52 protein-coding genes and 1 tRNA gene (2 of these 53 only partly in view) are annotated in these 57,671 nt (G+C 35.7%); 39 read left to right on the forward strand and 14 right to left on the reverse strand.

What is annotated here, in order from left to right; all coding sequences use genetic code 11:
* From K8P03_RS07085 to K8P03_RS07095, 3 genes are all read left to right on the forward strand, one after another.
* Window positions 1–973 carry the 3' portion of a Fic family protein gene (locus tag K8P03_RS07085; RefSeq protein WP_223419813.1) on the forward strand. 86 nt of this gene lie to the left of the window's left edge, so only the last 973 of its 1,059 coding nucleotides appear in the window; its start codon lies beyond the left edge, outside the window; it ends in the stop codon at window positions 971–973.
* Between the two features lie 430 nt (window positions 974–1,403).
* Window positions 1,404–2,795, forward strand: a complete 1,392-nt coding sequence (locus K8P03_RS07090; RefSeq protein ID WP_223419815.1) for an aldehyde dehydrogenase family protein — start codon at window positions 1,404–1,406, stop codon at window positions 2,793–2,795.
* Window positions 2,796–2,883: 88 nt separating this feature from the next.
* Window positions 2,884–3,318 (forward strand): TetR/AcrR family transcriptional regulator, encoded by a 435-nt coding sequence (locus K8P03_RS07095; protein ID WP_223419818.1) that lies wholly within the window; start codon window positions 2,884–2,886, stop codon window positions 3,316–3,318.
* An 8-nt stretch (window positions 3,319–3,326) separates the two neighbouring features.
* Here K8P03_RS07095 and K8P03_RS07100 read toward each other — a convergent pair whose 3' ends face one another.
* Window positions 3,327–4,544, reverse strand: a complete 1,218-nt coding sequence (locus K8P03_RS07100) for an FprA family A-type flavoprotein (protein WP_223419821.1) — start codon at window positions 4,542–4,544, stop codon at window positions 3,327–3,329.
* Between the two features lie 164 nt (window positions 4,545–4,708).
* Between K8P03_RS07100 and K8P03_RS07105 the strand changes: the two genes are divergently transcribed.
* From K8P03_RS07105 to K8P03_RS07125, 5 genes are all read left to right on the forward strand, one after another.
* On the forward strand, window positions 4,709–6,379 hold the full coding sequence (locus K8P03_RS07105) for an acyl-CoA dehydrogenase family protein (RefSeq protein ID WP_223419823.1): 1,671 nt from the start codon (window positions 4,709–4,711) through the stop codon (window positions 6,377–6,379).
* 79 nt (window positions 6,380–6,458) lie between these two features.
* Window positions 6,459–8,249: an NAD(+) synthase gene (nadE, locus tag K8P03_RS07110; protein WP_223419825.1), complete on the forward strand. Its 1,791-nt coding sequence runs from the start codon at window positions 6,459–6,461 to the stop codon at window positions 8,247–8,249.
* A complete protein-coding gene (locus K8P03_RS07115; protein ID WP_223419827.1) occupies window positions 8,239–9,036 on the forward strand; it encodes a metallophosphoesterase in 798 nt (265 codons plus the stop codon). Before nadE ends, K8P03_RS07115 begins: the two co-directional genes overlap by 11 nt.
* A tRNA-Arg gene (locus K8P03_RS07120) sits at window positions 9,027–9,100 on the forward strand. Before K8P03_RS07115 ends, K8P03_RS07120 begins: the two co-directional genes overlap by 10 nt.
* 379 nt (window positions 9,101–9,479) lie before the next feature.
* A complete protein-coding gene (locus K8P03_RS07125; RefSeq protein ID WP_223419829.1) occupies window positions 9,480–9,719 on the forward strand; it encodes a DUF6290 family protein in 240 nt (79 codons plus the stop codon).
* A gap of 151 nt (window positions 9,720–9,870) precedes the next feature.
* On the opposite strand, the gene K8P03_RS07130 is transcribed toward K8P03_RS07125, so the two are convergent.
* Both K8P03_RS07130 and K8P03_RS07135 read right to left on the reverse strand, forming a co-directional pair.
* Complete coding sequence (locus tag K8P03_RS07130) at window positions 9,871–10,587, reverse strand: thermonuclease family protein (RefSeq protein WP_223419830.1); 717 nt, start codon at window positions 10,585–10,587, stop codon at window positions 9,871–9,873.
* Window positions 10,580–11,002, reverse strand: coding sequence for a Fur family transcriptional regulator (locus K8P03_RS07135; protein ID WP_223419832.1), 423 nt, complete (start codon window positions 11,000–11,002; stop codon window positions 10,580–10,582). The genes K8P03_RS07130 and K8P03_RS07135 overlap by 8 nt, the downstream gene beginning before the upstream one ends.
* 90 nt (window positions 11,003–11,092) lie before the next feature.
* On the opposite strand from K8P03_RS07135, the gene K8P03_RS07140 reads away from it, so the two are divergent.
* The 3 genes from K8P03_RS07140 to K8P03_RS07150 are packed head-to-tail and all read left to right on the forward strand — an operon-like array spanning window position 11,093 to window position 13,651.
* Complete coding sequence (locus K8P03_RS07140; RefSeq protein WP_223419834.1) at window positions 11,093–12,175, forward strand: metal ABC transporter solute-binding protein, Zn/Mn family; 1,083 nt, start codon at window positions 11,093–11,095, stop codon at window positions 12,173–12,175.
* A gap of 7 nt (window positions 12,176–12,182) precedes the next feature.
* A complete protein-coding gene (locus K8P03_RS07145; RefSeq protein ID WP_223419837.1) occupies window positions 12,183–12,842 on the forward strand; it encodes a metal ABC transporter ATP-binding protein in 660 nt (219 codons plus the stop codon).
* Window positions 12,836–13,651: a metal ABC transporter permease gene (locus K8P03_RS07150; RefSeq protein WP_223419839.1), complete on the forward strand. Its 816-nt coding sequence runs from the start codon at window positions 12,836–12,838 to the stop codon at window positions 13,649–13,651. Before K8P03_RS07145 ends, K8P03_RS07150 begins: the two co-directional genes overlap by 7 nt.
* Window positions 13,652–13,831: 180 nt before the next feature.
* Here K8P03_RS07150 and K8P03_RS07155 read toward each other — a convergent pair whose 3' ends face one another.
* The 5 genes from K8P03_RS07155 to K8P03_RS07175 form a co-directional block, all read right to left on the reverse strand.
* Entirely contained in the window at window positions 13,832–14,596 is a 765-nt protein-coding gene (locus K8P03_RS07155) for a hypothetical protein (protein ID WP_223419842.1), read from the reverse strand.
* Window positions 14,597–14,608: 12 nt separating this feature from the next.
* A complete protein-coding gene (locus K8P03_RS07160) occupies window positions 14,609–16,909 on the reverse strand; it encodes a hypothetical protein (RefSeq protein WP_223419845.1) in 2,301 nt (766 codons plus the stop codon).
* Window positions 16,910–16,920: 11 nt separating this feature from the next.
* On the reverse strand, window positions 16,921–17,157 hold the full coding sequence (locus tag K8P03_RS07165; protein WP_223419847.1) for a hypothetical protein: 237 nt from the start codon (window positions 17,155–17,157) through the stop codon (window positions 16,921–16,923).
* 177 nt (window positions 17,158–17,334) lie between these two features.
* The gene (locus K8P03_RS07170; protein WP_223419850.1) at window positions 17,335–18,945 is read right to left on the reverse strand and encodes a DNA cytosine methyltransferase; all 1,611 of its coding nucleotides are present in this window, start codon (window positions 18,943–18,945) and stop codon (window positions 17,335–17,337) included.
* The gene (locus K8P03_RS07175) at window positions 18,938–19,147 is read right to left on the reverse strand and encodes a helix-turn-helix domain-containing protein (protein WP_223419853.1); all 210 of its coding nucleotides are present in this window, start codon (window positions 19,145–19,147) and stop codon (window positions 18,938–18,940) included. The genes K8P03_RS07170 and K8P03_RS07175 overlap by 8 nt, the downstream gene beginning before the upstream one ends.
* 356 nt (window positions 19,148–19,503) lie before the next feature.
* Between K8P03_RS07175 and tnpA the strand changes: the two genes are divergently transcribed.
* From tnpA to K8P03_RS07225, 10 genes are all read left to right on the forward strand, one after another.
* The gene (gene tnpA, locus K8P03_RS07180; protein WP_223420695.1) at window positions 19,504–19,926 is read left to right on the forward strand and encodes an IS200/IS605 family transposase; all 423 of its coding nucleotides are present in this window, start codon (window positions 19,504–19,506) and stop codon (window positions 19,924–19,926) included.
* A 324-nt stretch (window positions 19,927–20,250) separates the two neighbouring features.
* Window positions 20,251–21,108: a CPBP family intramembrane glutamic endopeptidase gene (locus K8P03_RS07185; RefSeq protein ID WP_223419856.1), complete on the forward strand. Its 858-nt coding sequence runs from the start codon at window positions 20,251–20,253 to the stop codon at window positions 21,106–21,108.
* Between the two features lie 385 nt (window positions 21,109–21,493).
* On the forward strand, window positions 21,494–22,504 hold the full coding sequence (locus K8P03_RS07190; RefSeq protein WP_223419859.1) for a hypothetical protein: 1,011 nt from the start codon (window positions 21,494–21,496) through the stop codon (window positions 22,502–22,504).
* A gap of 22 nt (window positions 22,505–22,526) precedes the next feature.
* Entirely contained in the window at window positions 22,527–23,492 is a 966-nt protein-coding gene (locus K8P03_RS07195) for a helix-turn-helix transcriptional regulator (protein ID WP_223419862.1), read from the forward strand.
* A gap of 9 nt (window positions 23,493–23,501) precedes the next feature.
* Window positions 23,502–24,356 (forward strand): GIY-YIG nuclease family protein, encoded by an 855-nt coding sequence (locus K8P03_RS07200; protein ID WP_223419865.1) that lies wholly within the window; start codon window positions 23,502–23,504, stop codon window positions 24,354–24,356.
* Window positions 24,357–24,434: 78 nt separating this feature from the next.
* Window positions 24,435–25,160 (forward strand): YaaA family protein, encoded by a 726-nt coding sequence (locus K8P03_RS07205; protein ID WP_223419867.1) that lies wholly within the window; start codon window positions 24,435–24,437, stop codon window positions 25,158–25,160.
* Window positions 25,160–26,281: an exonuclease SbcCD subunit D gene (locus tag K8P03_RS07210; protein WP_223419870.1), complete on the forward strand. Its 1,122-nt coding sequence runs from the start codon at window positions 25,160–25,162 to the stop codon at window positions 26,279–26,281. Before K8P03_RS07205 ends, K8P03_RS07210 begins: the two co-directional genes overlap by 1 nt.
* Window positions 26,271–29,309, forward strand: a complete 3,039-nt coding sequence (locus K8P03_RS07215) for an AAA family ATPase (protein ID WP_223419872.1) — start codon at window positions 26,271–26,273, stop codon at window positions 29,307–29,309. Before K8P03_RS07210 ends, K8P03_RS07215 begins: the two co-directional genes overlap by 11 nt.
* Window positions 29,302–32,649: a PD-(D/E)XK nuclease family protein gene (locus K8P03_RS07220; RefSeq protein ID WP_223419874.1), complete on the forward strand. Its 3,348-nt coding sequence runs from the start codon at window positions 29,302–29,304 to the stop codon at window positions 32,647–32,649. Before K8P03_RS07215 ends, K8P03_RS07220 begins: the two co-directional genes overlap by 8 nt.
* Window positions 32,642–36,007 carry a UvrD-helicase domain-containing protein gene (locus K8P03_RS07225; RefSeq protein WP_223419876.1) on the forward strand — a complete coding sequence of 1,122 codons (3,366 nt, stop codon included), beginning with the start codon at window positions 32,642–32,644 and terminating at the stop codon, window positions 36,005–36,007. Before K8P03_RS07220 ends, K8P03_RS07225 begins: the two co-directional genes overlap by 8 nt.
* Before the next feature lie 43 nt (window positions 36,008–36,050).
* On the opposite strand, the gene ymfI is transcribed toward K8P03_RS07225, so the two are convergent.
* Complete coding sequence (gene ymfI, locus K8P03_RS07230; RefSeq protein ID WP_223419878.1) at window positions 36,051–36,779, reverse strand: elongation factor P 5-aminopentanone reductase; 729 nt, start codon at window positions 36,777–36,779, stop codon at window positions 36,051–36,053.
* A 52-nt stretch (window positions 36,780–36,831) separates the two neighbouring features.
* Between ymfI and K8P03_RS07235 the strand changes: the two genes are divergently transcribed.
* Window positions 36,832–37,668 carry an aldo/keto reductase gene (locus K8P03_RS07235; protein WP_223419879.1) on the forward strand — a complete coding sequence of 279 codons (837 nt, stop codon included), beginning with the start codon at window positions 36,832–36,834 and terminating at the stop codon, window positions 37,666–37,668.
* Window positions 37,669–38,022: 354 nt separating this feature from the next.
* Here the strand turns inward: K8P03_RS07235 and K8P03_RS07240 are convergent, their stop codons facing one another.
* Window positions 38,023–40,665 carry a hypothetical protein gene (locus K8P03_RS07240; RefSeq protein ID WP_223419881.1) on the reverse strand — a complete coding sequence of 881 codons (2,643 nt, stop codon included), beginning with the start codon at window positions 40,663–40,665 and terminating at the stop codon, window positions 38,023–38,025.
* A gap of 276 nt (window positions 40,666–40,941) precedes the next feature.
* On the opposite strand from K8P03_RS07240, the gene K8P03_RS07245 reads away from it, so the two are divergent.
* Both K8P03_RS07245 and K8P03_RS07250 read left to right on the forward strand, forming a co-directional pair.
* Entirely contained in the window at window positions 40,942–41,802 is an 861-nt protein-coding gene (locus tag K8P03_RS07245; RefSeq protein ID WP_223419883.1) for a transposase, read from the forward strand.
* Between the two features lie 16 nt (window positions 41,803–41,818).
* Window positions 41,819–42,523 carry a transposase gene (locus K8P03_RS07250; RefSeq protein ID WP_223419885.1) on the forward strand — a complete coding sequence of 235 codons (705 nt, stop codon included), beginning with the start codon at window positions 41,819–41,821 and terminating at the stop codon, window positions 42,521–42,523.
* 170 nt (window positions 42,524–42,693) lie between these two features.
* Here K8P03_RS07250 and K8P03_RS07255 read toward each other — a convergent pair whose 3' ends face one another.
* The 3 genes from K8P03_RS07255 to K8P03_RS07265 form a co-directional block, all read right to left on the reverse strand.
* Complete coding sequence (locus K8P03_RS07255) at window positions 42,694–43,233, reverse strand: NADPH-dependent FMN reductase (RefSeq protein WP_223419887.1); 540 nt, start codon at window positions 43,231–43,233, stop codon at window positions 42,694–42,696.
* Window positions 43,234–43,313: 80 nt separating this feature from the next.
* Window positions 43,314–44,705 (reverse strand): NADPH-dependent glutamate synthase, encoded by a 1,392-nt coding sequence (gene gltA / locus K8P03_RS07260; protein ID WP_223419889.1) that lies wholly within the window; start codon window positions 44,703–44,705, stop codon window positions 43,314–43,316.
* A complete protein-coding gene (locus K8P03_RS07265; protein ID WP_223419891.1) occupies window positions 44,692–45,534 on the reverse strand; it encodes a sulfide/dihydroorotate dehydrogenase-like FAD/NAD-binding protein in 843 nt (280 codons plus the stop codon). The genes gltA and K8P03_RS07265 overlap by 14 nt, the downstream gene beginning before the upstream one ends.
* A 146-nt stretch (window positions 45,535–45,680) precedes the next feature.
* Between K8P03_RS07265 and K8P03_RS07270 the strand changes: the two genes are divergently transcribed.
* The 15 genes from K8P03_RS07270 to mnmA all read left to right on the forward strand — a co-directional run bounded on the left by K8P03_RS07270 (window position 45,681) and on the right by mnmA (window position 57,039).
* Entirely contained in the window at window positions 45,681–47,456 is a 1,776-nt protein-coding gene (locus K8P03_RS07270) for an ABC transporter ATP-binding protein (RefSeq protein ID WP_223419893.1), read from the forward strand.
* An 81-nt stretch (window positions 47,457–47,537) separates the two neighbouring features.
* A complete protein-coding gene (locus K8P03_RS07275) occupies window positions 47,538–48,338 on the forward strand; it encodes a DnaJ domain-containing protein (RefSeq protein ID WP_223419895.1) in 801 nt (266 codons plus the stop codon).
* Between the two features lie 8 nt (window positions 48,339–48,346).
* Entirely contained in the window at window positions 48,347–49,129 is a 783-nt protein-coding gene (locus K8P03_RS07280; RefSeq protein ID WP_223419897.1) for a threonine/serine exporter family protein, read from the forward strand.
* Window position 49,130: 1 nt separating this feature from the next.
* Window positions 49,131–49,604, forward strand: a complete 474-nt coding sequence (locus tag K8P03_RS07285; RefSeq protein ID WP_223419899.1) for a threonine/serine exporter family protein — start codon at window positions 49,131–49,133, stop codon at window positions 49,602–49,604.
* Complete coding sequence (gene msrA, locus K8P03_RS07290; RefSeq protein WP_223419901.1) at window positions 49,604–50,089, forward strand: peptide-methionine (S)-S-oxide reductase MsrA; 486 nt, start codon at window positions 49,604–49,606, stop codon at window positions 50,087–50,089. Before K8P03_RS07285 ends, msrA begins: the two co-directional genes overlap by 1 nt.
* Window positions 50,086–51,126 (forward strand): GH25 family lysozyme, encoded by a 1,041-nt coding sequence (locus K8P03_RS07295; protein WP_223419904.1) that lies wholly within the window; start codon window positions 50,086–50,088, stop codon window positions 51,124–51,126. Before msrA ends, K8P03_RS07295 begins: the two co-directional genes overlap by 4 nt.
* Before the next feature lie 35 nt (window positions 51,127–51,161).
* Entirely contained in the window at window positions 51,162–51,383 is a 222-nt protein-coding gene (locus K8P03_RS07300; protein WP_209771302.1) for a YdbC family protein, read from the forward strand.
* 44 nt (window positions 51,384–51,427) lie between these two features.
* Window positions 51,428–51,841 (forward strand): EamA family transporter, encoded by a 414-nt coding sequence (locus tag K8P03_RS07305; protein ID WP_223419906.1) that lies wholly within the window; start codon window positions 51,428–51,430, stop codon window positions 51,839–51,841.
* A 12-nt stretch (window positions 51,842–51,853) separates the two neighbouring features.
* Entirely contained in the window at window positions 51,854–52,549 is a 696-nt protein-coding gene (locus K8P03_RS07310) for an aldose epimerase family protein (protein WP_223419908.1), read from the forward strand.
* 84 nt (window positions 52,550–52,633) lie between these two features.
* On the forward strand, window positions 52,634–53,293 hold the full coding sequence (locus K8P03_RS07315) for a response regulator transcription factor (RefSeq protein ID WP_223419910.1): 660 nt from the start codon (window positions 52,634–52,636) through the stop codon (window positions 53,291–53,293).
* The gene (locus K8P03_RS07320; protein ID WP_223419912.1) at window positions 53,278–54,294 is read left to right on the forward strand and encodes a sensor histidine kinase; all 1,017 of its coding nucleotides are present in this window, start codon (window positions 53,278–53,280) and stop codon (window positions 54,292–54,294) included. The genes K8P03_RS07315 and K8P03_RS07320 overlap by 16 nt, the downstream gene beginning before the upstream one ends.
* Complete coding sequence (locus tag K8P03_RS07325; protein WP_223419914.1) at window positions 54,284–54,529, forward strand: hypothetical protein; 246 nt, start codon at window positions 54,284–54,286, stop codon at window positions 54,527–54,529. Before K8P03_RS07320 ends, K8P03_RS07325 begins: the two co-directional genes overlap by 11 nt.
* Entirely contained in the window at window positions 54,513–54,797 is a 285-nt protein-coding gene (locus K8P03_RS07330) for a hypothetical protein (protein ID WP_223419916.1), read from the forward strand. Before K8P03_RS07325 ends, K8P03_RS07330 begins: the two co-directional genes overlap by 17 nt.
* Before the next feature lie 75 nt (window positions 54,798–54,872).
* Window positions 54,873–55,946: a cysteine desulfurase family protein gene (locus tag K8P03_RS07335; protein ID WP_223419919.1), complete on the forward strand. Its 1,074-nt coding sequence runs from the start codon at window positions 54,873–54,875 to the stop codon at window positions 55,944–55,946.
* The gene (gene mnmA / locus K8P03_RS07340; protein WP_223419921.1) at window positions 55,936–57,039 is read left to right on the forward strand and encodes a tRNA 2-thiouridine(34) synthase MnmA; all 1,104 of its coding nucleotides are present in this window, start codon (window positions 55,936–55,938) and stop codon (window positions 57,037–57,039) included. Before K8P03_RS07335 ends, mnmA begins: the two co-directional genes overlap by 11 nt.
* Window positions 57,040–57,120: 81 nt before the next feature.
* Here mnmA and K8P03_RS07345 read toward each other — a convergent pair whose 3' ends face one another.
* Window positions 57,121–57,671, reverse strand: partial view of an exodeoxyribonuclease III gene (locus K8P03_RS07345; RefSeq protein WP_223419923.1) — the 3' portion only. It continues 277 nt past the right edge of the window; 551 of the gene's 828 nt are visible here — the last part of the coding sequence; its start codon lies beyond the right edge, outside the window; it ends in the stop codon at window positions 57,121–57,123.

The following is a 57,671-nucleotide window of genomic DNA, read 5'->3' on the forward strand; positions in this document are numbered from 1 at the left end:
GGGTAAACAGGAACTTTATGTGGAGAATTTCTCAGATGTACTCGAAAAAATGGTAGAAGTTGCTAAGATCCAATCAACAAAATCATCAAATGCTATTGAAGGCATTTCTACAAATGATGGTAGATTAGAAGAATTGATGAAGAAAAAAAGTGTGCCAAGAAATAGAAATGAAGAAGAAATATATGGCTATAGAGAAGTTCTAGATATCATACATGAAAATTATGAAAATATTGAAATCACAAAAAACAATATTTTAACTTTGCACAATAGACTATATTCTTACTCTGGCGGGAGTCATAAGGGTAAATTTAAGAGCATAGATAATAGTATAGTTGAAACAAACGTACTAGGGGAAAAAAGAATAAGATTTCAGCCTGTATCAGCTTTTGAAACAGAATCATACATTGATAAATTGATTAGCGCTTATGATGCAGCTATAAATTTAAAAATACCACCATTGTTACTAATTCCGGTTGTTGTTCATGATTTTTTGTGCATCCATCCTTTTTTTGATGGAAATGGGAGGATGTCTAGACTTATCACACTTCTACTTCTTTATAAAAATGGTTTTTTTGTAGGAAAATATATTTCATTAGAAATGATAATAGAAGATACCAAGGATTCGTATTATGAAGAATTGCAAGCGTCAAGTGAAAATTGGCATTCTGGAACTAATGATGAATTACCATTTATAAAATATATGCTATCAGTAATTTACAAGGCATATAGTGAATGTGATGAGAGATTTAGGCTAATAGGGGAGAAATCTTTGACATCTGCAGAAAGGGTGTTAAAGGTATTTGATAACACTTTAGAAGCCCTATCTAAATCTGATATTGTTATACTCTGTCCAGATATTTCAAAGAGAACTATCGAGAGAGCATTAAAAGAGCTAAGTGATGGAGGTTTAATTAAACAAATAGGTAGCGGAAGAGCGACTAAATATATTAAAGTAGAAGGTCTATATGAGTGATAAAATCTATCTAATATTTTAGGTGTAAATATTTTAATTATTATAGTAAATTACAATCTTTTAAAAAACCCAAAACCATACCCACCAGAGGAAGTTAGGAAAGAATTTAAAAGTGGGGGAATAAGCTTAGCTTCATCTAAGTTTGTGGGCTTATCCCATTACCTTCTCCCAAGACTTGTTAAAAGCGAAGCAAATTGGGAAAATGGAAATGCTTATTGGTATAGGTCTGGTGTGAGATTGGGAATATTTGGTATTGTTCTTACACTGATAACAGCAATATTAGGTAAAGTTTTTAGACTTTTTGATCCTTTAGTTGGCTTGTTTATTATTTTAATTCCGTTGGTTTTAGGAATGATATATATGTGTATAAGGATGGAAAAAGATATTTTAAAGGATTAATTTATAGAATATTTTTTATGAATTTCAATCTATGAATTTTGAAAGGACAGTTATGAATCTTGAAAATATTATTCATAATCAAAGAGAATTTTTTCTTGAGAATTTTACCAAGTCCTATGATTTTAGGATGAGAGAGTTAAATAAGCTTGAAAAGGCCATAAGGGAAAATGAAGGGGAGATTTTATCAGCCCTTGAAAAAGACTTAGGCAAATCTAATTTTGAATCCTACCTTACTGAGTATAACTTTGTTTTAGAGGAGATAAACTTTGTAAAAAAACACCTTCATAAATGGATGAAAAAAGTGAGGGTAGGAAAGTCTCTTACAACTTTTCCGGCAAAAAGTTTTTATACCTACGAACCTCTTGGAGTTACTTTTATAATTTCCCCTTGGAATTATCCCTTTAATCTAAGTCTAGGGCCAGTTGTTGGAGCCATAGCTAGTGGAAATACTGTGATTTTAAAGACTTCATCAAAATCGACCGAAACAAGTAAAATTATCTCAAGAATTGTCGGGGATAATTTTAGGGAAGAGTATTTTATTCATTTAGATAATGAAAAACTCGACTATGATGAATTGATAAATAAGCCTTATGACCATGTTTTTTACACCGGTGGGCCTGCTGTGGCAAAAAAAATTATGGAAGCTCAAGCTCCTCATCTTAGTAAACTAACTTTAGAACTTGGGGGTAAGAGTCCCTGCCTTGTCGAAAAGACTGCCGACATAAAAATGGCAGCCAAGAAAATTGCCTGGGCTAAGACTGTAAACGCTGGTCAAACCTGTATTGCCCCAGACTTTTTGATCGTAGATAAGTCCATAAAAGACAATCTGATTTTAGAATTAAAGGAAAATCTAACTGACTTTTATGGGGAAAACCCACTTGCTAATAAAGACTTGCCAAGGATTATAAATACCCATCATTTTGATAGGCTTTTGGAGCTTATAGACGAAGACAAAGTAGTTTTTGGAGGAGCTTATGATAGGGATAAATTAAAAATAGCCCCAACTATCATGGACGGGGTCGATTTTTCTGATCCTGTCATGGGTGAGGAAATTTTTGGACCTATTATTCCTATAATTTCTTATGGCAATCTCGATGAGATTTTGGGTAAAATAAAGAGAATGCCAAAGCCCTTAGCTTTTTATACCTTTACACGTGATAAAAATATTGAAGATAAAATCATCAGGGAAATGGAATACGGCAACGGGGCCATTAATGAGTGCTTGATGCAAATTGCAAATCCTAGGTTAGAATTTGGGGGAGTAGGAAATTCGGGTCAGGGAGGCTACCACGGTTATTTTGGTTTTATGAATTTTTCTAATAGGAAATCTATGGTCAAGGCTGGATTTTTTGATAATCCTTTTAGGTATCCGCCTTATTCGAAAAAGACCCTTGCTTTGATAAAAAAAATTTTGACTATGTAGATAAATACCATATTATAAGGGAGAAAACATAAAAAAAAGAAGTGTTGAAGAAATATTTGTAGCAACTCTCTTAGACTTGTCTGTGAGAATGGATCTTGATAAGATCACTGTAAGAAAAATCGTTGAAGAATCAGGTTTGTCCCAGCAAACTTTTTATAATTATTATAAAAATAAGGAAGGCTTGGGTTTTTCTGTCCACAAGGTCTATGGGCAGAGTCTGATTGATAGGTTAAATGAAGATGAAGATTATGATTTAAATAATCTTTTGATTGATAATATCAAGTTTTATCAAGAACACAAACAATTTATTTTAAATGCTCTAAAGCATACAAAGGGAGATAATTCATACTTTCATCTATCTGCTGAAAATGCTTATAAAAGCCTAAAGGAATATCTTTTAAAGAAAAATAATTCTAGCAGAGTATTAAAGTCATTTAATCACTCTGCTAGTTTTTTACATTATATAATTCATTTACTTATAATTTTTCATAGCAAAAAGCTCGAAGTAAATCTTCGAGCTTAATTTTTTTCTTAAATTTCTGTATTTTTTACATCTTCTGCTATTAGTTTAGCAAGTTCTTTAAGTTCTGCTACTTGTGTGTCTTTTACTCCGGAGTTGATTTTTACAACGTCGCCAATGTAGTTTAGCTTAGCAGGTTCTAGGATTTCTTGAGCGATTTCAAGGCTTCTTCCGCCCCAAGACCAGTTGTTTAAGAAGGATACAGTTCTGTTTTGGTAGCCTGTTCCAACTAGTTCTCTTAGAAAGGCATCCATCTTGTAGTAGAGGCCTGCGTTGTAGTTGATTGGTGCGAATACTGAGTGGGTAAATCTGTGGCAGTCTGCAACTGGATAAGAGAAGTCCCAGTCAGAGATGTCGTAAAGAACAATATCTTCAATGCCTTCTTGAGCTAGGTAGTTTGCGAGGATGTCGCTTGCTTGTTCTGTATCGCCGTACATTGATGCGTAAACTATAGCTACTCCCTTTTGTTCTGGAGTAAAGCCTGCCCAGTGGCCGTATTTTTCCATGATAAAGCTAATTGATTCAGGATCTTTATATACAGGTCCGTGTAGTGGAAGGATGGCGTTAATATCAAGGCCTTCTACCTTTTTAAATAAGTTTTGTACCATCTTTCCTTGCTTACCAACTATATTGATATAGTAACGTCTAGCTTGTTCTAACCAGTCACCCTTGTGGATAACCTTACTTGCTTCGATATTACCCGCGATTGCGTTGAAAGCACCAAAGGCGTCAGCTGAGAAGAATAAGCCCTCTGTTGTTTCATATGTCATAAATACTTCTGGCCAGTGAACCATTGGAGCAAAGACGAATTTAAGGTTTCTTTTACCTATATTTAATTCTTCGCCGTCTTTGATTTCTACATATCTGTCAGCAAATTTGTTATCGTAGAATTGCTCAAATAACTTATGAGTTTTGGCATTTCCGACAAATTTACAGTTTGGATATTCTTTAAGGATAAAGTCAATGTTTCTGCAGTGGTCTGGTTCCATGTGGGAAACTACGATATAGTCAAGTTCTTCTCCGTCTAGAGCTGCGGCAACATTTTCTAGATATTGTCTTGTGAAAGCACCTTCTACAGAATCCATGAGAACATTTTTTTCGTCCTTGATGACAAAGGCATTGTAAGAAACTCCGTTTGGAACTTCGAACATATTCTCAAACCTGTTGATTCTGCGGTCATTCACACCTACCCAATAAATATTATCGAGTACTTCTATTATATTGTGCATATTAACTCCTTTGTTAAATAATTGTTTTTCTAACTTAACTATACCTGTTTTTCGCCGATATTAAACTTATTTATTGAAAGAGTTAATAAACTTTGATGAAAATGTTTTATTAAAATGATAATGGGTATCATTTATGTATAAGCGTAGTAAATTAAGGAGAAAATATGACATATAAATTGCCAAAAGAAATTAATGAATTTAGAAAATTTGTAAGGAGTTTTGCAGATGAAAAGGTTAAGCCACTTGCAGCCTTTATGGAAGAGGACTTCCCACTTGAAATCCTAAACGAAATAGGAGAAGCTGGGCTCTTATCCATTCCATTTGAAGAAAAATTTGGGGGCTGTGGTTTATCTTACGACAACTATGCTACCGCTGTTGAGGAAATAGCTAGGGTAAATAGTGGACTTGCAAGCCTTGTCATTGCCCATACTTCTTTGGCTACTTGGCCTATAAATGAATTTGCAAACGAAAAACAAAAAGAAAAGTATTTGAATTTACTCCTAGATGGCAAAAACCTAGGAGGTCTTGGCCACTATGAGGAAGATGAGGATATTCAAACAACTGCCACAGAAGAGGGAGATTACTTCCTACTTAATGGTAAGAAAATCCTAGTAACCAACGCTCGTCTTGCAAATTATTATTTGGTAACAGCCCTTACAAACCCAAGAGATAAGGAAAATGGCCTTTCACTTTTCATAATTGATAAGGATTGCCAAGGACTTTCTTTTTCAAAAACCTATGAGAATTTAGGTTCAAGATCAGTTATAACTGGAGACTTGATTTTAAAAGACGCAAAAGTTTCAAAGGAAAATTTAATTGGCGAGATTAACAAGGCAAATAAATATATTGAGGAAATTTTTGAGGCAAGTAACCTTGCAACAGCTGCCCTTGCCCTAGGTCTGGCAGATGCTGCTTATGAAGCTAGTCAAACTTATTTACAAAGTGGTTTGAAGACCTTTAAGGCTCGTAAGGCTGCCAAGGTCAATCGTCCAATCCTCGCTTCTATGGCTACAGACCTTAAGGCAGCAAAGATGATGGTTAGGGATGCGGCCTTAAAAATGGACGCTAAGGCAGATTTTTATGGCAAAGATACTTCTATGGCTAAACTTTTTGTTTCAAAGCTTTCTGAAGATTTCTCATCCAAGGCCCTTGATATGTGTAGTGGTACCTCATCATCTGCTACTGATCTTGATAAACTTTATAGAGATGCCAAGATTAGCCAAATCTATGATGGTTCTGGCGAACTTATGAAGGAAACAATTGCAGCCTATATTTTGGATAAAAAAGATGCTAAGAAGGTTACGAAGATAGAAGATACCACTAAAAAAGCCCCAGCTAAGGTTGAAGATAGGAAGAAAGAAGTCTTTGTTGGAGATGTTAGGGAAGCTGTTAAGAAAGTTGTGGCAGCCCTCCTTGCTGATGGCCTTAAGCTTAAGAAAGACCCAGTTGACCTAGAAGGCCCTATTGAAGGCGCTGAGAGGGTTGTGGCTGTTGGTATGGGTCTTGGTGAAAAACAAAACCTAGACTTGGCAAAAGACCTTGCAAAGCTTACAGGCTCAGTCCTTGGGGCATCAAGACCTGCTGCCCAAGTTAGACACTATGTTTCAAATGACCACTATATTGGCGTTAGTGGTAAGAAATTTACTGGCGAACTTTACTTTGGTATAGGTATTTCAGGTACAATCCAACACTTAAAGGGAATTGACTCTGCGAGAAAAGTTGTAGTTATAAATAACGATGAGGGTGCACAATTCTTTAAAAACTGCGATTACGGTATAGTTGGCGATTTTACCGAAGTTCTACCAGCCCTAATCGAAGAAATCAAAAACCTATAAAATTAAATTTAGAGAGCGGGACCCAATAGGGTCCTCTTTTTTTGTAAAATTATGGTAAAATAAGACTAAGAGGTTGATTATGAAAAGAAATATAAAGATAAAATCTGCATCTTTTCCAGTTTCTCTGGGAAATGTGGCAGAAAATGTTAAACAAATAAAAAATCTAATAAATGAAGCTGAGGAAGAAAAGGTAAATATTTTATCCCTTCCAGAACTCTGCCTTACAGGGGCGAGTCTTTATGACGGATATCTTGAAGAAGACTTATTGGTATCGGCAGAAAATGGCCTAAAAGATCTAATCGATTTTAGCAAAAATTATGACCTAGCCTTTACAATAGGACTTCCAATAAGGACTGGATTTGACCTATACAACGCCATGGCCCTTATAAAATCAGGCGAACTTATGGATCTAGTTTGCAAGGAAAATTTAAAAGCTTATGAGAAAACTATTTTCGAATCTAAGCCAAGGGGAGAATTTAAGGCCCTTGATTATAGGTTGGATGAAGATCCTCTTGTAAATATTATTTCAGGTCTAAAGATTGGAATTTCAATTGGAGAAGATGATGATATGACAATTCCAAAATCTTTGAGACTCAAAGAGTTGGGTGCGGATATAATTCTCCATCCTGCAGCAGATGCCCGTCATATTTATTCCATTGAAGAAAGTGTTCAAAATATTGAGTTTCTATCAAAAGATTGTATCTATGTCCATACATCAGCAGGCCTAGGCGAATCTTCTACAGATTTAGTTTACACAGGGTCAACTTATATAGCCCAAAATGGGGAAGTTTTAAGAAATAATCCTGCGATTTTCCCTATGGATTGCTATGAATTTGAATGGATTTCTAACTTTAATAATCATACAGACGAAAAATACCAAGTTCATAAATTCCCATATTTGCCAGATGAAGAATATTCTGAATATTATCTAGAGGAAGCTTTGGATATCCAAGCCCTAGGTCTTATTCAAAGAATGAAAGCAGTTGTGACAGAAAAGGTATTTTTGGGAGTTTCTGGCGGAATTGATTCAACAGCAACCCTCCTTGCCATAAATAAGGCCTATGAAATCGCTGGTTTTGACAAGGCAAAAATCGGCGCCTACACCATGCCAGCCTTTGGCACAAGTGACAGGACCAAGTCAAATGCCTACAAACTTTGCCAAGCTTTGGGAATCGACCTTAAGGAAATAAATATTTCAAAATCCGTCACAGCCCATTTAAAAGACATAGGCCACGACGGAAAAACTCCAGACCTAGCCTATGAAAATGCCCAAGCAAGAATGAGGACCCAGGTACTTTTTGACCTATCAAACATGGGCGGGGGCCTTGTGGTAGGAACTGGCGACTTGTCTGAAAATATGCAAGGCTTTGCCACCTACAACGGAGATCATATGTCATCTTACAGCCTAAATGCTAGCTTGATGAAAACCGAACTAAGATACCTAATCAAATCTTATGCCCATTTTACAGAAAATGAAGACCTTAAAAATGTTTTGACAGATATCTTAGATACTCCAGTTTCTCCAGAGCTTGTAAGTAAAAAGGCGGGAGAAATCACCCAAAAAACTGAGGATATCATCGGCCCATACGAACTTTTGGACTTTTTTATCTATCAACACTTGACCTACTACAAGAGTGCAAAAGACATCTTAAGTGACGCGACCAACGCTTTTGAAGGTGCCTACGACAGGGAAACTATAAAATACTGGTTAAAATCATATTTCAAACGCTTTGTCCAGTCTCAATTTAAAAGATCAGCCTCAGTTGACGGCCCAAATGTGACCGGCAGGAGCTTTTCGCCAAGACTCGGCTTTAAGATTCCTTCAGATATGGCAAGCGACCTTTATCTAGGAGATCTCGATGAAAAATAAAAAGAAAATTGTGGCGGGCCTAGTCCTTGCCACAATGGTTTTGTCAGGCAAATACCTCCACGACCAGGCTTTTGTGGCTGTAGAGAAAAAACTTACTATAAAAAATCCTAAGGTCAATAATGATATAAAAATCACCCACATTTCGGACTTTCACTCCAATGTCCTTAGCAATTTGGATCAAGTTCTCGATAATATCAAGACTTTTAATCCCGATTTGATTTTCCTAACCGGTGATATGATCGATTATCCAACAGAAAAGAAAATTGACAGGACTATGTTCTTTCTAGAAAAGCTTTCAAAACTTGGCATAAAAACCTATTTTGTATCAGGCAATCACGAGGAAGCTTCAAGTGAATCTGAGATTTTCTATGAGAAAATAAAGGACTTGGGAATTACAAAACTTGATAACCAAGGAGAAAATCTTAGGATAGGGGATAATGAGGTATATATTTACGGAGTCCCTTATTGGGGAATGGACCTTGATAATTTCAAGCCTGGCTCCGGTCTAAATTTGGTATTGGCCCATTTTTCTAAAAGAATTAGGGATAATTACGATCCAAGGATGGATATAATATTTTCCGGCCACACCCACGGAGGCCAAGTCAGAGCCCCATTCATAGGTGCCCTTGTAGCTCCAGGAGAAGGCTATTTCCCAGACTTTGACAGTGGACTTTACAATTTTAATGAAAGTCAGATTTACGTATCAAACGGCCTAGGCAACACCTTTTTGCCATTAAGATTTCTAGACCAAATCTCCTACACAAACATCACAATCGAGCGTCCTTAGTTTAGTGGTAAAACAAGGGTGTCCGAAGCCCAAGCCCAGGGTTCGATTCCCTGAGGACGTGCCAGGAAAACAATTAAACTTGATTATTTAGCCAAATGGATATATAATCATATTAAGAGAAGCCACCTCTTATCTAAGTAAAAAAGCCACAAAGCTTTCAAACTTTGTGATATTAGTGAATAACAAAAATCCCATAAGGGTAACAAAAAAGCAGGAGGGTCAGTCCTGCTTTTTGCTATTATCTTTGTTTCTGTTTTCTTTCCATAGTTGGAAAAGAATATCAGCCAACAAAGGCAATATTAGTGATGACAAAATTGTCAACAAAAATCCCCTCATGGGCAACACCTCCTTTCTTACAGGGGGCGAATATATTAAACCTTATTTTAAAATAATAAATTTTTGATAGTTGGTAGATTGCTTAATAAAATTTTAAGCAAATAAAATTGGAGTGTGTTACGACTATTATTTCAATTTACTTAAATAAAGGTGAATATAAATTATTTAGAAATTATTCTAATCAAACTAGAAAAAACTTATCAGATCTTTTCAAAATAGCCTTAATTAATCAGATTAAGGATGAATTTGACAATGAACTAGGAATCAAGGCTTTAGAAAGTTTTAATAATAATTCAATTACTTATGAGATTGATGACTTAATTTTCGAGTTAGAAAACTATATGTAGTCTTATTTTGATAGATTTAAATATAGAAAAAATATATAATATTTAAATAAAAAAGAGCTAGAAGGTAATCATCCTTTTAACTCTGTTTTAACTTTAAAATATTAGTATTAAAATCTAATTATAAAATTAAGTATAATTGAAATTATATCTCTTACCTTGCCGGCCTAAATCCTGCTTCCTTAGCCTCTTTTTCTGTTTCAAAATAGACTGCGTTTTTTTCTTTGACTGTGTCATAAGAATCCCATTCTGGGAGGTGGTAGACTTTGGAGTTTTTGTTTCCTTTTATGAGGTAGGAACCATCTATTTTTTCATTTTCCTTGGCAGACTTAGTACCGTCTGACCAGATGCCAAGTTTATTATCTTGGGCGGATCTTTCTAATTCTTTTAAATATTCCTGGTATTTTATATCTGGTTTATAGTAATTTGCGTAGGCGTAGCCTTCCTTGACCAAAATCCCGTTTAGGGTCTTTTTTTCAATATCGGATAGGCTAGGATTACCGACTGGCTCTTCTAGCCAGATGTACCTTAAAAGCCTATCGTATTTGTCCCTATCGGAAATATCTTTTTCCAGGTAAATTTCCTTATTTTTCAAAATACTATTTGTAAAATCTTTGGCCTCATCTGCCATAAATTCGGCAGGCTTTCCGTCCTTTGCGACTTCTGGCGTATTTACGCCGACAAACCTCACTTTTTCGTCTTTTCCATCAATATCAACCCAGATCGTATCCCCATCAACTGCATATTTGACTTTGGCTTTTTGATAAATTTGCCAATCTTTACTTGCAAATTGATTTTTATTTTCCTTTGGTATTTCTTGGCAAGATGTTATAGTTAGGGCGAGAAAAATAGCAAGGATTAGCCTATGCATTTTCCATTTCCCTTTGGCAGGCAGGGCATATACCGTAAAATTCAAAGTTGTGGCCGTTTATAATAAAGCCAGTTTCAGCTACAACTTCCCTTTCAAGGTCGTGGACTGGGCAAGATTTGATGATATATTTTTTGTGGCAACGTGAGCAGGTTATAAAGTGCTTGTGGTCGTCCTTATTTATTTGATAGTAAGAAATCCCATCCAGGTCAGAAGTTTTGAGCAAAAGGTCGTTTTCCTCAAGGATATTGAGGTTGCGGTAGACAGTTGAAAGGTCTATTGCCATTTCTTTTTTTAAGTCGTCATAGATTGCTTGACCGCTAACTGGCTCGTTTTTCTTGTCAATGTAGTCTAGGATTAGCTTGCGCTGCTTGGTTATTCTTAGGTTTTTGTTTTTGAGTAGGTCGTTTAATTGCATATTAGTCTCCTTAAAAACATTATACTTGATTTGACAGATATAAAAACACCTATATAATACATGTGCAAATCATTTGCAAAAGGAGTATGTATGAAAAAGAAAAATTTATTTATAGGACTAGCTTTAGCCCTTGCAGTGACAGGCTGCGGAAATCAAGCTAAGAATGATACAAATACAGAAACAAAGGAAGAAGTAAAAACAGAAGACAAGGCAGAAAACAAAGCCGAATCAAAGGTGATTTACGCTTCATTTTACCCAATTTACAACCTAACCAAGCAAATTGCTGGCGATAAGTTTGATGTTAAGGCATTTAATTCCCTAACTACAGAAAGCCACGATTTTGAGCCATCTGCAAAGGAAATTGCAGAATTATCTGAATCTCAACTTATCTTTATGAATGGGGCAGGCATGGAAGATTGGAAGGATGACGTAGAAGGAACTGTTGATATTACAATGGTTGACACAAGCCAGGGCCTTGATTTAATAAAGGCAGACCACGAAGACGCTGACGACCATGATCACGATCACGAAGACGCTGACGACCATGATCACGACCATGAAGACGCTGACCATGATCACGAAGATGCTGACCACGACGACCATGACCACGAAGATGGTGAAGAAGAACATCATCATCACCACCACCACGGCGAGTTTGACCCACACACTTGGTTATCACCTGTAAATGCCAAAGCCCAAGCTAAGGTAATTGCAGATAAATTATCAGAAATTGACCCAGCCAACAAGGATTACTACGAAGCAAATTACGAAAAAATTGCTAAAGAATTCGACGAAATGATAGCTGAATACAAGGAAAAATTTGAAAAAGTAACAAACAAGAAATTCATCGTTCCTCACGAAGCCTTTGGTTATGTAGCAAGAGATTTTGGTCTTGAACAAATTCCTCTAGCTAGCCTAACATCAACAGCAGACCCAGATGCCAAGGTTATGAAGGAAGTAACAGACCTTGCAAAAGCTAACCAAATCAAGACAGTTTTCTTTGAAAAAGGCGGTTCAGACAAGGCAGCAAAAACAATCGCTGATGAAATCGGTGCAGAAGTGGCCCCACTATCAACAATGGAATTTGCAACCCAAGAAGAAATTGACAAGGAAGTCACAATCCAAGAAATAATCAAAGAAAACCTTGAAAATATATATAAGTCACTAGCATAATATATATATGAAACAAATCGAGATAAAAAACCTAAAATTTGGCTATAATGAAAATTTAATATTAAAAGGCGTAAATTTAGAACTTGACCAGGGGAACTTTGCCGTAATATCCGGCGAAAATGGATCAGGCAAGTCCACTCTAATTAAGCTAATACTTGGTGAACTCAAAAAAGACCATGGGTCCATAAAACTTTTTGGAATAGAAATGGAAGACTTTAAAAACTTTGATAAGATTGGCTATGTACCTCAGGTCAACGAGGCCATCAAGATTGCCTTTCCGGTATCTGCTAGGGAATATGTGGGCCTAAACCTCTATAAGGAATTTTCGATTATTAACACTATCACAAAAAAATCAAAATCGAAAATCGAAAACACTTTTTCCACCCTAAAAATTAAAGACCTTATAGATAGGCCGGTCAACACCCTATCCGGTGGCCAAGCCCAGAGAGTTATGATCGCAAGGGCCATGGTAAATAATCCCGATATATTGATTTTAGACGAACCAACAGTAGGAATCGACCAAAAATCCAAGGAAGACTTCCTTGACCTCATAGTCCACCTAAATACCCACCACGGGATTTCAATTTTGATGATAACCCACGAAATGGAAATTTTGGGCGATTATGTGGACAAGGTCTTTAAACTTAAGGAGGGCCTAATATGCTAAGCTATGATTTTATGAGAAGGGCCCTTCTAGTTGGGGGGATGCTAGCCATAATCATTCCAATGATTGGCCTAGTAATGATAAATAGGAAAACATCCATGATAGGCGACGCCCTATCCCACTCTTCACTAGCGGGCATAGCTATGGGGCTAATTTTCGCTATAAATCCTATGTGGACATCCTTGGTATTTTGCGTTCTAGGAGCCTTCGCTATTGACATAATAAGGAAGAAATTCAAGGACTTTGGCGACATGGCCACAGCCATTATCATGAGTTTTGGCATAGGCCTTGCGGCGATTTTATCAGACTTTGCCCCAGGAGGAAAATCTTTTGAATCCTACCTCTTTGGGTCAATAACAACAGTTTCAAGGGAAGATGTCATTCTAGTAGGGATAATTTTTGCCCTAGTAGTCACCATGTCCCTCTACTTTTACAACGCCCTCCTATTTATATCCATAAACCCGATAATGGCAAGGCTTGCAGGCGTTAAGGCAGGAATGGTAAATGGAGTATTTACCTTCCTAACAGCCATCACAATAGCTATCTCAGCCAAAATCGTAGGGGCACTGATGATTACATCACTAATGGTAATCCCAGTAGCCACAGCCCTTTTAATGAGCGATTCCTACAAAAAAACCTACCTAATCTCCCTAATATTTTCGGTAATTTTTATGATCTCAGGAATCACCATATCCTTCTACTACGGCCTAAAACCAGGCGGCGCCATAGTAATGATAGCTATAGGGACCTTGGTAATTGTGGCAATAGTTAAAAAAATAAGAGAAAAATTAAAGAAAATGACCTCCAAATAGGGGATGCAACTTAGAGATTTGATAAATTAACGGATTTTTGAGTAACCGCCTTCATGCATAGGAAAGCAAGATGACCACACTAGAGAATTGATTTGCCTCAGTGTGGTCATTTTTGTTATCTCGAGTACCGAAATGGTAAGTGAGAATATATCATCCATTCAATTAAACAAATATACGAGATCATCTCATTGCATTTTCAAATGCTTGTGAAAAAATCTTATCATCAAGTACTGTTCTTAGTTCTTTTTTTATTCTGAAACATTCTGCCTGATATTTTTTTGATCTTCTCGCCTTACTTTTTATTTTTGCACTATTTGGAAAGTCTTTAGAAAATTGCCCAAATGAAATTCTCCAATATTTAGCCATCTCTTGAATCGAGTCATATATTTCAAACAACTCATTGTCCGTAAAAACAGAAGTATCTTTCTTTTTTAGATAGAGATGCAATCCTTTTTCAAATTCTCTCCAATCATCTTCTCTGATTTTTTCACGTTTATGACGAATCCATTCAAAAATTCTTTCATCTTCTCTGTTTCCAACACGGTCTAAAATATCCTGCCATTGCCTCCATGATAACTTTTCAACAATCTCCTGATCATATTGTGAAAGTCTATAACATTGGCCATAGAAGCTACGAGTCTCCGCATTAGTTCCTTCGTTTCTTTTTCTATCTTCTTTTGTAGCAAAATTCTTTATCTCATCCCAGAACTTTCTACGCTCTATAAATGAGATATCGTACTTTGTTAAAAGTTCTCCTAAGATTTTACCTAAATTGTACTTGTAGAGTACGCTTTTTCCATATGTCTCTTCCAAATCAGCTTCTATCTGAGGAATTTCTTCTTTTAAAGTTTTAAGAATTTCATCTATAGTTGCGATTTCTTGAGACGATAAAAGACCTTCATATAATAAATGTCCTTCAGCATCTAATCTAACTATATGTCCCATTTTTATCACCTATTATTTCAAACTTTGATAATAAACACTTTCAATTTTCTGTAATACCTGCTCCGCCGCATCTTGAGGTTCAAGCTCTACAAAGTCTTTTCCAACGTCTCCGAACATGTCATATCTTCCTTCAGACAGATACAATAGCACGAACTGTTTCAACATTTGCTCACGCAAATAGTCATGCTGAATATCTGCATAATTCTCCAAGTTAGTGTACGCAGCATGTCCTATATTCAATGTAATAGTTCTTCCGTTTCCGGGAGTATTCCAAGATCTTCTATAATCTTCCGGAGACTTTACAAGATTTATATCAAACGAATCTGCACTTCCGTGTTTTTCATCTGAATTTAAGAAAATCTTATAATGATAAAATGTTATTTTGTCACCTTTTTCATATTGTGAATCGTCCTCATTTGCAATCAATCTTGCTCTGAGTTCCAACACACCATCAGATAGATATTTTGAGTATATAGCCTCGTCAAAAACAATTTCTTTAACTGGATCTGTAACAATCTCTTCAAACGGAGCCAATTTTCCTGTAAGTTGCGTAACATCAATTATCTTAGGATTAGTAATATCGCTAGCGTTATGAATACTAATATTAAGACGGTAATTTAATGACTCATTTCTCTTGTTATCAATCAAGTAGGTGACATTTCTTAATTTTTCATTGAAATTTACCCTACGACTACTTTCTGTAGGAAAAATACATTCATGAAGTGTTAATTTAACTTCTTCTCTACTATTAGTTGGTCTGTCAATATCAAAGAAATAAGGCAATTCCTTTCGTTTTTCTTTTCTGCTTCCTATTACTTTTACAGAAAGTAATATCCTATTCTCTGCAAATGGAACAGAGTTATCCTTCGTAATTTGATGTTCAAAGTCAAGCTTTTTTACCTCCCCAGATTCAATGGATATTTTGTCTTTTTTTATTATTGAAACAACAGAACCTGTTTGAGGATTCACAACAGATAAATTATATTCAAATTTCTTATTAACCGTGTATGAGCTACTCATTCTAACAGAAAATTTTATAGTATCCCCGCCAGTTACTCTTTCAGAATTTTCTTCAGGGTATCTAATGTTTTGCCAGCGAACATCAAAATCCGCCCTCTTAGGCCCATTACCGAGATTCTCAAAATTAAGTTTTTTAAATAAATCTTGAATTTCTTCTTTAATATGATTTAATTCATCTTTTAGTTTTTTATCTTCGCTTTCTTTATCTTTAATGTAGCCCCACTCAGTTAAACAAGTAGTTACTTTATTTTGGGTATAGTTCCTGAGGTTTTGATATTGCAACTTCCCCTTTTTACCTTTACTTACACCAAAATGAACCTTGTCTTCAATTTCAGAGAGTTTTTCCTCCCACTGCTCATCAACCTCAATATATCCCCAATACTTACCATCAACTTTCTTAGGTATATCTTTGAGATCAATCTCTCCGATTTTCATGCCTTTTCTATAGTATGAAATACCTTGCCACCTATTGTCTCCGTCATCAAATACATATAACCCAAAGTGTTTAACTTTATATCCTACATCATATTTTTCTGGCGACGGCAATTCATAAGTACGAGTACTTTGCTTAATATCGGTTGGAACAGCAACTCTATTTCCATTTACGGTAATAGCGGCATCAGCCTTTAATCGGTTTATGATAATCCACCATGATTCTTGAATATCATTAATAATAGTGCCATCATTTATTGCGTTCACAAGTTCTTCTTTTGGAGAAACAATAATGATTCTTGATCCAACAGTTGTTTTCTCGCTAAGTCCGGTATTTTCAAAAATAAATTTCTTAGCTTCATTTCCTTCATAAGCAACGGATTCTACTTGCCCTTTTTTATTTATATTCGCTACATATTTTCCATCTTCACGTAAAGAATCAAAATAGTAAGTATAATCTTCAGACGCAACAGAATACACGCTTTTTCCTGCACCGTACAAACCGCCTCCAGTGGAATTACCACCAGAATTAAACATAGATGTAAAACGAGATAATCTTTCTTCAGGGGGAAGGGTTTCTTCTCTTGCCATCATTGCATTAATCTCTTCTGCAGGAGTGTTTTTGCCAGTCAAACCCATAGTTCCACTATCGGAGACAATAACAAATTTCCCATAACTATTTTCTTTATATGAAATATCGCATTTCCAATTCTTCCAATTATTTGTCTTTCTCGCGCCCACAGCATTTTGAATAGCATCTTTTTGAAATCCATTAGGAAAAGATACCCCAGCATCTAAATATGCACCAATAATCCAATCAACATTTCTTTTGTAATTTTGTGGAATAGGTGTTAGTCCCATATAAGTCCCCCTTAATTCAGTGTGAATCTTTTACTTTTATTGCTTTCAATCTTATTAAACTTTTTTCTAGCTTCTTTTACTTCGGATTCAATAGCAGAGAAAATTTTATCAACATCTTCTTGTGTATAATCATATGCGCTTGAATTTGAGCAATTTCCAAGAAGTTGTAGCATATCTATTATTTTGTTAGTGCGTGCTTCTGCAAGTCTTACAAATTTTTGCCTTTTTGTTTCACGTTCTTTTGGCATATAACTACCTCCATTTTCCATATGTTTCTTATATTATATTTCTGCGATCGTTTTTAGTCAATAATATTTCTTAAATATTTGTAACATTTTTAAAATATTTGGAGCTAGATTATTTATTATATAAAATAAGCCGTAGATTTGTAATAATCTACGGCTTATTTTTTTGCTATATATATTTTATTTTAAATATTCTAATAATATTTCGGCGATGCCCTTTGCCAAAAGAGGTGGAACAGCATTTCCAACCTGTTGGTATTGTGAATCTTTTGTACCAATAAACACAAATGAATCTGGAAATGATTGCAATCTTGCGGCTTCTCTTACGGATATTGCTCTATCCAAAGTAGGATGAATCCACATGGATTTTCTGACGTTAACGACTGTACCACTGGGCTTATTTGGATCCAATCGCAAATAAATCGTATTCTGTGTTCTTTCTGGCTTAGAATAAGTATCCTTATCCTCAATGTTCAGACTGTGAAAATTTTTGCCTTGTTTTATTTTTCTAAATCTGTCTAACGCTTTTTCTGTTGTTTTGGTTGTAATTTGATTTGTTACTCCCTTACTGCCTGTTCTCATCAGCATTGCGTACTCACTTAATTCATCATTAATTTTATATGGTTGTAAATTTTGTTTTTTATCATATCCAACTTCATAATTTGTCAAATCGTTGATTGCATCTCCAACCGTAGGTATCACTTCCGATTTATTTATATTTGTATAGTCCAACTCCTTTCCTGATTTGTGGTATATGTCTTTTCTAATTCCGAGCACTATATATCTTCTGCGTTCTTGCGGAACGCCAAACCACTCTGCATTAAACACATTTCCTTTTTGTATATATTCATTTCCAAGTATTGCATTCACATAATCAATTACTGAATAAGATTTGGTTATAAATCTTAATCCCTGCTCTTCTGAATAGTCATATGTTCCTATTAATTCATTACTTGTTATTTCACGGATGAATTCTATCAGTTTTTGCAAATTAACAACATAGTCAAGATCTGCCTTAATATCATCAAATTTTTCATTTTCTAAGGCTGATAATATTAACGATAATTTATTCGTCATTATTATTGTTCCATTTTCCGTAGCTTCTTGATTATCAGTTATGTAATCTGAAATCAACTTTTTTATAAGTGAGGTATTTTTCGTTAAAAAGTTTGGAAGTCTCCTATTGTTATCTAGGTTTTTCCTCAGAACACTTAACAAATGTTTCAATTGAAAGGGTATATCATATACTGCTAGATTCTCCTGCGGTAACTGTTCTAGATCTATATCGGCAAACACATGGTCAGCCAGTACCAATGAATCAATTCTCTTCGGAATATTAAATCCTTGTGCAATCAATTCTTCAATTTCATTGTTATCTTTATATGAATCGTAAAATCTGTGTGTATCGGACTCTAGCATACTCACATTTTCCATAACAAATGCCTTAGGTCTTACTTGTTTAATAGCTCTAAAATATTCTTTTACCAGACTGTTATTCATGCTAATAAGATGATTTTTTTGCCTGTTTGCGTTGGAAAATCCTTGGCAAGGGGGCCCTCCAATTACAACATCTATTTCATTATCTTTTCTTTTATTCAACGCACCAAAGTCGTATCCTATCACATTGTTTATAAATTCAAACCCTTCTGAATGTTTTGCAATATTTTGTTTATATGTTTCTCTAGCATTCTCGTTTATTTCTGCTGCTGCAACAAGTTCATATTCTCTAGTTAAATAAAATCCATAGCTTAAGCCACCCGCACCAGCAAATAAATCAATAACCTTAATCATCGGATTTACCTCGACTTTCTGCACCAACAACTCGATTTTTACTACGCACCCACGAGTCAACTTCGCTAATTTTAAATTTCCATTTTCTATCTATCTTATATCCAGGAAGTCCCTGAGTATTAACCATTTTCTTAACAGTATCTCTACTACTGTCTAGATGTTTACAAATTTCTTCCATTGAAACCCATTTTTCTACTGCCATGCTATTACTCCTAAATCTTCATTTTATTTTAACTCATTCCACACACAAATTCAAGTGGATTTATAACTATTTATTACTAAAAATTACTAGAATAAACTAATAAAAACTAAAAAGTTTTTTAATTAGAGTATGTCAATAAAGAATTTTTTATTATCCACTTTAGCGAGTTAAGCGAACGACAGAGAGCGAAACAAAAAACCACCTGCTATGCAGGTGGAGGGACATAGCTTTAGCTTCAAGCACTAAGAAAACCTCCTTAAAGTATAATTGTGATAATCACATGCACAATTAAACAAGGAGGTTAAAACTTGGACAAGAATAGTTTATCACATACCAAGTGAAGATGAAAATACCACATAGTTTTTGCACCAAAATATAGAAGACAAGTAATATACAGGCAATTGATAAAAGACATAGGCAGTATACTTCGCGAATTATGTTCAAGAAAAGGAATAAAAATAATAGAAGCAGAACTATGTCCAGATCATATCCACATGCTTGTAGAAATCCCACCAAAATATTCAATATCACAAATAATGGGATATTTAAAAGGAAAAAGTTCATTAATATTATTTGATAGACATGCCAACCTAAAATATAAATACGGAAACAGAAATTTTTGGTTTAGAGGATATTATGTAGATACAGTAGGCAGAAATGAAAAGAAAATAAAAGAATATATACAAAATCAATTAAAAGAAGATTATTACGCTGACCAAATAAGTATAAAGGAATACTATGACCCGTTACGAGAGAGGAAGTCAAATAAGAACAAATAAAAAAACTGCTTCAGCAGTAGTTGGGAAAGTGGTGCATGTGATGGAATACTCGACAGCCCCAATAGGGGCGTGCCGTTATTCGCGCATTATAGTCGCTGTACAAACTACCAGTTTAGCTGGTAGTTTTGATTCAAAACATTTTCCTAAATTTATTTAGTAAAAACTAATCCAAGTTTAACTTACGAAATGTTTAAATATTAAGTTGTAAAGCATGGTATAATATTACAGAAAAATTATTCAAAGTGAAATGACCTAAGAGGTGAAATATAGGATTTTCCTATGATAAATTATGTAAAATATTAATAGAAGACAGGAGAGAAGATTATGGAAAATAAAAATAAAATAAAGAATTTTTTTAAAATCATCTTAAGGATTTTTTTATTGTTGCTGGCAATCGCCGTTTTCACTGGCGGGATTATGCTTGCCCTATCACTAATTTTTTATGGAAAAACCTACTTTAATAGCGACTATAAAAATGCAAACCTAGTGATGTTAATGGGAACTACGGGTCAATTATTGGCAGGTATATTTTTTGTGAAGTTTATTTTAAAAAAGAAAATTGATTACATCTTTTTTAAAAAAGAAGGCCTTGCCAAGAACATTTGCATTGGGCTATTCCTAGGATTACTGCAAATCTCAATTTATGTCTTATTTGATATGGGGAGGGGAGTTCTAGGATACAGTGGAAGTAGCTTTGGTAATTTTAATTTGATATTCCTTGCCTACTTTATAGGATTTTTTATCCAATCAACATCAGAAGAAGTCTTGGTAAGAGGTATCTTAACTAGGGTCTTATCTGATAAATTTGGAAGAAACGTTGCAATCCTACTACCTTCGATATTTTTTGGACTTTTGCACCTGGGTAATGAAGGAGTTACAATTTTATCAACCCTTAACACAATCCTGGTGGGCATATTTTTTGCAAAATTACTATTTTATAAAGAAAATATTATGTTGACCTCTGGAGTACATGCAGGTTGGAACTTTTCCATGGCAATGATTTATGGCTTAAACGTAAGTGGCTTTAGTGGATTTGATAGCTTACTTAATTTTAAAATTTTAAATTATAACTTGTACGATGAAATTTATGGGCCAGAGGGCAGTATAGTAGTAACATTTATTGAAATTATAAGTATTTTTATTATATTTTATTTAGATAGAAGAAAAGAAGTAAATAAATAGAAAAAAGTCTATCCAGGAATTCAACCTTTAGGTTCTCTAACTATTGGATATTATATTGGTGACATTAAAATTTTTATTGGAAGAGATGATAAGTAAAACTAAAAATGGATTTAGTAAAGCTTCTTTATGAAAACGGATACCTTTATCAATTGAGTGAAGAAGTATTTGATATGGTTTTATGCCAGTCGGAAAATTATATAAATCAGAGGTAAGACTATGAGTGCTCAAACTCATAGTTTTTTTCTTAAAATCTAAAGATTTACCAAACTATTTTTACAAAATACCTATTTCAATGAGGAATAGAGGGTCACTTTTTTATGGGAAATTTACCCTATACAATTTTTTGTATATGACCTTTGCTATAATAAATTTAAGAGGTGATGGTATGAATCTTGAAGAAAAAATTATAGACATATCTAGGACCAAATACGGAGAAAATCTCTATATAGAAGACAGAATAAAGAAAGAAATGGAAGTAATACGAGAAAAATGCTCAGAAGATGAAATTGACTTTCTCTTGTTCTTAAAAGAAAATCTTGACCAAAATATCTTAATCGGAAACTTGCCTTTTTTAAGTCTGTATCTTTTGGGTCTTAGCCTAATAAACCCACTTCCTGCCCATTATTACAATGAGAAAACCAGGGATATTATCTTTGTAGACGGAGTCGAATATGGGGCTGATTTAGAAAAAAAGGATGGTTTTAGCCGAGATGGTTTTAATATCGATCCTTCCTATACATTTGAAAATGACATTTATTTTGAAATTCAGATTGATAAAAAATATGAGTATAGAGTAAGGTTCCGGGTATTGGAATATTATGACTATGGACCTGGGGATCTTTGGTGTAAATACAAGGGAATGGAAAAATGTGGCTTATATTTTACTCGCTTTATTTATCTTGATAAGTTAAATCCCTTATATTATGAAAAAAATATCTTAAAATACATAGATATGGAAGATTTTAAAAAATATTTATTTGAAAATTTTTTGAACGAGAAACTTGAATTGAAAAATGGATTTCCAAGAAAGGTGACCGAATCTTTGGAAAATATAAATTTTAAGGAAAATATAAAAACCTATGGAGATTTTTTATATCTTTTAGGACTAACACTAACCTACACCAGGGCATATTCCTTATTTATAGACTTTGCTAATAGAAATTATCCATCAAATAGGGAAGAAATTTTTGCTTATTATTTGGATCATGGGCTTGAAAGTGAAGAAGCTGGGAAACTTGCCTATGACATAAGTTTTTTTAAGGCTGATATTCTTCCAGAAATAGACCCAGAGAAAGATGACTACCTAAGAAAACTTAATTATACTTGGGATAAGACAAGCCTAGTTAAAGCCAGCCTTTATTCTTATTTAGATTATAAAATTAATGCTTTAATATGATATAATAATTCTAGGAGGACCTATGGCAAGTTCAAGATTAAATATTTTATATATCCTAGAAATTCTTCGTGAAGAAAGTGACCCCGACCATATACTTTCAATGGCCGAAATAAGGAAAAAACTTTCTTTATATTATAATGTAGATTTAGACAGGAGAACAATTACCAGTGCTATTAATGATTTGATCGACTTTGGCCTTGATATTTCAACCTTTTCTGACAATGGCAAGGGCTATTATCTTATAGATCGCCCGCTTGAAAAAAGCGAGACTTATCTATTAATGGATGCCATATTTTCCCTTTCTTATATTGACAGGGACCAGTGCACAGATCTTTTAAGGAAGATTGGGAAAAGTCAGTCCAAATACCAAAGGTCAGTTGATAAATATATAAGCCAGCCAGACTTTTATAGGTCAAAAAGAACTTTAAATAAGGAAGTTTTCCTAAATATAGAAGTTATAAATGAGGCAATAGATAAAAATAAACAAATAGAATTTACCTACCTGACCTATGGGCCAGACAAGAAACTTGTGCCAAAAAGAAAAAGACCCTACAAATTAAACGCTTATAGGATTCTATCCGACAATAAAAAATACTATCTTTTGGGAACGACGCCAGGTTTTACAAATATTTTGTCCTTCAGGCTAGATTTTATAAAGGATATAAAAATCCTAGACGAAAAAAGGGATGACTTTAGGGAAGAAGAATTAAATAGGATAATAGAAAAGGCGACCCATGCTTTTTTTGGCAAGCCATCATTTATAAAAATACGCTTTAAGGAGGAAATCTTAAACTATGTAATTGATCAATTTGGAACGGATATAAAAATTAGAGAAGATGGTGACTATTATCTCGCAGAATTTTTGGCGCCCGAAAAAGGTATAGAATACCGGGCTCTGCAATTTCTCCCATATGTGGAAGTGATAGAGCCAAAAAGTCTAAGAGAGTCGATTATTGAAAGTTTGAAAGAAAATTTATATGGGATTTAAGGAGAGATTATGGAACTTAAACTAAATGATATTTTTAATTTGACAGAAGAAGAAATAAATAATAGCAAGATAGAATTTAACATGACTTATGGGTCGAAAGCAGATTATTTTATAGACTATTGGCTTAAACAAAATGATATTGATAAAATAAATGGTACATGTGAACAGTGTTCTTACTGGGGTTGGTATGGCACAAGCCAAAGGAATTTTTATCCAGATCAATGGGTTTTTAGTTTTTCTAGGATAAGTGGAGATGAATGGTTATTTATTTCTGCTGGTAAGGTTCTAGAAGTTCCAGAGGATGATTGGGCAAAAGTTGAGATTTTAGATATATTCAAGCCATTTTTTGGTAGACTTGTTATTAATTGTAATAAAGGACATACATTTGCAAGATATACTTTTAATTTAAGTTCATATATTGAGAAGATAAGTGTTAAGGAAATTCTTTCATGCCTTTATAGCGGTGATAAATTTGATGGTTATGATAGAGTTTACTTGCCATTTGGTAAATTATCTAAAATTTTTAAAGGTGAAATTTTACCTACTTATTATGAAGCCTTAAGTAAGGTGAGTGGTGTGTATTGTCTGACAGATACAAATACAGGTAAGCTTTATATTGGCTCAGCTACAGGTATAGAAGGTGTAAGACAAAGGTGGGGCGATTATTTTTCTAGTAAGGATGGAGGAAATAAAAAGTTAATTGAATTAAAAAATAAAGAAGGGGAAGAATATTTTGAAAAGTATTTTACTTTTACTTTAATAGAATTTTTTAATAGGTCTTATGATCCAGAAAAGATAATTGAAAGAGAACAATATTGGAAAAAATGTTTTGATACAATTAATAATGGTTATAATAGCAACTAGATAAAATTTCCCAGCCTTTTCGCTGGGATTTTTTACACCTTAGTATGATATAATATTACATATATAGAAAGGATTTTTATGAAGATTATTATTTCACCGGCTAAGAGTTTTAAACATTTTGATAATATTATTACTGAAGAGCTTTTGTTTCCTGAAAAGACTAGGATTTTGGTTGATAAAATTAAGAAGCTTTCCATGAATGAGATTGGTAACCTTAGTTTTACCAATGATAAATTAACTGAAAAAGCTTATGTTGATTACCAATACTTTGACTTTGATAGGCTTAATAATCCGGCACTTTTTTCCTATGACGGCCTTGTTTTTAAGCAGTTTAAAGTTAAAGATTTCGATGATATCCCATATTTAAATGACCACGTCTATATTATTTCAGCTCTTTATGGGCTTTTAAAGCCAATGACTGGGATTAGGGATTATAGGCTTTATTTTGACAACACCATGTACGACCTCTACGAATTTTGGGGTGACGATTTGTATAAAAAACTTTTCGAGGATGGGGATTTAGTTTTAAACCTTGCGAGCAAGGAGTATACCAAGACCATTAGGCCTTATTTGAAGGATGACGACAAGTTTTTGACTGTGGATTTTAAAGAAGTTCGCGACGGCAAATTAAAGTCAGTTGTTTCCTACATGAAGCAGGCGAGGGGTCAGATGCTTAAGGAAATTATTGCAAGGAAAATTGAGGATATTGAAGAGGTAAAAAAGCTAAATATCAATGGTTATGTCTATGACCCATATAATTCGACAGCTGATACCCTAACCTTTGTGAGAAATGGGGACAAATAATGAGACTCCTTCACTTATCAGACCTCCATATTGGAAAATCTTTGGGAAATTTTTCCTTTCTCGAAGATCAAAAATACGTTTTAGACCAGATTTTAGACATCATTAATGATAGGAAAATCGAAGCGGTAATGATTGCTGGCGATATTTTTGATACAGCGGTTGCTTCGGCTGAGGCCCTTGATTTATATAATTATTTTATAGAAAAAATCGTTTTTGACATAAAAATTCCAGTTTTGGCGATTTCCGGCAACCACGATTCTGCCAAGCGTCTTGATGTGAATAAGAGGTTTTATAAGACAAACAAATATTATCTTGCGGGGGAGTTTACAAAAGAAGTCGTGACCTTAGAAGACGAATACGGGCCAATCCACTTTTTCCTCTTGCCTTTTATGTCCCTTGCCAAGGCCAGGGTAATTCTTGGCGAGGAGATAGCAGATTTTACAGATTTGTATAGGGAAGCTTTAAAAGATTACGATTATAAAGACAGAAATGTCATAATTACCCATTGCTATGCATCAGAAATAAGCCAGGGCCTTGAAAAAGCCTACAATGAGGGCCAAAAGCCTCTGACTATCGGCGGTTCAGATTTTATGGATGCTGGTCTTTTCATGGATTTTGATTACGCCGCTTTGGGCCATCTTCACTCTGCCCATTACGTTCTTGATCCCAAAATCAGGTATTCGGGTACCTTTATGCCTTATTCCTTTGATAAAAAAGACGTAAATAAGACGGTGACAATAGTTGACTTGGGCAAAGATTCGATAGATATAGAGAAAATTCCAATCAAACTTTTAAGAGAATTTGAAGTAAGGACAGGATATTTTGACGATTTGATAAGCGAGCAGGCTAGTGATTCCTATATCAAATTTATCCTTGAAGATAAGGCCACAATCGAAAATGCCATGGCTAAATTTAAGAAGAAATTCCCAAACGCAGTCCTTATAAATTACGCATCCAGGTCTGTTTTTGCCATGGATAACGAAGAGATTAATATCGACATTGAAAATAAGTCAACTTTGGAACTTTTTGAGGACTTTGTTGCCTACAAGGATAAACGCCAGATGACAGCTGATGAAAAAACCGTCCTAGAAGACGTGATAGGGGCTATAAATGAAGGTTAGGAAGGTAAAATTAAGGGGATTTTTAACCTACAAGGACGAAATTGAAATCGACTTTACCAGGCTTTTTGAAAAGAAAATATTTTTAATCTCTGGCCCAACCGGATCAGGCAAGACCACTATTTTTGACGCCATTTCCTTTGCCCTTTATGGGGAAGTGCCTAGGGAAATTGCTATGGAAGACTTAAGGAGCGACTACCTTTCTGAAGAGGACGATTTTACCTATGTGGACTTAGAATTTGGCCTTGGGGAAAAGATTTATAAAATTGTTAGGGTCCCAAGTCAGAGGGCAGTTGAGCTTAAAAATCCAAAAAATATCGGCCACAGGGTTGAGTTTTATGATATAACAGGCGAAAAAATCCTCCTTGCTGATAAAATCAAGGAAGTGGACGATAAGGTTAAGGAAATTGTAGGCCTTGATAAGAGCCAGTTTTCAAAGGTCATGCTTCTTGCCCAGGGCCAATTTCAAAAGTTTTTGATTTCAAAATCTGACGAAAAGGCAGCCCTCTTGTCTGATATTTTTAAGACCGACGCCCAAAGGGCCATCCAGGATGAGCTTAAAACCAGGGCACTTGATAATAGGAAAAAACTTTCCCAAATTGATAAGGACCTAGAAAATGTGGTTTCCTATAATGAAATTTTGGCAGAAAAAATCACTTCTGATTTAATTTCTAAACACGATTTTAAAAGTATTTTTGAAGTAATTTCAGATATAGAAAAAACCCAGGATTCATTTTTAAAAGAAATTTTAAAATCCTTGGATAATCTAGAAAAAAGGGAAAAATCCTTAATAAGCGATCTTGAAAAGGCAAAGACCCTAAATGAAAATATTGAAAAATACCAAAGGGCGGATGGTGCCTACAAGGAATTAGAAAAAGATGAGGAAAAAAATCTCAAGATAAAAGCTGACTTGGATTTATTAGCCTACGCCCTTTCCATAAAAATTTACCAGGAAAGGCTTGAAAAAACCAAGACCGATCTAAAAGGTTTTTTGGAAAATCAAAGCAAGGCTCAAAAAGTTTTGAAAGATAAAAACCAAAGTCTAATTGACCTTGAAAAAGAAATGGAAAAGCTTCCTGAATTAAAAAATAAACTTGATCAGGATAAGATTTTACTTTCTGAAAAGGCAAAGCAAATTGCTGATTTCGAAGACTTTCTTGAGGTGAAAAAATCCTACGAATCTATAAAAGATTTGGATAAGGATTTGGAAATCCTTGGGGACAAGATTAAAGAAGACGAGAAAAAGCTTGAAGAACTCAGGAAAGCTTATGATAAGGCCAACAAGGATTTGGCTGATGTCAAGGAAGAAGACTTTGCCTACAAGGAAAAAATTTCTACCCTCAATGTAAAAATAGAAAATCTTGGCAAGGACTATAAGAAACTTGTGGAAAACAAGGCCTATGAGGAAGAGCTTAGTAAAATTGCAAAAGACCTTGAAAGCACTGAAAAACTTAAGGAAAAGGCAGACCAAGACCACGACCATATTGAAATCAACAAATTAATCGACAGGCTTAATGCCGAGGGACTTTGTCCTGTTTGTGGCAAGGCCCACACAGGAGAGAGGGAAAAATTACCTGTGGGGGATTTTGACTTAGAAAAAATCTCACAAGATCTTGCAGATTTGAAGATAAGCCTTGAAAAAACCAAGGCAATTTACGAAAAAAACCTCAAAGATCTTGGCACAGCCTATAAATTAAATGAAATTGAAAAGATAATTTCTGAAAATAAGGACTTATTAAAGACTTATGAGGACTTGGCAGATAAAAATAAGATAAAAATAAAAGATTTAAGGCAAAGTTTAAGCCAAATGGGAGAAAATGGCAAGGCCCTTAAAAATCAAAAAGAAGTAAGGGAAAAATCTTACCAAGAAATTTCTGACAAGCTTAAAAACCTGGAAGACTTAAAGATAAAATATTTGGCTGGAGAGAAGGTAATGGCAGGTCTTGACAGGGAAAAGCTTCTAGAGGAGAAAAAGACCCTAGAAGGGGAAATATCAAAGCAAGATTGTTTTATAAAAGAAAAGGAAAAAGCACATCAAGACCTAGTTTTAGCCATTTCTAAGGAAAAGTCAATCTTAACTTCCCTTGGAGAAAATGTTGCTAAGGCAGAAGAAGACCAAAAAGATTTTGAAAAAGAATTTGCAGAAAAGCTTGGCCAAAGGTTTGAAAACATAGAAACTTACCAAGGTTATTTGGCAAGAGAAGGTGAATTAAGGGCCCAAAAAGACTTTATAGAAGAATACTTCAAGAATCTTGAAAGGGAGAAAACCACTAGGGAAAACTTCCTAGAATTTAAGGATAAAAAGCCATTGGACTTAAGCGAATTTGAGGAAAATCTCAAAGAAGTCGCAAGGGAAAAAGAAATCCTCGATGGAGAAAAAATCGCCGCTGCAACTAAGCTCGATCAGAGCCAAAAAGATAGTGAAAAGATAAGAAAAATTCATGAAATATTCGATGGACTTTCAAAAACTGCCCAAATTGTATCAGCTCTTTCAGATCTCGCAAACGGGGTCACAGGGGCTGTGAAGGGGATTGAAAGGCTTGATTTTGAGACCTTTATTCTCTCTGTTTATTTTGATAGGGTCCTAAATTTTGCCAACAAGAGGTTTAATGCCATGACAGACGGCCAATTTTCAATGGTAAGAAAGACAGAGGCGACAGATGCCAGGTCAAAAATGGGTCTTGATATAGAAATCCTAGATTCAAACACAGGCAAGAAAAGGCCAGCATCAACCCTTTCTGGCGGGGAAAATTTCCTCGCAAGTCTGTCCCTTGCCCTTGGTCTTTCAGATGAAATCGGAGCGGAAAACGGGGGAATAAGGATAGATACTCTCTTTATAGACGAAGGCTTTGGCACTCTTTCTAAGGAATTTTTGGCAAATGCCATCACAACCATAGAAAAACTTTCAAAGGAAGACAGGTTTGTTGGACTAATTTCACACGTTGACGAACTCAAAGATGCTATAGAAGCAAAGATTTTAATCACATACGACCCAAGTTGTGGGTCAAGTTTGGAGATTGTAAATGATTAGACTAATAATTTCGAAGGAGGCAAGAGAGGCTAGCCTCTATCTTTACAAAAAAATTGAAGATAGGCTCGAGACAGGGAAAAAATCAATCCTAATAGTACCCGAGCAGTACACCCTAGAAACTGATATAAACTTCCTAAGATCTGTAAAATACAAGGCTGTAATGGATGCCAAGGTCCTTTCCTTTTCATCCTTTGCAAGCTTTTTTATGGACAATTTTAACCAGGGTAAGCTCGAATTTTTGAATAAAGAAGGCAAGGTTTTACTCCTTACCAATATCCTACAAGATCTCAAAGACGATCTTGATTTATTCGAAAATTCCTACCAAAATATAGACTTTATAAACTCACTTGTTGGCCTAATTTCAGCCTTTAAGGACAATAATTTTGATGATGAATTTTTTAAGTCTGTGTCAGAAAGTAATGTTTCTGAGATTTCTAAAATAAAATTTGAAGAAATAAAGCTAATCCTCGATACCTACCAAAAAGAAATTGAGGGAAAATACTTAGACAAGGAAGATATTCTTGCCTTTGTGGCAGAAAACCTTGGAAAAACTGACCTTCTTGATGGTTATGAGATTTTTATAGACAAGTTTGATTTTTTTGAAGAAAGAAAGCTTGATTTAATTTATGCCCTTTATGAAAAAGGCCTTGATATAAATGTTTCCTTAAATATAGACCCAAAATATATGAATAATCCCCTAGTAAGACCTGAGATTTTTGATAGTCCAGCAAGGACCTTTGATCTTTTTAGGGAGGGTTTCGAAACTGAACTTGTAAGTTTAGATGAAGATCCAAGGGCTGATGATCTTGACCATTTAAGGGATAATTTTGAAAAGTATAAGCCAGATGTATATGAAGAAAATCCTAAAAATATCAGGCTTTACGAATCAATTTCAACTAAGTCTGAAGTTGCAAACATGGCACTTTTGATAAATAAAATTATAAAAACTAATACCGACATCCGCTTTAAGGACATGGCAATTTATTTGACAGACGCAGACCAATATGAAAATGAGCTGATAAAAACCTTCACAAGGTATGAAATTCCAATATTTCTTGATAAACGTAGGAAGATGGCAGATAACCATATCATAAAGACTTTTTTGGCCCTTTTAAGGCTTAGGGTAAATAATTTTAGGTCTGAAGACTTATTTTATATCCTAAATTCAAAACTAATTGGTATAACAGAAGAAGATGCCGATATACTAGTGAATTTCCTAACCTACAGAAAAATCAAGGGATCTATGTTTGAAAATGACAAGTACTTTGCCATGGACGAAGATTTTTACCAAAAAAATCTGGCAAATGATCCTAAAAAAGATATAAAAATTGCTAAAAAGCGTGAGGAATACAGGATTGTAAACGAGGCAAGGGCGAGGATTTTAGGTTTGATTTATGGTCTTGATGAGAAAGACATGACAGTAAAAGACCTTGCTACAAAAATCTATAAAATGATTTCAGATCCTGGAATTAGGGCGGGAATCAACGATTTTCAGGATAAGCTCCTAGCAAATGGGGCCCTTGATGACTATAAGGAAAATGAACAGATTTGGGATGAGTTTGTAGGAACTTTAGACCAGCTTGTAATATTAATGGGCGAGAGAACCATGCCCCTAGCTAGGGTTTATAGCCTAATTGAATCGGTCGCTAGAGATGTGCAAATAGGCTTAATTCCGCCATCTAGAGACCACCTCATTGTTACAGATTTCGCCCGCGATAGGGTTTCAAACAAAAGGATAAATATTTTAATGGGCATGGATGATTCATATTTTCCATCCCAAGAGGCCAAGGACTACCTAATTAGTCCCGACGAGGCAGAAGAGCTTGAAGAAGCACAAATTGACCTTAAGCTATACGCCAAAGACCGTGATATGGCTGAGCTTTTAAGCCTTTATAAGATTATCTCAAGGTCTGATAAATTAATCTTATCTTACGCACTTTCCGACAAAGAGGGCAAGGATTTGAGCGAAAGTCTTGTAATTCGCGATATTAGAAAGATTTTCCCAAATCTTAAGAAAAATATTTTGCTTGACACAAAGGCAGATGACGCTCTTTTTGCCAAGGAAAGTCTAAAAAAATACACACTTAATATCCTAAATAAGCTAAAAAACAAGGAAAAATTATCTGAGGAGGATAAGGACCTTGGCATTGCCTTCATGGAATATTTGAGGGAGAATCCTTCAGATTTAGAAAATAAAGAAATTTACGATAAGATTAAGAAAGGTCTATTTTATAACAATAATAAGAAACCACTTGATCCAAGCATAAGGGAAGTTCTTTACAAAAAGCATGCCTATTCGGTGTCAGAAATCGAGGCCTATTCGGCATGTCCTTACAAGCACTTTATAGCCTACGGCTTAAGGCCAGATGTGGAAAAAGAATTTGATGTAGATGCTCCAGACATTGGAAATATCGTCCATAAGTCCTTTGAAGACTTGTCAAAACTAATTAAGGATATGGACCTAGAAGACGTTGATTTTGATCAAATTGACGAACTTTTGGACAATAAATTTAGGGAAGGAATTGACGAAAACCTCGATAAGGAGAGGAAGGATAATCCAAAAAATAAGTATATCCTAAAAAATATAAACCAGGCTGCCAAGAGGAATACCAGACAGATTATAGACCAGCTTAACAAGGGTGATTTCAAGCTTGAATACTTTGAAGAAGCCTTTGACAAGGGCGGATTTTTTGACCCAGTTTATGTGGATGAAGAAAATTACCTAAGGGGCAGGATAGATAGGATAGATATGGCAGGAAATCTGGTTAGGGTAATTGACTACAAGACTGGGTCAAAGGGCTATAACCTAGCCGCCATTTTAAATGGTAAGGATCTCCAGCTTATAATTTACATGATTGCAGTAAATGACGATAGGAAAAATCTAGAGCCTATCGGTGCCTTTTATATTTCCCTAAAAGACGAAATTGAAAGCTTTGGGGATTCTATTTCAGATGATGCGAAACTTGCCGCAAGTCTTGATAAGAAATTTGCCCTTGATGGGATTCTTCTTGATAGAGACGGCAAGGCCTTGACTTTGATGGATAGGGATTCAGATGGTAAAAAATCGCCAATTGTGGTTGGTAGACGCAATTATAAGATAAGCGAAGAAGATTTCAAAAACCTAACCACATATATAAAAAATATGGTAAAAGACTTGGTCAAAGACATCAAGGCTGGGAAAATCAATCTCGCTCCTCTTAGGGAAAGCAAGGACAAAACTGCCTGTACCTATTGCGATTACAAGGGGATTTGCAAGTTTGATAAGACCATAGATACTTTTAGGTTTAGGGACTTTGACAGGAGTTTAAGCTTGGATAATTTGGAGGCTAAAAATGACTGAACTTAAGTTAACCGACGGGCAGAGGACCGCGATTTACGAAAGAGATAAAAATATAATAGTATCAGCCGCCGCAGGTTCTGGAAAGACCATGGTCCTTGTAAACAGGGTGATTTCAATGATGGTAGAAGAAGGCATCGACATCGATAAGATGATAATTGTAACCTTCACTAACAAGAGTGCCCAAGACATGAAGGATAAGATAAGAGAAGCTCTCGAAAAAAGGGCGGATGACTTTGATCCAACCTTTATAAAAAGGCAATTTAAACTCCTAAAACTTGCCCAAATCAAGACTCTCCACTCTTTTTGCTCTGATATGCTAAGGGAAAATTTCTATTATCTAGAAAATCTCAGCCCGAATTTCAAGGTCATGCCTGATTCTACAGGGAAAATCTACATGGCCGATGCTATTGATGAGGTTTTTGACAGGGAATATGAGAAAATGGACGATGATTTTGTCCCTTTCTTGCAAAACTTTTCTGGTGAGAGGTCAGATTATAATGCAAAACAAATTATTCTTTTAACCTACCAAAAAATCGTGGGTATGATTGATGGAATGGGATGGCTAAAAGAAGCCAAAAACAAGGGAGAAAACCTCGATTATTTCAAAGATTTTATTAAAAACAAGTTTGATTTGATTTTAAAAACAATTGAAAATCTAGGAGCTAGGCTAAACCCAGACCTTCCAGCATCAGCTGTAAATTTGATAGCAAGTGATTATGAAATGCTTGCTTCTATCAGAAATCAGATTGATAATTGGGATGATTTTCCAAAGGCTCTTGCAAGTAAAAAATATGCGACCTTTGCCAAAAAGATCAAAACTGAGATAGGCGATGATGACCTGGTTAATGAAATAAATGCTGCAAGGGATGCCTATAAGGCCGCTGTCAAAGACCTTGAGGCCATGATTACAAATACCGATTCCAAGGCCCTTGATTTTATAAATGCCAAAGAAGAGGTACTTTTTAGGGAGATTTATAAACTTACAAAAGATTTCAAAGAGACTTTTGATTCTAAAAAAAGAGCCAAGGACTACCTTGATTTCAATGACTTAGAACATGAATTTATAAGGCTCCTTGACAATGAAACCGCCAGGGAAAAGCTAAAAACTAAGTATAAGTACATTTTCTTTGACGAATACCAAGACTCAAACGAAATCCAAAATTATATAGTAGATAAATTAAAATCTGACAGAAACCTATTTTTTGTAGGCGATGTCAAGCAATCAATTTACGGTTTTAGGAGGGCAAGGCCTGATTTATTTATAGAAAAACTCGATTCTTACGAAAAAGATCAAGATTCTATGAGGATAAATCTTAATGAAAACTTCAGGACCGATAAGTTAATTCTCGATTTTAATAACTATATTTTTGATAGGCTCATGACCAAAGACATGGCCGATATTGACTACAAAAATGGCGGCCACAGGCTAAATTATGGCAAGGAAGAAAAGGACCTTCTGGATTCTGCTAGAGTTGGAATGAAAGTACTTAGCCCAGATGTTAAGGAAGAAATCTATCTAACAAGTCTAATCAAGGACTTAATCGCAGAAGGCTACGAGTACAGGGATATAGCCATTCTTCTTAGAAACGGAACTGAATCCTACAAGTACGAAGAAGCCTTCAAAAAGGCAGATATTCCTTATTTTAACGATATTTCCAAGGTTTCAACCCAAGCGTCTGAAGTTGGATTTTTCATTAACTTATTAAAATATCTGACAAATCCAAATGACGACCTTGTTTTGCTTGCGATTTTAAGATCTGTAATCTTTGATATAGACGAAAATGACCTGGCGAAAATCAAGCTAGCATCTGATTCCTATAAGTTTTATGAGGCTTTCAATGCCTATGACAATGACGATGAGGTCGGAGAAAAAATCAAATCTTTTAAGGCTTTGATTGAGGATTTGAAGGATAAGCTCGCCATTTTAAACTTATACGACTTTGCAAATTATCTTTTTGAAAAATCTGGCCTCTATGATTTTCTTCTAGCAAGAGATTTGGCAGAAGATAGGATAAATAATATTGAATCGGTAATCGAATTAATGGCTGATTATGATGCTGCAAACGACAACGGCCTATATGGTTTTGTAAGCTTTTTTAATAATTTGGAATCAACCAGGTCTGACTCAATTAGCCCAACCCGTGACCTTTCAGAAGGTGAGGACTTGGTTAGGATTATGACAGTTCATAAGTCCAAGGGCCTTGAATTTAGAATTGTAATCCTTGCTGGAGCTGACAAGGGCTTTAATAATAGGACAGATTCAATAATTTTTGATGAAAAAATCGGGATTGGTATAAATGTTGCCGACTATGATAAAAAGATTAAAATTCCAAGTATAAATAGGAAGTTAATTATCGAAAAATCAAGGGAAGATGACAAGAAAGAGGAGATGAGAATACTCTATGTTGCCCTAACCCGTGCAGAAGAAAGGCTATACATTACAGGCAATTTCGATAAGACCGACAAGGCTATGGACAAGGTCTACAAAAATGAATCTTATCTTTCCCTAAATTCTCACATGGAATGGCTACTAGCTGTTCTTTCCTTTGATGGAATTACAAGCGGATTTTTCACTGGAATTGAAAAAGAGTCCGCCTTTGATAAAAGAATTTCCTTTGATTTTATAGAAGAAGTCGCTGATTTAAAAGCAAACCAAGATGAGAATCTTTTTGATCTTTTAAATGAAAAGGCAGATAAGGATATTTTTGAGAAAATCAAAGATTATTTGGAATTTGCCTATCCAGGTCAAGATGATATAGGTAAAAGCCTTAAAAAATCTGTAACAGAACTTGCCAAGGATTTTAACAAGGAAAGTGAAGGCTACCAAACTTTTGATGCGGAAGGCACAAGTGGCAATATTTCCTTTAAGAAACCAAGTTTTATGGAAGAGGAAAAAACCTACAGCCCAACCGAAAAGGGAAGCCTAATCCACAAGGTCTTCCAAAAACTTCCGATGAAGGCCTACACAGAAAAAGACCTTGAAGATGAGCTAAATATCTTAATCGAAAAGAAAATTTTTGATGAGAAAATCAAGGAAATAATTGATTTTGATAAGCTCATGAGTTTTTATCAAAGCGATTTGATTAGGAAGTTGATTGACGAGAATGTTCCAAAAAGATCAGAGGAATCCTTCCTCATGGCCTATGACGGATACTATGTAAATGGCCAGATCGACCTGATTTTTGAGGATAAAGATTCGGTAATATTAATTGACTTTAAGACTGACATGGTAAAAAGAGAAGAAGCCTATAAGACCCAGCTTAGTATCTACAAGGAAGCAATTGAGGAAGCCTTGGGCAAGAAAGTAGGGAAGTCCCTAATTTATTGGTACAATTTTAAAGAATTCCAAGAAATGTAAAAAAAGCTAGGATAGAGGGAAAATCCTCATCCTAGCTTTTTTGTTAATAAAATCCACCATTTATATCGACAATTGAACCTGTGATATAGGAAGCCTCGTCTGAGATTAAAAAGGTAACAAGGTCTGCGATTTCTTTTGGATTTGCAAAACGGCCCAAACCAATATCTTCCTTAATCAAATCGAGCTCTCTCTCGCTATAGTCGTTTTTCATCATATCTGTAAGGACAACTCCAGGGGCTACGGCATTTACCCTGATATTTGACGGAGCAAGTTCCTTTGAAAGGGCCTTGGTAAAGGTGTTAACACCACCCTTAGTAGCTGAATAGCAAGCTTCAAGGGCTGCGCCTTCCTTTCCCCAAATAGAAGAAATATTTATAATGACCCCGTTTTTCTCGCTTATCATTGGCCCAAGGGCCCTTTTTGTCGCAAGAAAAACTGAGTTAAGATTGGTATTTACCATTTCCTGCCATTTTTCAAAGTCCATATCCTGGATAAGACCGACATAGGATTTGCCTGCGTTGTTTATTAAAATATCAACATGGCCAAAATTTTCTTCGGCAGTTTTAAAAAGATAGTCTACCTCATCTTCCTTTGTCATATCGGCCTTAACTGCGATTACATAGGGATTAATTTGCCTTAATTCTTCTAAAAGAGCAAGGGCAGGCTCTTCCGAATTATTATAATTTATTACGATTTTATAAGATTTGGCAAGTCTTCTAGCGATAGCCGCCCCAATTCCCCTAGAAGAGCCAGTTATTAATGCTGTTTTCATATTATTTATTATATCATATGGGTATATAAATAGTAAGAAAAAAGGAGAGATTATGAAATATTTTAGGTTAAATAATGGAAGTAAAGTGCCAGCTATTGGCTTTGGCACCTTTAAAATTACTGAAGAAGCCGATATGGAACTTGCCATTGGTAAGGCAGTAGAAGAAGGTTATAGGTATTTTGATACTGCGAAATATTACGAAAATGAAAAGATTTTAGGAAAATATTTGAAAGAAACTGGCCTAAAAAGGGAAGAATATCAAGTTGCAACTAAGGTGTGGCCATCATCTTTTGATACAGATGATTGTAAGAGGAGTCTAGATGAATCTTTGGAAGATCTTGACCTAGGTTACATAGATTTTGCGCTTTTGCATTGGTATGGCAAAGATTTTGATAAAGCTTGGGAAGTTTTTAGGGACTACAGGGACCAGGGTCTTGTAAAAGCCATCGGAGTTTGTAATTTCTCCATTGATCAGATGACAGAACTAATAAATCTAGGAGAAAAACCAGTCCTTGACCAACTTGAAAGCCATCTTTACCTACAAGACTATAAAACTGTTGAATTTTTAAAGGAAAATGGAATTCTCCACCAGGCCTGGGGTCCACTTTCTCAGGGAAAATCTAACTTGCTTGATGAAAAAATCCTTAAGGAAATAGGGGATAAGTATGGCAAGAGCCCTGCCCAAATTGCCCTAAAATGGAATATTGATAGGGGAACTATGGTCCTTGTTAAATCTTCAAATGAGGGAAGGATTAAGGAAAATATCTCGATTTTTGACTTTGACCTTAGCCAAGAGGACATGAACGCTCTTGCCAGCCTTGATAGGAAGGAAAGATTTTCTAATGACCCAGAAAATAAGGAGTGGCTTGATAAGATAAGAAGAGGATAAAGAAAAGGGAGCTGTTGCAAATTGTGAATAATTATCGTCCCATCATCATAGGGTTATATCTCAAATTTTGCCTCTTAGAGCCGGCAGTCCACTTTAATCCCGCCGGCTCATAGGTGCGAAACTTCACGAGAAAATAGCCTGTCGGCTTATTGAGACCCCCTGATGATATTGGATCGATTTATTCATTCTGAAACAGTCCCTTTTTTGAGCAATAACAAATTTTTTCCGATAAGATAATTAACGTTTCATAAATGTAATACCATTTTCAAAATTTAAGCAAAATCTTTTTAACAAAAAACCCAAGCTATTCTCAAGCTTGGGAAATTTTATTTGTTGTTTGAGTTAGCCTGAACTTTACATAAGACTTTTAAAATCAGGATTCATTTTTATGAGCAATATTTCAGCTTTTTGTCTTAATTTTTCTGACTGTTCGATTAATTTTAAGAGGTCTGTTCTGATGTTTTTTGTTTTCTCAGGACAATTTTCTAATAACCAAACAGCTGCCTTTGATGTTATAACAGATCTTTCATAGGCTTCTTTTAGTTTGTTATATTTTTCTCTGTCAAAATTTTTGCTTTTACTTTCATTTAAAAAGTAATCTGGCAAATAATCTACTTGGTAATTTGAATAGTGGTTTTTCTCTCCAGTCCTGTCTGGTTTTATCGGGCCTTTATCTTTGTCTTTACCAGAATTTGGATTCTTATTTTCTTCTTTTTTGCCTCCACCATTTTCAGTTTTGGAGTTTTCAGTATTAGACTTTTGGTTTATAGGTTTATCTTTGTTTTCTGTTAGAGCATCGCTTATAGTTTTTAAAGTATTATCAGAAATTTTTTGGGTTCCACTCCAGTAGTCTTCTGGGATAATTAGGTCAGAATTTGTAGTTTTTTTGCCGTCAATTGCAATACCCTTTGTGCCTTCAAATTTTATCTTGTCGGATTCTACTGCTTTGGCAGGATTTTTTGAGCTATTGCCGCCCCTAATATAAGCGGTGCTTACAGATATAGAACCATGGCCTGATACGCCAGATCCACCTTTTTTGCCTGAGCCAGATCCGCCTATAGCTACGAGTTTGCCCTTGCCGGTCACATTTCCGCCATCAAGCTTTAGACCGTCTCCACCAACAGATGTGAGAGCGTATACACCGCCGCCAAATAGGTTTAGGGATGAGTTTTCTGTTATTTCTAGGTTTCCATTTGGGCCCACTTCTAGGGCTGGCTGACCAGATTTACCATATGTTGCTTGCTCGTCGCCTCTTACGGAAACTTCGCCTTCTATCCTAGCTCTACCTTCTACCTTTATGATTGGCTTGTCATTTGTGTTTACAATCTTGCCTTGGGCAGCGGAGTTTGTATTTGAGTAAATAGAAGAATTTCCAAGAATAGCCCCGTCTTTTAGGACAACTTGGCCCCAAATTGATGCGCCAGTTGTAATTTTGTCATCGTGTGGGTTGTAATTTACATTTAATTTTCCACTATTAGAAACTTCGATCTTGCCAAAGACTACAGAGTCATCTAAGTTTAGGATTCCGCCGTCTTTTACAATTATTTTTACAGATCCAAGGATTTTCATGTTTTTGAAGGTGAGGTTGGCTCCTTGGCCTACAACTAGGGTTTGGGTTGGCTCATCAATGGTCTCAAAACCTAACTCTCCATAGGTGCCAGATTGGTGAGATCCAAACCATGCCTTGAGGTCTTTTCGCACATTTACAATATTGTTTGAGTCATTGAATTTTGTGATTTTCCATGGACTCATTTCCCACATATATTTTTTATCTTGAGTTTGGATGAATTTAGCTTTTGATAAAAGCTCTTCTAGGCTTTGCTCTCCTAGGTTATGGACTTCTACTTCAGCTTCATTTGATTCCACTTTCTTTCCACGAATATCAGTTGCACTTATTTTTATTTTGAAAGTACCTGTCTTTGTTGGGCTTCCGCCAAGGATTATAGAACCATGGGCGAAGTTTGCCTCTATGCCTGTATTTTCATCTACAACAACAGCTTTGACTTCGTTAAATTCATTGCCCCTGTCTTCTAGTTTTTTCCAATCATCCTCGCTAGGCTTTTCTTTGTCTGTGTACTCTACGGATACAGCATTAGGATTGTTTGAAACTGAGACGCTACCGCCAGAAAAACCGTCTAACTTTGTCTGACCCACTAAAAGATTGTCAAACTTTCCTACTAGTCTTATTTGGTAGGTCACATCCTTTTTATTCTTGTTATCAACAAGTTTTTTATCCTTGTATAAGTAATTGTATTCTATTCCATCGTAGGTAATGGAAAGCGAATCATTGTTATTTAGCCCAACTATGCAGAGATCACCATCCATTGAAAAAGCATAGGTATTATTGCCAAAAACGGATGAAGGAGATGAGGTTTCTGTTTGAGTCTTGCCATTAATAATTATTTTTTCAAGTTTATTTTTATCGACCTTTCTCCCATCTGCTAAACCCAAGATATTTTTTCCAAAGGTTTCTTTATAGCTAAAGGCTATTTCATCAGTTTTTCCAGGATCTGGCTCTTCATTATTTTGTGGATCTTCTTTTTCTGCGCCTATGTTTTCTTCTTTGATAGAATTTTTATCTATAAGATTATCGTCCCATGCATAAGGATTTTTTATTGTAAAAGATAAGATCTTTTTATCTGATTTTATGACAACCTTGTCACCTTCATCCAGTTTAGTGAAAACTATAGAAAATTCATCGCCATTTTCTCCTTTGGATAGGTAATAAACTCCCCTGTTTTTTGGTCTACTATTGCTAGGGTCTTCGCTCCAGGCTGATCCTTTAACCTCTACACTTTTTATATTATTTATAAATTCGTGGTCTAAAATAATTGTATTTGTCGCAAATCCACCCCTAGATCCCTTTATCAAACTAGGGCTATCAGCAAAGGCTACTAGGTTAAAATTATTTTGACCTATCTGTCTTTCTATATTTGTATTTGCCAAAATCACACCTGATAGGGCCAGGCAGATGGCTATTTTTTGTCTTTTTTTCATAAAATCTCCTTGAATAATAATTTGCGATTATGATAATCATTATTAATCGCTCCAGCTAATTATAAACTATATCAATCAAGATTGCAAGGATTTTATCAGTTTTTATAGATAGATATCATTAAATACTAATTTCGTTAAATTTTCAATTAGAAAGTAAAATTGAAAAGTCTCTGTATTAGAGTAAAGTTTAAAAAGAAGGGGCTGTTGCAAAAGTCCCAGTATAGAAAAAAGACGAGGAAACTAAACATCCTCGTCTTTTTCTGATACAATGTATTTATGAAAACAAGTAAAAATACAATATCATTAACTAATTTTACACTAGTTGATGATACAATTCAATTAAAATTAAACTTTAACACAGAAGTATACATCCAAGATGACATAAAACTAAGGCTTGTAAAAAATATAATTGAAAGGATAGACCTAACAGAATTAAGAAAAGTCTACTCATCATTTGGGAGAAAACCTAGTGTAAATCCAGTAACAATGCTTCAAATAATAATATTCTGCTACTCTGAAGGAATATTCTCATCAAGAGAAATAGAAAAATCATGCAAATATGATCTAAGAATAAAATATCTTCTTGATGGTCAAAATCCACCAGACCATAGCACAATCAATAGATTTAGACAAAAAATAGTAAATCTAACACCTAACCTACTAAGTCAACTAGTAGAAATACTAATAAAAGAAAAGCAAATAGACCTATCAAGTATATACATAGATGGAACAAAAATAGAAGCTTATGCCAACAGATATAGTTTTGTATGGAGAGGAAGCACAGAAAAATGGCAAGAAAAACTAAGAATTAGAATAATAAAGCACTTCAATTTAAATAAAGACCTAACACCATCCCAAGTATTAGAAGTAGTAAAAATAGTATTTAATCAAGTAAGTAAAGAATGTAGAGAAAAGAAAATAAACTTCGTACATGGTCAAGGAAAAAGAAAACACCAACTTCAACGAGAATATGAACAACTAAAAGATTGGAAAAACAAGTTAGAAACTTATCAAGAACACCTAGAAATAATGGGAGATTACAGAAACTCCTACTCAAAAACAGACCATGACGCAACCTTCATGAGAATGAAAGAAGACCATATGAGAAACGGTCAACTAAAACCAGCATATAATTAACTAGCCCGTCCGGCTCGTGGAGGACCTTGCAAGTGCATCAGGCTTTATCATAGGAGAAAATGTATCCCACCATCCAAATGACATCTACACCCTAAAACCATTCTTAACAAAACTACTAAAAAGTTATCCAAACAAACTAGATAAAATAGTAGCAGACGCAGGATACGAAAGCGAAGAAAACTATGTATACCTAGCAGAACATAATCTAACATCCTACATAAAACCTTCAAACTACGATCAATCCAAAACACGAAAATATAAAAAAGAACAAGAATTTAGAAAAAGCCTAGTCTATGATGAAACCCAAGACAAATACATATCAAAAGAAGGCAAAGAATTCATAAGATCCAATGATAGATACAGTAAAAGAAAAAGGGGATATGTAACAACTACAAAAGTATACAGGTGTTTTGACTGGAATAAAGATGGTCAAAAAACTAAAGGGATCTACATAGCAGAAACATTTCAAAAATATAGGAAAGAATCATTAGAAAACATAATATCCGACCAGGGAATAGAAGAAAGACTAAACAGGTCTATTCAAGCTGAGGGAGCTTTTTCCAAAATAAAATCAGGACTAAACTACAACAGATTCCACCATAGAGGAAAAGAAAATATAATAAGCGAAATATGCCTACTTTCTATTGCATTAAACTTAAATAAACTGGCATCAAAAATAGAAAATAAGAACTTAGAAATTATAAAATACAAAGCTGCTTAGGAAAAAAATATTCATGATAGATAGCTTTATTAAGTGACCCTAATTTTAATAAAAATGTGGAAAATTTATTCTTATCTTAAAAAACTCTATAAAAATTAATGGCTTGATACAAATACACAAGAAAAAAAGTGATGAGCAGAATAGATTTACCTATTCTGCATCACCTTTTTTTAGTCTACAAATTTTTTAGCAAAGTCTACGAAGGCATCGCAGGCACTTTTTACAAATGGTCTTGTTTCTTCGATAAGTTTTCCATCCTTATCAAATAATTCGTTAATCTTAGCTAGGTATACTTCTGGCTTGCTCATTGCTATGAGGTCTACACAAGTAAAGGATTGCTTTAGGGCAAGGTTACTTGATACCCCACCCATTGTACCGATTGTAGAGCTAAAAACTGTAGCTGGCTTTCCAGCCCATAGGTTTCCTTCTGGCCCACGAGATGCAATGTCAATTGCATTTTTTAAGACTGGGGCTAGGGACCTGTTGTATTCTGGTGTTATAAAGATAAAGGCGTCACATTTTTTGACATCTTCTCTAAGTTTAATGTAGGCAGGGTGAATTTCGCCCATGTCTAGGTCTTGGTTATAAAAAGGTGTTTCGCTTAAATCTATCATATATGTTTCAACATCTAGAAGTTCTGCAACTTCCTTGGCAAGCTTTTTATTCCATGAATTTTTTCTAAGTGATCCTACTAATAATCCTATTTTCATTGATAAATCCTTTCTTTTTTATTTATTTAATTTATACCCTAAAGTCTAAGATATAAGCAAAAAGAGCTAGCCCTATATAATTAATCATTTTTATTTCTTATATATTTATCAATGTTTGCTGCGGCCTTTTTGCCGGCTCCCATGGCTAGGATTACTGTGGCTGCGCCTGAAACAGCGTCACCTCCTGCAAAGACTCCGTCCTTGCTGGTCATGGTGGTATCGTCAATTATAATTCCGCCCCAAGATTCGGTTTTTATATCTGGATTGGTGTGCTTGATTAGTGGGTTTGGTGATTGGCCGATTGAAACAATTACTGATTCAAATTCAACTTCTTCGAATTTTCCTGTTGCAACTGGTCTTCTTCTGCCTGAAGCATCAGGTTCGCCGAGTTCCATTTTCTCAACCTTTACAGCCTTAACCCAACCATTTTCGCCAATAATTTCTACTGGGTTGTGGAGGTTCATAAAATTAATGCCTTCTTCTATGGCGTGGTGGCTTTCTTCTGCCCTTGCTGGCATTTCCTCAAAACTCCTACGATATACAACTGTCACATCAGCCCCAAGTCTTTTTGCAGATCTTGCAGCGTCCATGGCCACGTTTCCGCCACCAACTACGCAGACTTTCTTGCCCACATGGACTGGTGTGTCGTATTTTGGAAACTTATAGGCTTTCATAAGGTTCATACGGGTTAAAAATTCATTTGCAGAATAAACTCCATTTAGGTTTTCACCTGGAATGCCCAAAAACTTTGGAAGTCCAGCACCAGATGCAATGTAAATTGCCTCATAGCCCTGATCATAGAGGTCCTCAATTGAAAGGGTCCTGCCAACTATTGTGTTGGTTTTAAGTTTTACTCCAAGTCCGATTACGTTTTTAAGCTCTGTATTTACAAGTTTTTTTGGAAGCCTAAATTCAGGAATTCCATACATCAAAACCCCGCCTGCTGTGTGGAAGGCATCAAAAAGTGTTACCTTATAGCCTAGTTTTGCAAGATCTGCAGCAGCAGTTAGGCCAGATGGGCCTGCACCAACCACAGCGACTTTTTCCTTGTTAGCGTAAACTTCAACTGGTTTTTTATATTTTTTGTTGTTGTGATAATCTGCGACAAATCTCTCGAGCCTGCCTATTCCAACAGGTTCGCCCTTGATTCCTCTTGTACAAACGCCTTCGCATTGGTTTTCTTGTGGGCAAACTCTTCCGCAAATGGCTGGAAGGTTGTTGGTTTCAGCGATTTTTTCGTAGGCGCTATCAAGGTCGCCGTCAACTATAAATTGGATAAATTCAGGAATTTTTACGGAAACAGGACAGCCAGAAACACAAGGCTGGTTCTTGCAGTGGACACACCTAGTGGCTTCTTCTAGGGCCATTTCTGCGGTATAGCCTGTGGCAACTTCGTCAAAATTTTTATTTCTAATATTTGGGTCCTGTTCAGGCATCTTTACTTTTTCATTTGACATATTAAATTTTGCCATTTCTTACCTCCCCAGTTAGGTTGCAAATGTGTTCTCTTTCCTCTGTGGCGTAGTTTCTTGACCTATTCATGGCCTCATCAAAATCTACCAAAAATCCATCGAAATCAGGTCCGTCAACGCAGGCAAATTTCATTTCTCCGCCAACAGTAAGTCTGCAACACCCGCACATACCTGTGCCGTCAACCATAATTGAGTTCATAGACACAGTTGTTGGTATATCATGGACTTTGGTAATGTTAACCACATTTTTCATCATGATAGCAGGGCCAATAGTAAGGACGTGGTCGTAGATTTTTCCTTCATTTAAAAGGTTTTCTAAAACTTGGGTTACAAAACCCTGTCTGCCGTAAGATCCGTCATCGGTTGTTATGTAAAGATTATCCGAACAATTTTCAAGTTCATCTTCAAGAATGATTATGTCCTTATTTTTAAAACCCATGATGACATCAACATTGGCTCCGATTTCGTGGAGATATTTGGCCTGTGGATAGGCAATTGCAGTTCCAAGACCGCCGCCGATTACGCAGATATTTTTCCCCTTCAAATCGTCTAATTCAGTAGGTTTGCCAAGGGGACCTACGAAGTCTAAAAATCCATCCCCAGCCTTAAGGCCGTTCATTCTCATAGTTGTGCCGCCAACGACTTGGACGATTATTGTAACATTTTCTCCGTCGACTCCTGAAATGGTAAAAGGCACTCTTTCGCCCCTTTCATCGAGCCTTAGGATTATAAATTGGCCAGGCAGAGCTTTTTTTGCAATCTCTGGGGCCTTCACAACAAACTTGATGGTTGTATCATTCAAATTTGTTTTTTCTATTATTCTTGCCATAAGTCCTCCTTTAGACAAAGATTTATATCTTTAATTATAACATACTTCACAATAATAAATATGTAAAAATTGAAAGGCAAGGAAAGGTGAATTATTTATAAAATATAGTATTATAGACCTATTGAGATAAAAAAGAAGGGAGTATTATGGAAAAAAATCAAAGAAAATACACAAACAAATACCTCCTAAAAAAGTTCATACCTTATTATGGACCTTACAGGAAGGTTTTAACCATAGATTTGTTGGCAGCAGCCTTTACAACAGTATCTGAGCTAATCTTGCCACTTTTATTATCCTACCTTACAGACTGGGCACAAATAGGCGTCCTTGATGCGCCAAGGATAGTGAAAGTTGCTATAATTTATGCCATAACAAAGGCGGTTTCAGTCATAGCTAGGTATTTCATGCAGTCTATGGGCCACATCATGGGGGCATCGATCGAAAGAGACATGAGAAAAGACGTCTTCAACCACCTCATGGAAATGGATACAGAATTTTTTAATGAAGCAAAAATCGGCCAGCTAATGACCAGGCTTACCTCTGATTTGTTTGAAATTACAGAATTTGCCCACCACGTTCCTGAGGAATTCCTAGTTGGGGCCATCAAGCTAATAATTTCCTTTATAGTCTTATTGACAATAGATTGGAAATTAGCCCTAGTAATCTATATCCTAATCCCACTAATGTACGTTGTTTCAAGGAAGTCTAGGGCCAAATTTAGGCGAGCTACAAAAAATTCTAAGAAACAAATAGGGGAAATAAATGCAGGCGTGGAAGATACCCTACTTGGCATCAGCGTTGTAAAATCTTTTGCCAATGAAAATATTGAAAAATCCAAATTTGCCAAGGAAAACGACAAGTTTGCTGACATCAAGGCCGACCAATATTACAACATGGCCAAATATTTTATGGTCAAGGACACTTTTTCAGGCCTCATGTATTTGGTTTTAATTGTAATCGGTGGTCTACTTGTAATAAATAAAGAAATCACCCCAGGTGACCTAATCGCCTTTACCATGTATCTAAATATGTTAGTTGCAACCATTGAAAGGCTTATAAACTTCACCGACACCTATGAAAGAGGGACAACCGGTATAGAACGCTTTATCGAAATCATGAGCCTTGATAGGGATATTTTTGACGCAGAAAACCCAGAAACCCTAGCAGACGTTAAGGGTAAGATCGAATTTGACGGGGTATCTTTTAAATATCCAAACTCAGCAGAAAATGAACCTTATGTCCTAGAAGACATGTCCTTTAAAATTGATGTTGGGGAAAATATTGCCCTAGTCGGTCCGTCAGGAGCAGGAAAGACCACAATTTCAAAGCTAATCCCAAGATTTTACGATGTAAATGAAGGGGAAATTAGGATTGATAATACAAATATCAAGGACCTTTCAATTGATTCTTTGAGAAACAATATTGGAATCGTCCAGCAAGATGTTTACCTATTTTCAGGCACAGTTAGGGAAAATATCGCCTACGGCAAGGAAGATGCCACAGAAGCAGAAATCAAGGAAGCAGCAAGGCTTGCAGGTGCAGATGAATTTATAAAAGATTTGCCAAATGGCCTTGACACCTATATAGGCGAGCGTGGAGTGAAATTATCCGGAGGGCAAAAGCAAAGAATATCAATAGCCAGAGTCTTCCTCAAAAACCCACCAATCCTAATTCTAGATGAGGCAACCAGTGCCCTAGACAATAAGAGCGAGGCTATAGTCCAAGCCTCATTAGAAAAACTATCAAAGGGTAGGACAACCCTAACAATCGCCCACAGGCTATCAACCATCATCAACGCCGATGAAATCATAGTCCTAACCTACGACGGCATAGTAGAAAGAGGCAACCACAAAGACCTCCTAGCCAAAAAGGGAGTCTACTACAACCTATACAATTCAAATAACACAGATTTATTCGGCTAAAAAGAACAGACCCCGTGGTCTGTTTTTTCTTGGTAATCTTATCTAAAGATGTATAATATAATGGGAAAGAAAGGACATTTTATGAAAAAACTATTTGGCAAGTTCCTTCATGGACTTGCAACCCTAATCGGAACTATTTTTGCAGTTCTAATTAACTTTATGAATATACTAGTGATGACCTTCGAAGGAATAAGATCTCTTTTAGCCCTTGTCTTTATGGTGGGCTGTTCGACTTTCATTTTCCTTCCAACTCTTTTATTATTTTTGCCTGCCAAGGTTTGGTATGCGATTTTTATTATCCTTGTAATTCCAGTCCTTGGACCTAAATTTATTTCGATTCTAAGGTATGGAAATTATGTCCTTACTGAATGGATGTATGACAGGGCAAATTATTTGATAACAGGGGAGAGGGTCGGCTTTGAAAATATTTCAGATTATTCTGAAAAATACAAGATTGACCAAGAAAGAGAAAGACAAAGACAGGCAGAAGAAGAGGCTCGTCGCCGCCAAGAGCAAATGTACGACTACTTTGAAGACCTCTTTGGTAATTTCACCTACTATGACACTAGGGATTTTAACCAGGGTGACTTTGGTGGTTTTTCTGGTGGTAATTATGGCGGCTACCAAAATTATGGCGGTGGATTTTCTGGGGTTAATGACCTTGGCTTTAAGGAAAGGTATGAAAATGCAACAAGTAAGCTTGGAGTGCCACTAAATACAGACATCTATGATGTAAAACTTGCTTATAGGAAGCTTGCTAAAAAATACCATCCAGATTTGAATAAAGAGCCTGGTGCCAAGGAGAAATTCCAAGAAATTAACGATGCCTATGAGTTTTTGTCTGAAGAAAATATCAAGAAGTACAAGAATAATTATTTATAGGAAAAACCATGCACGATACAATTAAGAATGAAAAAGCAGCAGTCCTATTATCAGAAGTCGCCTCAGATGCTGGCGCGATCATGCTTGCAAGCGGGGCGGAGATATATAGGGTTGAAGATACAGTAGAAAGAATAATAAGGTCTAAGACAAACGCCAAGGATGTTGATGTTTACTCAACTTTTAACGTAATTATCCTATCTTTTACCTATGACAACGAGGTCCATACCAATGTTAGGAGGGTAAAAAACAGGGCCAATAAATTATTTTACGTTGACAAGGTCAACCAATTTTCAAGAGATTTTTGTGCGGGCAAATTAAGCCTGGAAGAGGCCTTAGTGGAGCTTAAGAAGATTAAGGCTTCTACAGGAAAACCACTTTTTGAAAAAATCCTAGGCGGGGGCATAGCAGCTGGAGCTTTTTCCCTACTTCTAAGTGGTGGTCAGGATGAGATGGCAGTTTCCTTTATAGTGGGACTCCTTTCTTACTATGCAGCAAACTTTATGGAACAAAATGGAATTGGTTATTTTGTGGTAAATTACCTCTACGGGGTCATTGTTTCCCTCCTAACCATAATTTTTGCCCATTATCTTCCTGGAATTGAATCTGGTATAATCATTGTTTCATCCATGATGGCACTCCTTCCGGGAATAATGATTACAAATGCCATGAGGGACTTGATGAGTGGGGATGCGACTAGTGGCCTAACTGGAGCTGTAATTGGTATTTTAATATCGACAGCCCTTGCCATGGGAGTTGGTACTCCTATTACAATTATGAAGATTTGGGGTTAATATGATTTATTTTAGAGAATTTATAATTTCAGCCATTGCGGCAGTTGGTTTTGGTTTGATTTTTGATTTACCCAAAAAAGCTATTTATATTTCAAGTTTGGCAGCAGGTTTTGGTTGGGTAATCTATAAAATAACTATGGAAGTTACTGGTTCTGTATATCTAGGATCTCTAGTTTCTGCCCTTGTAATGGCTGCAACAGCAGAGGTTTTGGCCAGGGTTTTTCATTATCCAGCCAGCGTTTTTATCCTTCCAGGTATAATCAATCTTTGCCCAGGTGAAGCCATTTATAAATCGATGACAAATTTTATAGCTAATGAAAATCTTGTGGCCCTTTCTTATTTTTATAAGGCCCTAGGAATTGCAGCAGCTATTGCCTTTGGTGTTTTGTTGTCATCTTCATTTTCAGCTTCACTTAAGAATTTTAAATGGAGAAGTCAAAGAAGGACAGATTTTACAAAATTTAGGAGAAAATAATGAAAGAAATATACCTAGCAGGTGGTTGTTTTTGGGGAGTAGATGCCTATTTTGGGGGCCTTGATGGAGTTGTTGCTACAGAATGTGGCTATGCTAATGGAAAAACTCCCACAACTACTTATGAAGAATTATACAAAACAGACTTTGCAGAAACAGTCAAAGTAACTTTTGATGAAGAAAAAATTTCTTTACATCAAATCCTTGAACATTTTTATTATATAATTAATCCTTTTTCCCTAAACAGGCAGGGCAATGACCTAGGCCGACAATATAGGACAGGGATTTATTCTGAAAATGAAGAAGATTTGGAATTTGCAAGAAATTTTCTAAGCAAAAAGCAAAAGCAAGCAGACAGGAAAATCCTAGTAGAAGTAGAAGAATTAAGGTCTTATGTGGTGGCAGAAACCTATCACCAAGACTATTTGAAGAAAAACCCAGCTGGCTATTGCCACATTGATTTAAGCGATGTATTGGAGATAAAATGAAGAAATTTACAAAAATAATGGCCCTAGGAGTGGCCTTCTTAATTGGCCTGCCAGGCCTAGCCCACGCAAGCGATGTCGTAAAATACGATTCGACTAGTCTTGACGAGGTCTTAATCAAAAATGGAGTTAAGGTTGATAGTGAAAAAGTTAAGGCCAGGCGCGAGGCCCTAATTAAGAAAAATCCTTCCGTGAAACCAGCGGAAGAAAAGAAAAAACCAGTAGTCTATCCAAAAACTGCGGTTTATACCAAGGTTGTAGATATGAGTGAGCACCAAAATCCTGTGGCTGTAAATTACGATGTTTTTGCCAAGGAAATTGACGGTGCCATCCTAAGATCATCCATTACAACCTTCAAAGAAGACGAGGAAACTGGGGAAAAATCCTATTACCTAAGGCGTGATCTCACAGTTGATAGCCACTACCAAAACCTAAACGCCAGAAACGTGCCAATCGGTTTTTACCACTATTCAAGGGCGACAAATGTTGAAGAAGCGACCAAGGAAGCAAACTACGTTCTTGATTATATCAGGGGCAAAAACATTTCCTTGCCAATATTTTTGGATATGGAAGATAATATGAGACAGTCCAAGGTTTCTAGGGAAGAACTCTCAAGAGTGGCTGACACCTTCCTTGATATCATGAAGAGAAACGGCTATGTAGCAGGGATTTATTCCTACCCACATTTTGCCAAAAACCACCTAAATAGGGAAGTAAGAAACAGGGGCAATTTCTGGATTGCCGATTATGACGGAGTTGGTTTTACAGGCTATACCGACACAGAATTTGACATCTGGCAATATGCCCACAAGGGTAGGGTTGCAGGCTATCCAGGCAACCTTGACTTAAATACTCTTTATAGGGATTATCCTTTAATCATTAAGGGTAAGTCTAGGAAAAATTACAATGACCTTATCCAGGAAATAATCGACGGTCACTGGGCTGAGGGTAAGGAAAGGGAAAAACGCCTCAAATATGCGGGCTATAACTATAATCAAGTCCAAAAAGATGTTGATAAAAAATTAAGATTGAAGAAATAAAAAATAAACATATACTGTAACTAGGAGTGTGAATTATGGCAATTAAATATGATATAGTAGAAAATATTGGCATCCTTTCAACAAATGCAAAGGGTTGGACCAAGGAGTTAAACCTTGTTAGCTGGAATGAAAGAGAGCCAAAATACGACATCAGAGACTGGAACGAAGACCACACTAGGATGAGCAAGGGCATCACCCTTACAGCAGAAGAGGCAGAAGTCCTAAAAAATATCCTAGCTGACGAATTCGAAGACTAATTAGGCTCTCCCTTGATGGGGGAGTTTTTTTCTAAGGAGAAGATATGGCATATTTTTACGCCTTTTTATCAGCGATATTTGCAGCTTTGACATCAATCTTGGCTAAAATCGGCATTTCCGACATCAATTCAAACCTAGCCACAGCCATTAGAACTACAGTGGTCCTTGTCTTTTCTTGGATAATGGTTTTTGTGGTCGGTGGCCAGCATGATTTGGGAAGTATTAGCAAAAAAACTTTGGTATTTTTAATTCTCTCAGGTCTTGCCACAGGCATTTCATGGCTAGCCTTTTATAAGGCCCTACAAATGACTGACGCATCAAAGGTTGTGCCAATCGATAAGCTAAGCGTGGTTTTCACAATTATTTTTGCCTTCATAATTTTGGGAGAAGCAGCAAGCAAAAAAGCTATAATTGGCGCAATATTAATAAGTATTGGGACCTTGGTAATGGTCCTTTAAAAAGGAGTTAAGATGAAAATTGAACTAACAAATGATAAAACAAGATTAACCGCAGACACAAATGGTGCCTACATAGAAGAATTTACCTACGATGGCAAAGATGTATTTTTCCCAAAATTTGAGACAGAAATTGCTGGCAAAAAGAAAACTAGGGGAGGATCTCACCCATGTCTTCCATCTTTTGGACCAAGCGAGATAAATGACCTAAAAGACCATGGATATGGCAGGGATTTTGAATGGGAAGTGGTAGAAAAAAGCCCTAATAAAGTTATTTTAAAACTTGCCGGCACCTGTGGCTATGAGGGCATGGACTCTTTTATTACTTATGAGCTTTCTGATAAATCTTTGATTGCTGAAATTAAAATGATAAATGAGTCTGACAAAGATTTGCCGGTCGCACCAGGTTTTCACCCATATTTTAGGGCGGGAGACGGTTTTGAAGTCCATGGCCTAGATTTTGGAGATTTTAAATTAGAAGATACTTATTTTCTAGACGCAAGTGAGGTTTCCTTTAAGGCGGAGAATTTCTCCATTAAAATCACTTCAGAAAATTTCCACAAATTTGCTATTTGGACAGATTTTCTAGATGATTACAGGTGTGTGGAGCCTTGCTACAATGGAAAATCTTTTGTAAAGGGCGGAGAACCTTACATCCTAAAAGCTGGGGAGACATTCCTTGCAAAGATGAAAATAGACATAGAAGAATAAAATTAACCAGGCCTTGGGTCTGGTTTTTTCTTGTCTTTACCAATTTTTGATAAAATTCATTTATAATATAGGAGAGGTGAGAAAATGGACATTTGTATAATTGAAGATAATTTTGCCCTGGTCGAGTCCCTCAAAGACCTCTTGGAAAATGAAGGTTATGGGGTGGACTATTTTTTTGACCTTGGGGAAATTGACGATTATCTGATATTAAATAAATATGATTTGATAATTTTGGACCTTATGTTGGGTAATTTTGATGGTTTGGATTTTCTGAAAATGGTCAGAAGTGAGATAAAAAGGCCGATAATAATCCTAACTGCCAAGGGTGGCAAAGAAGATGAGCTTAAAGGCCTAGAGTTTGGAGCAGATGACTATATCAAAAAACCCTTTGATCCGGATATCCTACTTGCTAGGATAAAATCAAAATTAAGGATAAATGAAAATTCAGAAATTTCCTACAAGGGGACCACTTTTGATTTTGAAACTGGATTGGTTAAGAAAAATCAAAGTCAAATCTATTTAACAAGTCAGGAAAAAAAGATTTTAAAAATTTTATTTATCAATAAGGGCAGGGTCCTTTCTAAAGAGAGCCTTCTTTCTATGGCATCGGATAATTTTGATTCTGCATCAGAGAGGACGATTGTGACCCATATTTATAACATTAGGAAGAAAATCCTAGAAATCGGGGCAGATGATCCGGTAGAAAATGTTTGGAAGGAGGGTTATAAGTGGAAAAACGAGTAAAGAATTTGGCCCTAGGACTTCTCTTAGATAATTTTTTAAGGGTCTTAGTCTACGGAATATTAACAATTATTGCCCTCAAATTAGGTCAAGAATACCTGTATCCCCTTAAGCTAAAAAAAGATTTTCCCATGGGAGTTTTTATGATTTATTCCCTTTATTTTCTAAGGAAATTTTACATTGGAATCGACAAAAATATTCTTAATGATTTAAGAATTCTAGAAGAATCTATCAAAAAAGACAACTGTGACAAGGACTTGGAATTAGCAGAATTTGACCTAATTGCCAAGACTTTAAAAGATAAAAACCAAAAAATAAGAGAGAAGGATACTTTCATCAAAACAAGTCTAGCAGCCATTTCCCACGATATGAAAACTCCTCTAACAGTGATAAATACAAATTTATCCCTTCTTAAGCCTATTGATCTAAAAAACCAGGCTAGGGTTGTAAAAATAAAAGGTGAGACCGACAAAATCGCTGCTTACATTGACGATTTGATGGAAGTGAGTGGGGGATTCATTGACCAAATAAGCTTAGAAAAAATTTCTCTGCTAGAATTTTTGGCCAATTTAAAGGCAAATTTATCTCTTTTTGAAGACATGAGGGAAGAGGAAATTGGTCTTATAAATGAAATTAATATTCGAAGTAAATATTACCTAAAGATTGACAAAATAAGGTTTGATAAGGCCCTAAGCCAGCTTTTGACCAATGCCTTTGAACATAGGAAGAGTGCAGTTTGGATAGAATTAAATGAGAAAAATGGGCAAATCATAATCACAGTAGCCGATGATGGGGCAGGTTTTGATGAAAAAAGCCTAAAAGATGGAAAAAATCTTTTTTATACAGATAATTACGGCAGAACATCCGGAAAAGGCACTGGCATGGGACTCTTTATAGGAAATTCTTATATAGAAGCTATGGGAGGAAGGCTTGTTCTTGAAAATCAAAATGGAGGACGTGCCAAAATTTGCTTAGAAATTGGGGAGGAAGAGAATGGAAAATAAATTATTTTTAATATTTTTAATAATTTTTGCCTGCTTTGACCTTAATAAACTTATAAAAAAAGACCTAAACTTTTTTAGCTTTTTTAGGCCACTAAGCCTTGCAATAACTTATAATTTTATCCTCGACGGTATTGATGATACGCTTTATTTAATAGTCCTTGTTTATTTTATATTTTTAGCAACTATTTACACAAAGAACATGAGAAAGGAAGAAATTTATGAAAAAGAAATTTGATTTTTACGATTTTTTAGTATTTATTTTTGGACTTGTTGGTTTTGGTGGATATTATTTAGTAATGACCCAATATTTTAAAGTTGATCCTTTTGAAGGATTAGCCATCATACCAACTATATACTTTGGTATTTCAGTTTTTACCATGGTTTTTGTTTACGATATAGTTAATGAGAAAATTGGAGATATTTTTCTCTTAACACACAGGACCGTCCACCTAGTTTCCTATGTCTTTGGACCGATAATACTAATCTATAAAAAATTAAAATAATGATAAGCCGCCTGTGGGCGGTTTTTACTTGGCCAAAAACCTTGAATACAAGCCCTAGAAAAGTATATTGAGAGAATGAAGAAGATTTATTTTGACTATGCTGCAACAAGCATAAAAAGAAAGAAAATTTTAGAAGAAATATTAAGTAAGGCGGACTTATTTGACGGAAATCCCGATTCTAGCCATTCTTTTGGAAGGGATGCCAAAAAGATTTTGGAAGATGCGAGAAAAGACATTGCAAAATCCATCGGGGCAAAGCCAAGCCAGATAATTTTCACATCTGGAGCCAGCGAATCCAATAATACAGTTCTTTCTGCTTTTAAAGACGAAAAAATAATTACAAGTAACATCGAGCACGACTCTATTGAAAATACCTACAATCCTAAAAACACCATTATTATTGAAGCAGACGAAAAAGGCATAAGCCTTGATCAAATAAAGGAAAAACTCACTGACGATGTCAAACTTGTTTCTGTCATGATGGTAAATAATGAAATGGGGCTTATAATGCCGATTAAGGAAATAGGTGAGTTTCTAAAAGATAAGGACATTTACTTTCACGTCGACTGCGTCCAAGCCTACGGCCATTTGGATATTGATGTGAATGCCATGAATATTGACTTCTTATCTCTTTCTGGCCACAAAATCGGGGGCATAAATGGTTTTGGCATTCTTTACGCAAGAGAAAACATCCCTTCTTTTATAAAGGGCGGTGAGCAGGAAAAATACCGCAGGGCAGGCACTTCCTATGTAATGGGCGCTTATTCCATGGCCAAATCTTTTCCTTATATGATTGAAGAAAGGGAAAAGATCAAGGATTTGAAAGGATATTTACTAGAAAGTCTTGGAAAATCAAAGATAATTTACGAGATAAATGGCAATCCAGATCAGACAGTCGATCACATCGTAAATATTTATTTCAAAGACTATAGGTCAGACTTTTTGCTAACTTATCTTGATATGCACGGGATTGCCGTATCCGCAGGTTCTGCTTGTAGGGCTGGAGCTGTGATTCCTTCAAAGGTTGTTGAGAGAATTTATGGACCAGACAGGGCCAGCCATTCACTTAGGATAAGTCTAGGTTTTGAAAATACAAGGGCGGATATTGACAGGCTATTAGAAGTTTTAGGAGCTTTAGATGAAAGATAAAAAAGATATAAAGGTAATAGTTGGGATCTCAGGCGGAGTGGATTCTTCTGTTGCGGCCCTTCTTTTGAAGGAAGAGGGCTATGATGTGACAGGGATTTTCATGAAAAACTGGGATGATACCGATGAAAATGGCTTTTGTACTGCCGAAGAAGATTTCGAAGATGCAGTAGCCGTTTGTAACCAAATCGGGATTCCCTATTATTCCATAAATTTTGAAAAAGAATATTACGACAGAGTTTTTTCTTACTTTCTTGATGAATACAAGAAGGGCAGGACTCCTAACCCTGATATTATGTGCAATAAGGAAATTAAATTCAAGGCCTTTTTGGATTTTGCAAAAAATCTTGGGGCGGACTATCTAGCAACAGGACATTATGCCAGAGTTGACAGGACCGATGGAGAAACAAAAATGCTAAGAGGTCTTGATTCCAACAAAGACCAGACATATTTTCTAAGTCAATTATCCCAAGAACAAATAAAAGACGTTTTATTTCCAGTAGGAGATTTACAAAAATCAGAAGTAAGGGAAATTGCCAAAAAAGCAGGACTTGCAACTGCTAATAAGAAAGATTCGACAGGAATTTGCTTTATTGGTGAAAGAGATTTTAACGAATTCTTATCCCACTACCTTCCAGCCCAGCCAGGTAATATTGTCGATACCCAAGGCAATATCATGGGAAAACACGACGGTTTGATGTATCACACAATCGGCCAAAGACGTGGACTTGGCATAGGCGGTGAGGGAGAAGCTTGGTTTGTTTATGGAAAAGACCTTGAGAAAAACGAACTTCTAGTCTGCCAGGGAAAAAATAATCCGCTTTTATTTTCAAATAAGCTATACGGGTCAGAATTTTCTACAATTTCTGATAAGGAAAGTCCAAAGGAATTTGATTGCACAGCCAAATTTAGGTATAGGCAAGCAGATATAAGGGCCCATGTGAAAGTCCTTGAAGATGGCAAGGTAGAAGTGACTTATGACGACACCAAGGCCGTAACCCCAGGCCAAGCCGCAGTTTTCTACGACGGAGAAGTATGCCTAGGATCTGCAATTATTGATGAAGTTTACATGGGTGATAAAAAATTAAGAGTGTAAAATCTATTTAAAAATTAAAATACATTGCAAATAAAAATAAACCTTGAAGACCATAAAAATGGATCCTTCAAGGTTTTTTTCTTATATATTAATTTCTAAAACAATTGGTGTGTGGTCTTGTCTTTCGCCAGAGTCGATCATGTCCGAATTTGTAATTAAGTCTTTAATCCTATCTGAAACTATGAAATAATCAATCCTCCAGCCGGAGTTGTTGATTTTACTTGTCTTAACCCTTTGGGCCCACCAAGTGTAGCGACCTTCCACATCGCCGTGGATGTGTCTAAAGGTGTCTGTAAATCCTTTATCAAGAAGATTTGTAAAGCCTTCCCTTTCTTCATCCGTAAAACCAGCTGATTCGTGGTTGTTATCAGGGTTTGCAAGGTCAATTTCCTTGTGGGCAACGTTAAAGTCACCAGCTGCTATTACTGGCTTATTTTGATCCAAACTTTTTAGATAATCAGCATAGAGCCTATCCCAAACCTGCCTATCAGGAAGTCTTACTAATTTGTCACCAGCATTTGGTGTATAGACGTGGGTGAAATAAAAATTATCAAACTCTAGGGTGATAATCCTGCCTTCAAAATCCATAGTACAAGGTGCACCAATTTGTGGGAAGGATGCTTCTACTTCTA

The organism is Anaerococcus murdochii (assembly GCF_019957155.1).
Lineage (GTDB): Bacteria > Bacillota > Clostridia > Tissierellales > Peptoniphilaceae > Anaerococcus > Anaerococcus murdochii.

What these genes read in the sequence shown, in the direction of transcription:
- K8P03_RS07090 (WP_223419815.1), top strand. Translation starts at nt 1,404, where the DNA reads ATGAATTTTGAAAGGACAGTTATGAATCTTGAAAATATTATTCATAAT.
- K8P03_RS07095 (WP_223419818.1), top strand. Translation starts at nt 2,884, where the DNA reads ATGGATCTTGATAAGATCACTGTAAGAAAAATCGTTGAAGAATCAGGT.
- K8P03_RS07100 (WP_223419821.1), bottom strand. Translation starts at nt 4,544, where the DNA reads ATGCACAATATAATAGAAGTACTCGATAATATTTATTGGGTAGGTGTG.
- K8P03_RS07105 (WP_223419823.1), top strand. Translation starts at nt 4,709, where the DNA reads ATGACATATAAATTGCCAAAAGAAATTAATGAATTTAGAAAATTTGTA.
- nadE (WP_223419825.1), top strand. Translation starts at nt 6,459, where the DNA reads ATGAAAAGAAATATAAAGATAAAATCTGCATCTTTTCCAGTTTCTCTG.
- K8P03_RS07115 (WP_223419827.1), top strand. Translation starts at nt 8,239, where the DNA reads ATGAAAAATAAAAAGAAAATTGTGGCGGGCCTAGTCCTTGCCACAATG.
- K8P03_RS07130 (WP_223419830.1), bottom strand. Translation starts at nt 10,587, where the DNA reads ATGCATAGGCTAATCCTTGCTATTTTTCTCGCCCTAACTATAACATCT.
- K8P03_RS07135 (WP_223419832.1), bottom strand. Translation starts at nt 11,002, where the DNA reads ATGCAATTAAACGACCTACTCAAAAACAAAAACCTAAGAATAACCAAG.
- K8P03_RS07140 (WP_223419834.1), top strand. Translation starts at nt 11,093, where the DNA reads ATGAAAAAGAAAAATTTATTTATAGGACTAGCTTTAGCCCTTGCAGTG.
- K8P03_RS07145 (WP_223419837.1), top strand. Translation starts at nt 12,183, where the DNA reads ATGAAACAAATCGAGATAAAAAACCTAAAATTTGGCTATAATGAAAAT.
- K8P03_RS07150 (WP_223419839.1), top strand. Translation starts at nt 12,836, where the DNA reads ATGCTAAGCTATGATTTTATGAGAAGGGCCCTTCTAGTTGGGGGGATG.
- K8P03_RS07155 (WP_223419842.1), bottom strand. Translation starts at nt 14,596, where the DNA reads ATGGGACATATAGTTAGATTAGATGCTGAAGGACATTTATTATATGAA.
- K8P03_RS07160 (WP_223419845.1), bottom strand. Translation starts at nt 16,909, where the DNA reads ATGGGACTAACACCTATTCCACAAAATTACAAAAGAAATGTTGATTGG.
- K8P03_RS07165 (WP_223419847.1), bottom strand. Translation starts at nt 17,157, where the DNA reads ATGCCAAAAGAACGTGAAACAAAAAGGCAAAAATTTGTAAGACTTGCA.
- K8P03_RS07170 (WP_223419850.1), bottom strand. Translation starts at nt 18,945, where the DNA reads ATGATTAAGGTTATTGATTTATTTGCTGGTGCGGGTGGCTTAAGCTAT.
- K8P03_RS07175 (WP_223419853.1), bottom strand. Translation starts at nt 19,147, where the DNA reads ATGGCAGTAGAAAAATGGGTTTCAATGGAAGAAATTTGTAAACATCTA.
- K8P03_RS07185 (WP_223419856.1), top strand. Translation starts at nt 20,251, where the DNA reads ATGGAAAATAAAAATAAAATAAAGAATTTTTTTAAAATCATCTTAAGG.
- K8P03_RS07190 (WP_223419859.1), top strand. Translation starts at nt 21,494, where the DNA reads ATGAATCTTGAAGAAAAAATTATAGACATATCTAGGACCAAATACGGA.
- K8P03_RS07195 (WP_223419862.1), top strand. Translation starts at nt 22,527, where the DNA reads ATGGCAAGTTCAAGATTAAATATTTTATATATCCTAGAAATTCTTCGT.
- K8P03_RS07200 (WP_223419865.1), top strand. Translation starts at nt 23,502, where the DNA reads ATGGAACTTAAACTAAATGATATTTTTAATTTGACAGAAGAAGAAATA.
- K8P03_RS07205 (WP_223419867.1), top strand. Translation starts at nt 24,435, where the DNA reads ATGAAGATTATTATTTCACCGGCTAAGAGTTTTAAACATTTTGATAAT.
- K8P03_RS07210 (WP_223419870.1), top strand. Translation starts at nt 25,160, where the DNA reads ATGAGACTCCTTCACTTATCAGACCTCCATATTGGAAAATCTTTGGGA.
- K8P03_RS07215 (WP_223419872.1), top strand. Translation starts at nt 26,271, where the DNA reads ATGAAGGTTAGGAAGGTAAAATTAAGGGGATTTTTAACCTACAAGGAC.
- K8P03_RS07220 (WP_223419874.1), top strand. Translation starts at nt 29,302, where the DNA reads ATGATTAGACTAATAATTTCGAAGGAGGCAAGAGAGGCTAGCCTCTAT.
- K8P03_RS07225 (WP_223419876.1), top strand. Translation starts at nt 32,642, where the DNA reads ATGACTGAACTTAAGTTAACCGACGGGCAGAGGACCGCGATTTACGAA.
- ymfI (WP_223419878.1), bottom strand. Translation starts at nt 36,779, where the DNA reads ATGAAAACAGCATTAATAACTGGCTCTTCTAGGGGAATTGGGGCGGCT.
- K8P03_RS07235 (WP_223419879.1), top strand. Translation starts at nt 36,832, where the DNA reads ATGAAATATTTTAGGTTAAATAATGGAAGTAAAGTGCCAGCTATTGGC.
- K8P03_RS07240 (WP_223419881.1), bottom strand. Translation starts at nt 40,665, where the DNA reads ATGAAAAAAAGACAAAAAATAGCCATCTGCCTGGCCCTATCAGGTGTG.
- K8P03_RS07245 (WP_223419883.1), top strand. Translation starts at nt 40,942, where the DNA reads ATGAAAACAAGTAAAAATACAATATCATTAACTAATTTTACACTAGTT.
- K8P03_RS07255 (WP_223419887.1), bottom strand. Translation starts at nt 43,233, where the DNA reads ATGAAAATAGGATTATTAGTAGGATCACTTAGAAAAAATTCATGGAAT.
- gltA (WP_223419889.1), bottom strand. Translation starts at nt 44,705, where the DNA reads ATGGCAAAATTTAATATGTCAAATGAAAAAGTAAAGATGCCTGAACAG.
- K8P03_RS07265 (WP_223419891.1), bottom strand. Translation starts at nt 45,534, where the DNA reads ATGGCAAGAATAATAGAAAAAACAAATTTGAATGATACAACCATCAAG.
- K8P03_RS07270 (WP_223419893.1), top strand. Translation starts at nt 45,681, where the DNA reads ATGGAAAAAAATCAAAGAAAATACACAAACAAATACCTCCTAAAAAAG.
- K8P03_RS07275 (WP_223419895.1), top strand. Translation starts at nt 47,538, where the DNA reads ATGAAAAAACTATTTGGCAAGTTCCTTCATGGACTTGCAACCCTAATC.
- K8P03_RS07280 (WP_223419897.1), top strand. Translation starts at nt 48,347, where the DNA reads ATGCACGATACAATTAAGAATGAAAAAGCAGCAGTCCTATTATCAGAA.
- K8P03_RS07285 (WP_223419899.1), top strand. Translation starts at nt 49,131, where the DNA reads ATGATTTATTTTAGAGAATTTATAATTTCAGCCATTGCGGCAGTTGGT.
- msrA (WP_223419901.1), top strand. Translation starts at nt 49,604, where the DNA reads ATGAAAGAAATATACCTAGCAGGTGGTTGTTTTTGGGGAGTAGATGCC.
- K8P03_RS07295 (WP_223419904.1), top strand. Translation starts at nt 50,086, where the DNA reads ATGAAGAAATTTACAAAAATAATGGCCCTAGGAGTGGCCTTCTTAATT.
- K8P03_RS07300 (WP_209771302.1), top strand. Translation starts at nt 51,162, where the DNA reads ATGGCAATTAAATATGATATAGTAGAAAATATTGGCATCCTTTCAACA.
- K8P03_RS07305 (WP_223419906.1), top strand. Translation starts at nt 51,428, where the DNA reads ATGGCATATTTTTACGCCTTTTTATCAGCGATATTTGCAGCTTTGACA.
- K8P03_RS07310 (WP_223419908.1), top strand. Translation starts at nt 51,854, where the DNA reads ATGAAAATTGAACTAACAAATGATAAAACAAGATTAACCGCAGACACA.
- K8P03_RS07315 (WP_223419910.1), top strand. Translation starts at nt 52,634, where the DNA reads ATGGACATTTGTATAATTGAAGATAATTTTGCCCTGGTCGAGTCCCTC.
- K8P03_RS07325 (WP_223419914.1), top strand. Translation starts at nt 54,284, where the DNA reads ATGGAAAATAAATTATTTTTAATATTTTTAATAATTTTTGCCTGCTTT.
- K8P03_RS07330 (WP_223419916.1), top strand. Translation starts at nt 54,513, where the DNA reads ATGAAAAAGAAATTTGATTTTTACGATTTTTTAGTATTTATTTTTGGA.
- K8P03_RS07335 (WP_223419919.1), top strand. Translation starts at nt 54,873, where the DNA reads ATGAAGAAGATTTATTTTGACTATGCTGCAACAAGCATAAAAAGAAAG.
- mnmA (WP_223419921.1), top strand. Translation starts at nt 55,936, where the DNA reads ATGAAAGATAAAAAAGATATAAAGGTAATAGTTGGGATCTCAGGCGGA.